The following is a 41918-nucleotide window of genomic DNA, read 5'->3' on the forward strand; positions in this document are numbered from 1 at the left end:
GGGTGGGCCGGGGGTGCGCGTGGGGGTGGATCCGGGTCATCGTTCGGGCCTCCGGGGACGAGTGGGGGTGAACGGGGGCTGCGTGAAAGGGAGTTGGGCGGACTTCGTGACTCGGGTGATCGGCCTGTGCACTCGGGGCTCGGGGGAAAACTTCTTCATCTCCGCCCCAAGACTCTCTTTGCGTAACGGCCCCTCACCTTCCGGAGTTCCCGGCCGTCCCCCTCGTGCCGCCCCGGCCACGCCCCGGCCGCTGAGGTCCGGTCTCTGGCCGCGCGGGTCAGTTCCCGCAGCTCAGCGCCTGCATACGGTTCCTCCACCACCCGTGGAACGGGACGACCGAGGAGGCAGGCTCGTGCAGGAAGACAGCCAGTTGGACACGTGTGTGATCGGGGCGGGGCCCGCCGGGCTCGCCGTCGCCAGGGCGCTGGCCGAGCGGCGGCTGCCGTACACGCATCTGGAGCGGCACACCGGGCTCGGCGGTATCTGGGACATCGAGAACCCGGGCGGCCCGATGTACGAGTCGGCCCATTTCATCTCCAGCCGGACCCTGTCGGGCTTCGGCGGTTTCCCGATGCCGGAGCACTTCGCGGACTATCCGCCGCACCGGCAGATCCTGTCGTATCTGCGGTCCTTCGCCGAGGCCTACAGGCTGAGCGAACGGATCGAGTTCGGTACCGCGGTGGAGCGCGTGGAGAAGAACGCGGACGGCACCTGGACGGTCGTCCGGGCCGACGGACGGGAGAGCCTGCACGGGCAGGTCGTGGTGTGCACGGGCTCGCAGTGGAGTCCCAACATCCCTGAGATTCCAGGTGAGTTCGCCGGGGAGGTCCGGCACACCGCCGGCTATCGCAGCGCGGAGGAGCTGCGGGGCAAGCGGGTGCTGGTCGTGGGTGCGGGGAACTCCGGCTGCGACATCGCGTGCGACGCGGCCCGGACGGCGGACCGTGCGGTGATCAGCATGCGGCGCGGGTACTGGTTCATCCCGAAGCATCTGTTCGGGCGGCCGGTGGACACGATCGCCAACAGCGGGCCTCATCTGCCGATGTGGCTGGCGCAGCGGGTCTTCGGTGGACTGCTGCGGATCGTCAACGGCGATCCGACCCGCCTGGGCCTGCAGAAGCCGGACCACAAGCTCTTCGAGACGCACCCGGCCATCAACTCGATGCTGATCCACCACCTCCAGCACGGCGACATCACCGCCCGGCCCGGCATCGCGCGCGCCGAGGGCAGCACCGTGCACTTCACGGACGGCACGAGCGACGACGTCGACCTGATCCTGTTGGCGACCGGCTATGTGCACAAAGTGCCGGTCGCGCAAAGGTACTTCGGCGACGAGCAGCATCCCGACCTGTATCTGTCGTCCTTCTCGCGGGAGCACCGGGGCCTGTTCGGCATCGGGTTCGTCGAGACCAACTCCGGCGCGTACCAACTCTTCGACACCCAGGCACAGTTGATAGCCGGGTATCTGAGCGACGCACGTCACGGTCTGCCCGGCGCCGAGCGGTTCACGCAGATGATCCGTGCCGACCGGCCCGATCTGTCCGGCGGGCTGAAGTTCGTCGACTCACCCCGCCACACCGGCTACGTCGACAGCGGGGCGTTCGTGAAGTATCTCGGCAAGGTCGCCCGACAGATGGGTTGGCGCACCGAGGGCCAGGCACCGCCGGTGCGGTCGGCGCACCGCGTGGAGGCGACGGCATGAGCCGGTTCGACCTCACCGACAAGGTCGTGCTGGTGACCGGCGGCGCGGGCGGCATCGGCAGCGCGCTGTGCCACCGCTTCGCCGCGGGCGGCGCGCGCTGTGTCGTCGTCGACATCGACGGGGTCCGGGCCGAGAAGGTGGCCGCGGAGCTGCCCGGCGCCGGGCACACGGGCATCGGCTGCGATCTGCTCCGACGCGCCGAGCTTGAGCGGCTGTTCGAGCAGGTCGCCGAGGTCCATGGGCGTCTCGACGTGCTGGTGAACAACGTGGGCATGACCAGCTCGGAGCGCTTCGACGTCCGCAGCGTCGAGAGCATCGAGCGGGAGATCGCCCTCAATCTGACCTCCCCGCTGGTCGCCACCCGGATCGCGATCCCCCTGCTGAAGGCCTCCCGGGACGCCCGCGTGGTCACCACCGTCTCGCTCGGCGGGATCTTCCCGCTGGGCGAGACCCCGATCTACACGGCGTCCAAGTTCGGGCTGCGCGGCGCGATGCTCGCCATCGGCCTCGATCTGCGGGGCAAGGGCATCCTGGCCGGGTCGGTGCTGCCCTCGGCGACCGACACCCGGATGCTGCGTCAGGAGGCCGTGGACGGCGGCAACTCGATGCAGTTCCAGGATCAGCCGCAACAGCCCGCCGACGTCGTGGCGGCTGTGGTGAGCCTGCTGGACAGGCCCCGCCTGGAGGCCTACCCCCGGTCCGGTGAGTCCCGGCTGGTGCGCTGCGCGATGCTCGTCCCGAATCTGCTGCCCAGGCTCTTCCCTCTGTTCCGCAGGCGCGGCGACCGCGGCATGGCCCGCTATCTGGAGGAACTCCGCGGCCGCGGACTGGCCCGACAGACCGACGGACGCTGGGAGTTGGTGGAGAAGGCATGACCTCGAAGGACACACTGCACATCGTCAACCCCGCCACCGGGGAACAGCTCGCCACCCTCCCCGCCGCGAGCGCCGACGACGTCACCAAGGCCGCCGAACAGGCCCGTCACGTCCACGATTCCGGGGTGTGGTCGCGGCTTCCGGTCCGCGAACGCGGCGCCGTACTCCTCCGCCTCGCCGACCTGATGCACCGCGACGCCGAACTCCTCGCCCGGCTGGACAGCGAGGACGCGGGCAAGCCCATCACCGAGTGCCGTACGGGGGACGTGCCGGGCGCGATCGAGTCGGTCCGCTGGTTCGCCGAGGCGGCGGACAAGGTCTTCGGCCGGGTCGCGCCGGGCGGACCCGACGCGCTTGGTCTCGTCACGCGCGAACCGGTCGGCGTCGGCGCGGCGGTCCTTCCCTGGAACTACCCGCTGGCGATGGCGAGTTGGAAGCTCGGTCCCGCGCTCGCGGCCGGCAACTGCCTGCTGCTCAAACCGGCCGAGGCGACCCCGCGCTCGGCCCTGCACCTGGCCGCACTCGCCACCGAGGCCGGCCTCCCCGACGGCGTACTGACCGTCCTGCCCGGCCACGGCGCGGAAGCCGGAGCGGCCCTCGCCCGCGACCCGCTCGTCCAGGCCCTGTCCTTCACCGGCTCCACCGCGACCGGCCGCCACATCCTCAGGGCAGCCGCCGACAGCAACTTCAAGCGCGTCTCCCTGGAGATGGGCGGCAAGAGCCCCCAGATCCTGCTGCCCGACGCGCTCTCCTACGGCGACGAGCTCATCGGCGCCATGATCGAGGCCGCGTTCCTGACGATGGGGCAGAACTGCACCGCCGGTTCACGGGTGTTGGTGCATCACAGCATCGCCGAGGAGGTCGTGGAACGGTTCGTCGCCGCGGCACGGCAGCTCGTCATCGGCGACCCGGCCGACCCCCGCACCCAGCAGGGGCCGCTCATCGATCGCGCCGCCCTGGACCGGGTCACGGGCGCCGTGGAGGCCGCGCGGGCGGCCGGGGCCCGGATCCACACCGCGGGACTCCCCCACGGGCTGCCCGCGTACGGCGCCTACTGTCCGCCCACCGTGATCACCGATGCCCCCGCCGAAAGCGCCGTACTCACCAGGGAGTTGTTCGGTCCCGTGGTCACCGTCGAGACCTTCGGCTCGGAGGACGAGGCGGTACGGAAGGCCAACGCCACCGAGTACGGGCTCGCCGCCTCCGTGTGGACCCGTGATCTCGACACGGCGCTGCGGCTGGCGCGGGGCATCGAGGCGGGGGTGGTGTCCGTGAACGCGTACAGCGAGGGGGACATCACCACGCCCTTCGGCGGCTGGAAGCAGTCGGGGTTCGGTGGCGCGGAGAAGTCGACGAACGCCTTCGAGCAGTGGACGCGGGAGAAGACGGTCTGGATCCGCACGCGTTGAGCAGGACAGCATGTGAACACGGCCTGGTTACCGACCTGTTGATCGGCCCGCGTGAGAACACGCCGTGGTCATGGACCTGTTGACCAGGTCACTCGCGGTGCCCCGCCGCCTGGAGGAGCCGCTCCCGCACCTGGACCGGTGAGGCTCCGTGCCAGCGGCGTACCGCGCGGCGCAGGGCCCGTTCGTCGGAGAATCCCGCGCGGTGCGCGATCTCACGGAGCGTCAACTCCGGGCGCAGCAGCAGTTGTTCGACGCGTTCCCGGCGGACGCCCTCGACCAGCGCCTCGTACGTCGTGCCGCAGTCGCCGAGTCTGCGGCGCAGGGTCCGTTCGCTCGTCGCGTGCCGTCGGGCCTGCTCGGCGAAGGACGGGATCACCGGGAGGCTCTGCGCGACGGACACCTCCAGCACTTCGAGGAGGTCCTGCCGGCCGGTGCGGGAGGCCAGTTGGGCGTCGAGGGTCTCCAGGGTCGAGGCGTAGGTCACCGGGTCCCGGCCGGGCATCCGGGCGCGTGCCCACGCGGGGTCGATGACGATGCGGTCGGCCGGGGCGCGGAAGCGGACCGGGCAGCCCAACAGGGCGCCGTACAGCTCGCGTCGGCGGGGTGGTGGCGCGGAGAACTCCACCACGCGCGGGGCGAAGTCCGGGCCGACGGCCAGTCGGGACAGGGTGATCACGGAGGCGAAGCCCTCCTCGATCAGGAAGGACGCCACGCTCGGGTCGACGGCGGGGTCGGGGAGATCGGCGCGCAGGACGAAGGCGCCGTCCTCGCCGAGTCCGGTCGACCACACGGTCATCGCGCCGGAGAGGTTCTGGTAGTTCACGCCCGTCTCGATGGCGTGCCGGAGCGTGTCGTCGGCGAGCAGCGCGAAGCCGAGCAGTCCCCACGCGGTCAGGTGCTGGGCAGCGCCGACCCGCAGGCCGAGCTGTTCGTCCCCGGTGAGTTCCACCGCGCGCCGGATCACCGCGCTGCCCTGCCGGTACGACACCCGTAGCGCGGCGGAGCGCATCAGCGTCTCGTCGAGGCCGACCTCGCTGAGCAGGGGCCGTAGGTCGATGCCGCGTGCGTCGGCGACGAGGACGAGATAGCGCAGGATGTTCGGCTGGATCGTCGCGGACGTGCTGCGGCTGGTCCCGGGCGGGTCGGCCGGGGCAGGGAACATCGCGGTCACCTCCTCATGGGCGACCACCGTAAGCGTCCGGGCACCACCGGTCGCGGGTGGTGGCCGCCGAAGTCCCCTCAACGGCCCCCGGCGTCCTGCGTCCGCCCCGCCACGGCTGACTACGGTCCGTGCATGTCAGTCAGCACTCCGGGCCGAGCCCGGGTCGGACGCCCCGCCGACCGGGCCGGTGCCCGCAGGGCGACGACCCTCGCGTTCGCCGCGCAGGGCATGTCCGTCGCCGCCGTGTACACGACCGTCCCGGCCGTCACCGAACACCTGGGACTGTCCCCGCTCGTGACCACCGGCACGCTGGTCGGGGTGGCCCTGACGGCGGGGGTCGGCAGCTTCCTGGCGCTGGCCGCGGTCCGCGTCGCCGGCCCGGTCGCGACGGTGCGCGGGGCCCTCCTCACGGCGGCCGTCGCCCTGACGCTGATCGGCTGGGCCCCCGGCCCGCAGACCGTGATCTGCGCGTACGTCCTCTTCGGCCTCGCCGTCGGCGGCCTCGACGTCGGGATCAACACCCGGGCCGCCGCGATCGAACGCGCCTACGGCCGTAGCGTCTTCGGGTCGTTCTACACGGCGTGGAGCGTGGGTGGTGTGCTCGCGGCCCTGCTCACCGCCGGGGCGGCGCGACTGGACCGGCCGGTGGGCGAGGCTGGCCGTGCAGGCAGGCGTCCTGTTGATCGTCGCGGCCTGCCTGCGCACGCACACGCTTCCCGTATCCGTCCAAGAGCCCACCGCGCAGGCGCCGTTGGGGCGTCGGCTGTGGCTGCGGCTGCTCCCCTTCGGGCTGGTCCTCCTCGTCGTCTACGTCGTGGACTCGACCGTGTCGGCCTGGTCGGCGGTGTATCTGCGGGGGACCCTCGACGCCTCGCTCTCGGTGGCGCCGATGGCGTACGCGGCGTACCAGGCGGGCACGGTCGTCGGCCGGGCGACCGTGGACCGGCTGGTGCAGCGGGTCGGCAGCGTCGCCGTCGTCCGTACGGCGGCCCTGGTGGTGGCGGGCACCCTGCTGGGCATGGCCGCGGCTCCGAGCTGGCCGGTCGCCGTGCTCGCGGCGGGCGGGGTGGGGCTGGGGGCCTCGGTGCTGGCCCCGCTGTGTCTGGCCTCCGCCGCGCGGCTGCGGCCCACCGCCTCGGAGACGGTGCTGGCCCGGCTGAACCTCTTCAACTACGCGGGCGTCGTCACCGGCGGCGCGGTGAGCGGGCTGCTCGGTTCCACCGGCGAGTTCCGGCTCGCGTACGCGGCGCCGGCCGCCCTGGCGGTACTCGTCCTGACCGGTGCCCGCCACTTCACCCGGCCGCCGGGGACATCCGAGACGTAGGAGACAAGCCAGGCGATGGGCGGGATATGGCCAGTCCATGGGTAGACGGCAATCGGTCGTTCAACCGCCGCTGCCAGCGTCGCGCCCATGAACACTCCTCGCATGGGCCTTCCCGACCGGCTCGCCGACACCCTGAGCATGCCCGAGCAACACGAGTACCTCCGCCGCGCCTTCTCCCGGCGCGGTCTGCTGCGCGGTGGCGCGGTCGCCGCCACCGGTGTCGCCCTCGCGGGCGGCGGAGGTGTCGCGGCGGCCGCGACGCCCACGCTGGTGACGGGTTCCGCCACCGCCGCCGTACACGGCTCGCTGGTCGCGCCGTTCGGCAGACACCTCGCCTACGGCGCCGATCCGCGGACCCAGATGCGGGTGTCGTGGCAGGTCCCGCTGCCCGTCAACAAACCGTTCCTCCGTATCGGCCGAAGCCCCCTCGACCTGAGCCACCGCATACCGGCGGAGGTGCGCGACCTGTTCACGCCCACCGGGATCGGCAAGAGCGCCGACATCGACCAGTACTACGTGCACGCGGCGCTGGACAATCTGAGCCCCGACACGACGTACTACTACGGCGTCGGCCACGACGGCTTCGACCCGGCCGACGCGGGCGCCGCGCACACGATCTACTCCTTCAGGACCGCTCCCCGCACGCACAGCACCCGGCCGTTCACGTTCACCGCCTTCGGTGACCAGAACCCGAGCTACACCTCGATCGGCCTCAACGCCCTTGTCCAGGCGCAGAGTCCGGCGTTCCATCTGCACGCGGGCGACATCTGCTACGCGGAGGAGACCGGGCACGGGCTGCCCGGGGACGCGAGCAACTACGACGCCCGCCAGTGGGATTCGTTCCTGGCGCAGATCGAGCCGCTCTCCAGCCGGGTGCCGTGGATGGTGGCGTTCGGCAACCACGACATGGAGTCCTGGTACTCCCCCAACGGCTACGGCGGCAACGAGGCCCGTTTCACCCTGCCCGGCAACGGTTTTGACGCCACGTCAGCTCCCGGCGTCTACTCCTTCGTGCACGGCAACGTGGGTGTGGTGTCGGTCGACGCGAACGACGTGTCGTACGAGATCCCCGCCAACATCGGCTACACCGGCGGCAAGCAGACCGCCTGGCTCGACAAGCGGCTCGCCGAGCTGCGGGCCCGTGCGGACGTCGACTTCATCGTCGTCTTCCACCACCACTGCGCCTTCTCGACCACCACCTCGCACGCCTCCGAGGGCGGGGTGCGCGAGCAGTGGGTGCCGCTGTACGAGAAGCACCAGGTGGACCTGGTGGTCAACGGCCACAACCACGTCTACGAGCGCACCGACCCGGTCGTCCAGGACAAGGCCGTACGGACCCTGCCCATCGGCGGCACCCACGAGCCGACCCGTGGCGGTGTCGTGTACGTGACGGCGGGCGCGGGCGGCGAGAGCGTGTACAGCTTCCCGGTGGCCGACAGCTACGAGGGCCACGAGGACGCGGTCGACTCGGTGCCGACGTACTGGACGGGCAAGGACGGCAAGGTCACCGAGAACGTCGACTGGTCCCGGGTCCGCTACACCGGCTACTCGTTCATCCGTGTCGACGTCGCCCCCGCGACGCCCGGCCGTACGACGACCCTCACGGTGCGGGCGCTGGCCGCGACCGGAGCCGAGGTCGACCGGTTCACGGTCGCCCGCAAGGTCAAGAAGGCCGGCCACACCTACTGACAGGACGCACCGCGGCGGCCACCGGGATGATGCCGGTGGCCGCCGCGGTGCGTCCGGCCCTGAACACGCGGGCCTTCCCCGTATCTCCCGGCGCTGTTCTTCGACGCCTTGCCGTGTTCGCCTTCGCCAAGGACGAGTTCCCGGACCGGAAGTCGTTGTTCGGCATACCGGCGGCGACATATATGATTCCGGGCCAACTGTCGCACGTGCCGCGGTTCGTCACGATGGCCGAGTTCGGCCGGTGCGGTTTCTTCCGCCGGTAGGTGACGGCCGGTGCCCTGGTGAGCGCGATCGGAAATGCCGTGAATGCCTCCGCCCCCGCGCCTTATTTGCGACAAAGCGGCTTTCTTTTCGCCTTCTGTCGGCCGGGCCGGGGGAGGTGTCGCGTACACCGTGCGGAGAAGTCCGCACCGGATATGCCGGAACTCATTTGACTGCGCTATATTTCACGCCTCAACTCCCTTTGCTCGCAGGCGATTTACTCACTCCCCGCCTTCCGCGAATTCTTTGCGTCCCAGGCCGGTTCCGCCCGTTTCCCCCTCCGTGACACGTCTCACCGAAAGCCTCCACTCCGTGGCCATCACCCTGCACGAGGACCGGCCTCCGGCCGGTCGCCATGCAGCCGTTCCGTCCGGCAGTCTGTTCCGACGGATCTACGCACCCCGCACCAGCGACGCCCTGGCGTTCTCCATGGCGACGTACGCCATGCCTCTGCTGGTGCTGGCGATCACCCGTTCCTCGTCGCTGACGGGTCTGGCGTTCGCCCTGGAGTGGACACCGAGGATCGCCGCGTTCGTCCTGGCCGGCAAAGTGGTGGACCGGCGCGGCGCGGCGATCGTGTGCTTCCTCGCCTCGCTGCTGCGGGCCTTGGTGCTGGCCGGGGCGGCCGTAGCGCTGGCGATGCTGCCGCGGGGAACCGCGGAGACGGTGACCGTGCTGGTGCTGGCCGCGGTGACCGGCACCCTGACCCAGTTCAGCTTCGTCGCCAACGAGGCGGTGGGCGCGATCGTCACCCGGCGGGCGGAGAACCGGCCGCACGGAGTGCAGTCGGTCCTCATCGGCATCGACCAGACCGCCATGCTCGTCGGTCCCCTGCTCGCGGGCTTCCTGCTGCTGGTGGGCCCGGGCTGGATGCTCGGCTGCCTGACCGCGCTGTCCCTGCTGGCGGCGGTGCTCGGCCTGCAGACCCCGCCGACCCCGCTGCGCTCCGCCCGCCCGGACGGCGAGCGGACACCGGGCAGTCTGCGGACCGGGCTGCGCATGCTGCACAAGGTTCCCGCGCTGCGCTGGCTGGTGGCGGGCCTGGCCTGTTCCAATCTCGCCCTCGGTCTGCTCCAGTCGGCCAGTCCCGTGATCGTGGTGCAGAACTTCGGCCGTTCCTCCGCCGACGTCGGCACGCTGTGGTCCGCCGCCGCTGCCGCGACCCTGCTGGCGATCACGTTCTGCCGGCTCGCCCTGAGCCGGGTCGACCTGTGGGGTGTGGGGGTGGTGTGCGCGACGTTCGCCTCCGCGGCCTGTCTGGCGCTCCCGCAGGCCCCGTCCTACGCCGCCTATGTGGTCCTCATAGCGCTGTTCATGGCGGGCGACGGCGGTCTCACCGTGGTCCTGCGCACCCTGCGCTCGCTGGTGATCCCGGCGACGGCCTTCGGCACCACGCTCTCCCTGACCATGCTGCTCCTGCTGCTGCCCTTCCCGGTGGCCGGCATCCTCGTCGCCGTGACCCCACCGGCCCATCTGAACACGGTCGTCCTGTGCTGCGCCCTCGTCCAGGCGCTCGCCCTGGCCATCACCTTCGTACGGCTGCGCAACGAGCCGACGCTACGCGCGTCCGCCGACCGGGCACCCCACGCCATGCTCTCCAACGAACCCTCCACCAGGCCTCGTTGACCCGTCACCACTTCGGTAGCCGCGGGTCGTGGTCGGGCCGGACGCGTCGCATGTAGGCGGTGTCGTCCCGGCCGCGCAGGCCCGAGTCCAGGTACAGCCGGTGCGACCGGTCGAGGGCGTCGAGGTCGAGCTCCACGCCCAGGCCGGGGCCGGTGGGCACCTCGACCGCGCCGTCGCGCAGTTCCAGCACGCCGGGGACGACGATGTCGTCGGCCGCGTTCCACGGGTAGTGCGTGTCACAGGAGTGGTCGAGGTTGGGGACGGTCGCCGCGACATGGGTCATGGCGGCAAGGCTGATGCCCAGGTGCGAGTTCGAGTGCATGGACACACCGAGCCCGAACACCTCGCAGACGACGGCCAGTTCGCGGGTCCTGCGCAGTCCGCCCCAGTAGTGGTGGTCGGTGAGGAGGACCTGGATCGCGCGCTGTTCGATCGCGGGCCGCAGATGCTCCCAGGCGATCACGCACATGTTGGTGGCCAGCGGGAGCGGTGACTCCTTCGCGACCCGCGCCATCCCGGGGATGGTGGCGGTCGGGTCCTCCAAGTACTCCAGGACGCCGTCCAGTTGCTCGGCGACGTACACCGATGTCTCCACCGTCCAGGCCGTGTTGGGGTCCAGACGCAGCGGCTGCCCCGGGAAGGCCTCGGCCAGTGCCCTGATCGCGGCGATCTCCTCGTCGGGCGGGAAGACACCGCCCTTGAGCTTGAACGACCGGAAGCCGTAGCGCTGTTGCATCAGCCGGGCCTGCTCGACGATCCCGGCCGGGTCCAGCGCCTCGCCCCAGGCGTCGCCGACCGCCGGCCTGCCGTCGAGGGCGGGGTGCTCGGCCCATTTGTAGAAGAGGTACGCGGCGAAGGGCACGGCATCACGGACCTTGCCGCCGAGCAGGTCGCTGACCGGGCGGCCGAGCAGCCTGCCCTGGGCGTCGAGGCAGGCCACCTCGACCGCCGAGGTGGTCCAGGCGCGTTCGTGGGAGCCGGGGACGGTGGGCCGCAGGGCGGCTTCGATGGCGGCGAGGACGGCCGTCGTGTCGAAGACGTCCAGGCCCACCACGACCTTCGCCGCCGTCTCGAGTCGCTCCAGCCGGACCGCGCCGCCCGTGGTCTCGCCGAGGCCCACGGTGCCGTCCTCCAGCAGGAGTTGGAGAACACAGCGCAGGGCGAGCGGTTCATGGACGCCGTCGGAGTTGAGAAGGGGCGGGTCACGGAAGGCGATCGGGGTGACGATCAGCTCACGGATCCGGCTTCCTGCCGTACTGCTCATGCGCCCAGCGCCTCCAGGCCATGGCCGATCGATGTCACGAGCATCCTGCCCCGCCCCACGGGTCCTCAGTCGCCCCTCAGGCCCAGGCCGTCACGGGCACGAACGAGCTGTCCGTCCGGAAGAGGTCCGTGCCGTCGGTCGGGTCCACCCGGAGTTGGTAGTTGTAGTGGCGCAGGTAGTGGCCGGGGTAGTTGTACGACTCGAAGCGCAGCGCCCCGGTGGTGGTGCCGGTCCGGGCATAGAACGTGGCGTCCTTCGCGAACGTCGTCGTGCCGTCATTGGCGTCGAAACGGCCCCGGAAGTCGTAGTGGCGCAGGTAGTTGCCCGCGGAGTCCCGGAAGGAGAAGCCGGTCGCGTCGGCGAGGCCGGCGACGACGGTGAACGTGGACGCCTGCTTCAGCGCTGTGGTGCTGGCGCTGGTCACCACCGGCAGGTTGAGGAGGGAGGACACCTCCTGCCAGTAGCGGGTGGTGTAGTTGGCGGACCGGAAGGAGCGGGTGACTCCGGTCGCGAGGCTCGGGCCGCCGGACACCGTCTCCTTGATGACCGTGAAGTGGCGTGCCGTGCCGGAGAGGGTGGTCAGCGCGGTCGGCGCGGACCAGGTGGCGAAGGTGTCGTAGCTGTCGCTGTAGTAGTAGGTGCCGTCGCCGTAGCCGTCGAAGAAGATCCGCCAGCCGCCGTTGTCGAGCTGGACGACCGAGGGTCCCTCGCGGTAGCTGCCCCAGCCGGCCCAGTCGCCGGTCTTCGAGATCGTGTAGGGGCCGGTGAGGCTGGAGGCGGTGGCGTACTCGATGTACTTCGCCGTCTCGTTCTTGGTGAAGGCGTGGTAGGTCGAGCCGATCCGCACGATGTACGTGTCGATGTGGTTGGAGCCGATGCCGGACAGCGCGACCGGCGAACTCCACGCCGTCAGCGCGGAGTTGGTCGCCTTCAGCCGGTACGGCGTGAAGATCCACTCGTCGTCGGTGGTGGAGCAGGACACGATGACGTTGACACTGCCGTCGGCGTCGACGAACCATTCGGGCGCCCACGCACGGGACAGGTCGGTGATCGGGACCGTGTAGTCGTACAGGAAGGTCCAGTTGACCCGGTCGGTGCTGCGCGCGAAGCCGATGGTGGTGCTGACGTCCTCCCAGGTGTGGGTGGTGTACGTCAGGTAGTAGTAACCGTCGGTGTGCTTGAACACGCTCGCGTCGCGGATGCGGTTGCTCGGCGGGGTGTAGGCCGAGGACTGGACGAGCCGGAAGTCGGTGGCGTCGTCGGACTGGTAGACGTTGACGGTGCCGTCGTCGCTGTTGAGGAACGGGACGATGGTGTAGAGGGTGGCGTAGCCGGCGGTGGGGGCGGCGGCCAGGGCCGTGCCGAGCAGTCCGGGGGCCTCGCCCAGGACGAGTGCCGAGGCGGGCAGGACGGCCATCGCGCGCAGCAGGGCGCGACGGGACGGTGTGGGGGGACGTGTGGTCACGGGCGGCTCTCCCGGAGACTCGGTGGATTCGCTGGTTCGCCATGTCGAACATGGTTCGCCAAGTCGGTCAGAAGGTAGGGGTGGGGCAGGAGTACGTCAATGCTTTGCACAGTGCTGGGTGATCTCTGTGGGAAGCCTGTCGCGCAGCCCGAACCGCCCACTTCCCAGGGCAGGTTGCCGCATCCGCACCATGCCGGGCGCCCGGACGTTACCGTTCGGTAGACCACGCCCCTCCGGAGGTGCCCGCCATGACGCCCGACCGTTCCGCAGGCCTGGCCGAGTCCGCCCGAGCACTGGCCGCCGGGGAGGTGACCGCACGGACCCTGACCGAGCGGGCCCTGTCCCGGATCGAGTCGACTCAGGCCTCTCTCAACGCCTTTCGGATCGTACGGAGGGAGGCGGCACTCGCCGAGGCCGACGCGGCGGACCGCGAACTGGCCGCCGGAGTCCGCCGGTTGCTGCTCGGCGTACCGGTCGCCGTCAAGGACGACACGGACGTGGCGGGCGAACCGACCGCGTTCGGCTGCCGGGGAGACTTCCCTCCGGCGGCCGAGGACGGCGAGGCGGTACGGCGGCTGCGGGCGGCCGGTGCCGTGATCGTCGGGAAGACGAACACCTGCGAGCTCGGGCAGTGGCCGTTCACCGAGGGACCCGCGTTCGGCGCGACCCGCAATCCATGGAACTCCCGTCATACGCCCGGGGGTTCGTCCGGTGGCTCGGCGGCGGCGGTCGCCGCGGGACTGGTCCCGGCCGCGCTCGGCTCGGACGGCGCGGGTTCGGTGCGCATCCCGGCCGCCTGGACCCATCTCATCGGCGTCAAACCGCAGCGCGGCCGTATCTCGACCTGGCCGCGCGGCGAGTCCTTCCAGGGCATCACGGTCAACGGCACCCTCGCGCGCACGGTCGCGGACGCGGCGCTGCTCCTGGACGCGGCGAGCGGCAACCACGCCCAGGACCCGCACCGGCCGCCCGCGATCAGCGGGACGGAAGCGGTGGGCCGCGACCCCGGGCGACTGCGTATCGCGCTCTCCCTGAAGCCGCCGTTCACCGCGCTGCCGGCCCGGCTGCGCCCGGAGGTGCGGGCTCGGGTCCTCGAACTCGCCGAGAAGCTGGCCCAGTTGGGCCACACGGTCGTGGAGGACGATCCGCCGTACGGACAGATCGGGTTGACCTTCCTCCCCCGCGCCACCGTCGGTCTCGCCGAGCGGGTCCGCGAGGCGCCGTACCCCGAACTCCTCGACCGGCGCACCCTGGAGGCCGCGCGCCTCGGCCGACGGCTCGACGGGACCCCGCTGCGGGCGGCCCGGCGCACGGAGGCGGTCCTGCACGACCGGTTCGGCGCGTTCTTCGGGAGGTACGACGTGGTCCTCGCGCCGACAACAGCCGCGCCTCCGCCCGCAGTCGGCGCGATGCTCGATCTGAACGGTCTGGCCACCGACCGCGCGATGATCGCCGCCTGTCCGTATGCCTGGCCGTGGAACATCCTCGGCTGGCCCGGCGTCAACGTCCCCGCGGGTTTCGTGGCGGGCGGACTCCCCGTCGGCGCCCAGTTGTTGGGCCCGTCGCACAGCGAGCCCCTGCTGCTGTCGCTCGCCGCCCAGGTGGAGGCGGACCTGCGCTGGCACGAGCGGTGGCCGGAGCCGATCGCCGCGGATTCACCGGCGGTATAAGCCTGTTCGGCCCGTACCCTGTGACCATGCAGGATGCGTCGATGGTCGGGCTGATGGGACGGGTCACCGGGACGGTCGGACCCGGGCTCGTCGGCGAGGTGATCGTCCGGGTGCGCGGGGGCGCCGAGCACTTCCTCGCGTACGCCGCCACCGGCACGGGCCGGATCGAGCGGGGGACGGTGGTGATGGTCGTGGAATACCTACCGCCACGTACCGTCTACGTCACAGAGGCGTACGACAGTTGAGCGTGCTCCCTCGCAGGTGAGAGCCGTTCCAAGGGCGTTCGCGTCAAGATTGCAACAAGGATCCGTCAACGTCTGTACCCCGGTGTCGCACAGGCGCACACTCCCTTCGTTCGGTGCCGAAAGGGCACCATCACAAGGGGGCGTATGCCGATGGTCATCGGCGTCGTAGCGGGGGTGGCGCTTGTCGCCGTCCTCGCACTGATCGGTCTGTTCAAGTCGATGTGGCGGGTCGCGGAGCCCAACGAGGCACTCATCATCTCGGGCTCCAAGCACCGTACCGAAGGCCTTGAAGAGGGCATGGGGTTCCGTATCGTCACGGGGCGCGGCACGCTGGTGCTGCCGGGTGTGCAGGCGGTGCGCAAGATCTCGCTGGACCTCAACGAGACCGAGCTGCACGTGGATTGCGTCACGACCCAGGGCATTCCGCTCAAGGTGCGGGGCGTGGTCATCTTCAAGGTGGGCGACGACTTCGTGTCGATCGCGAACGCGGGCCGTCGTTTCCTCGACCAGCAGAAGATGATGTCGGAGCGGGTGCACAACGTGTTCGCCGGTCATCTCCGGTCCATCGTGGGCGGGTTGACGGTCGAGGACATGATCCGCGACCGGGAGAAGCTGACGGGCCAGACCCGTGCCGCGTGCGGTACGGAGATGGAGAAGCTGGGTCTGATCGTGGACTCGCTGCAGATCCACGAGATCGAGGACCCGACCGGGTACATCAAGAACCTGGCGATGCCGCACGCCGCGGCCGTGCACCGGGACGCGCGCATCGCACAGGCCGAGGCGAACCGTTTGGCCACCGAGGCCGAGCAGAAGGCCGCGGCCCGGATGTCGGAGGCCACCCGGGACAGCGAGATCCTCCAGGCCGGCTACCAGGCCGAGCGCGACAAGGCGGCGGCGAAGGCCCGACAGGCCGGACCGCTCGCGGACGCCGCCGCCCGGCAGGACGTCGTCGTCCAGGAGACCCGGATCGCCGAACTCGACGCCCTGCGCCGGGAACAGCAGCTCCAGGCGGACGTCCGCAAGCCGGCGGACGCCCAGGCGTACGAGACCCGGGCCCGCGCCGAGGCCGAGCGCGACGCACGGATCTCCGCGGCGCAGGCCAAGGCGAAGGAGACCGAGTTGGCGGCCCTGGCCGAGGCGAGCCGGATCAAGACGGCCGCGAACGCCGAGGCCGAGGCGACCCAGGCACGCGGCGCCGCCGCCGCGACGGCCACCCGGGCCACCGGTGAGGCCGAGGCAGCCGCCGCGCAGGCGAAGGGACTGGCCGCCGCCGAGGCGACCCGGGCCCAGGGTCTCGCCGAGGCGGAGGCCATCAAGGCGAGGGCCGCGGCCCTCGCCGAGAACCAGGAGGCGGTGGTCGCGCAGCAACTGGCCGAGAACTGGCCGGAGATCGTGAAGGCGGGCGCGTCCGCGTTCGGCAGCGTCGACAACATGGTGGTCCTCAACGGGGCCGACGGCATGGCGGAGATGCTCGCCAAGGCGCTCACCATGGGCGGCACGGGCCTCGGTCTGGCCCGCCAACTGCTCTCCTCGATGAACCAGAACGGCCAGACCCCGAACGGGACTTCGGCCCTGAACGGGAGCACGGCACCGCCGTCGCAGAAGGTGCCGGTGGAGAAGGACGAGAAGTGATCGTCTGACGGGCGCCCGGCGTCCGCGGTCACGGAGGCACGTTCTAAGGTGCCTCCGTGACCGCGTATACCGATGAGAACGTCCCGGGCCGCTTCGGCCCCTCCGCCACCACCGAGGCCGACCCCCGCGAGGTCGGCAAGGTCCGTGCCGAGTACTCCCCCGCGCACGACGGCGACCCGGACCCCGGCGAGATCGTCTGGACCTGGGTGCCGTTCGAGGAGAACGACGGCCGGGGCAAGGACCGCCCGGTCCTCGTCGTGGCCCGTGAGCCCGGCGGGACCCTGCTCGCCGTCCAGCTCTCCAGCAAGCGGCACGACGGCGACCGCGAGTGGGTGGCGATCGGCAGCGGCCCGTGGGACAAGTCCGGCCGCGACTCGTGGGTCGACGTGGACCGCGTCCTGCGCCTGCACGAGGACGGCATGCGCCGCGAGGCCTGCGCGATCGACCAGATGCGCTTCAACCTCGTCCGCCACCGCCTGCACGAGCGCTACGGCTGGACCTGAGGGGCTGGTTCTGGAGCTGAGCGGCTAGCTCTGGAGCTGACGCTCCGGAAAGGCCCGGACGAAGGCGTCCCGGACCGTGGCACCCGGTGTGCGGTCCAGGACGCCGAACACCACGTGCTCGAAGGCCCCGGCGAACCGTCCGCCCGGCCCGAGCAGCGCGCGGAAGGCGCCCGCGACCTGCGCCGGGTCGTTCTGGAACACTCCGCAGCCCCAGGCGCCCAGGACCAGCCGCGGGTAGCCGTGCGCGAGCGCCGTCTCCAGCACCCGCTCCGCCCGTACGGCGACGGCCCGCGGCAGCTCGGCGGCGCGCTCCGGTGCCGTGCGCAGCACGACCCCCGCGTTCGGCGCGGCGGCGGTCAGGAAGCCCGCGGTGTACGGCTCGTCCAGGAGGCGTCCCTTGTCGTCGCGGAAGACCGGAACGGCCGGTGAGTGGATGACCCGGTCCGTGTAGAACGGATCGCGGTGGGCGCGGTGATGGTCGTAGAAACCGCGGGCCTGAAGCAGGCAGGTGTACAGCGCGGAGGCGCGGCACAGGGCCTCTTCCTGGGCCTGTGCGCCGTTGAGGAAACCGCCGCCGGGGTTGCGGGCCGAGGCGAAGTTCAGGACGGCCACCGGGCCGGTCAGGCGGCGGGCGGCCTCCAGGCTGCTCTCGCCGGTGACCTCGAAGACCGTCTCCACGGTCGTGAACGGTGGTATCCACAGCGGTTCCGGCCCGTACAGGTGCGTGCCCGCGCGGGCCGCCCCGGTCTTCACGGCGATGGACACCTCGTGCCCGTCCGCCGCGCGGTAGGCGCCGGCGGCCACGATCTGCTCGGTCTGCTGCGCGATGCCGCGCAGGCGCGCGCTCATGGCATAACCCCCGTGTACGCCATGAGCGCGCGCCCCGCGATCTCCCCCGTGCTCTCCCCCGTCGTGCTCATACCTGCATCCTGAGCGATGCTGGTCGTGCGGTGCAACGGAGTTTCCGGGCCCCGCGAACGGCCGGAGAACCGGAGATTACCGTTCCCGAACGTGGCAATACGCACCCTTGTGCGACCAGCCGCGAGGGTCTTGGGTGGTACGAGTGTGCCGACCCGGGCCCAACCGAAACCGGGCCGGTGGCATGGTGGAATCTCAGGAGGATCCCGACATGTCCGATACGGCAAGTGACTGTAGCGACTGTACCGAGCCCGCCGTCGCGGTCACCGAACCCGAGGTGGAGGCCCTGGTCAGGGGCATCTGCTTCAAGACCGGTCCACCTCGCACCCTCGGGGTCGAGGTGGAATGGCTCGTCCACGAGCTGCGGCTGCCGCAGCTCCCCGTGACACCCGAACGACTGGCGGCGGCCTACGCCGCTCTGAAGACCGTGCCTCTGAGGTCGGCGCTCACCGTCGAGCCCGGCGGCCAGCTGGAACTCAGCTCGTCGCCCGCCACCTCCCTGATGGAGTGCATCGGTTCCGTCTCCGAAGATCTCGACGCCGTCCGCGCGGTGCTGCGCCGTGACGGCCTGGGACTGGTCGGCGTCGGCCACGATCCCTGGCACCCCCCGCGCCGCTTCCTGCACGAGCCGCGCTACGACGCGATGGAAGCCTGCCTCGACCGCACCGGCCCCGCGGGCCGCCGCATGATGTGCACCTCGGCGTCCGTACAGGTGTGCCTGGACGCCGGTCACGAGGAGCCGGGTCCGCTCGGCCTCGGGCGGCGCTGGTGGCTGGCCCACCAACTGGGCGCGGTCCTGGTGGCCGCGTTCGCCAACTCCCCGCTGGTGGGCCGCAGCCCGACCGGCTGGCGCTCCACGCGGCAGCTGATCTGGATGGAGATCGGCACCGGCCGGGCGGGCGGCCCTCCGCTCGACGCGGAGCCGCGCGACGCCTGGACCGACCACGTCCTGGACTCGCCGGTGATGTGCATACGGCAGGACGAGGGCCCGTGGGAGGTCCCGGAGGAGCTGACCTTCCGGGAGTGGATCAGATCGGGGTCGCCGAGGCCGCCGACCCGCGCGGACCTCGACTACCACGTCACGACCCTGTTCCCGCCGGTCAGACCGCGCGGACATCTCGAACTGCGCATGATCGACGCGCAGCCCGGGGACGACGGCTGGATCGTGCCGCTGGCCGTGACGACGGCCCTGTTCGACGACCCCGAGGCCGCCGAGACGGCGTACCGGGCCGTGAAGCCGCTGGCCGAACGGACCCAGGGGCTGCCCGCGCCGCACAATCCGCTGTGGATCGACGCGGCCCGCTACGGCCTGTCCGACCCGGAGCTGCACGAGGCAGCCCTCGTCTGCTTCGCGACGGCGCTGGAGGCCCTGCCCCGGCTGGGTGCCACCGCCGAGGTCACGGACGCGGTCCGGGCGTACTTCGACCGCTATGTCATCCGGGGCCGCTGCCCCGCCGACGATCTGCTCGACCGCGTGCGCGGCACGGACAGCCGCCCGCACGGGAAGGACATGCTCACATGACCGACGCCGACACCACCGTTGATGACATCGATATCGAGGCGCTCAGGCAACGGGCGTTGACCACCCTCACCACGGCCCGGGACCGCACCACGCTCCTGACGAGCTGCGTGGACGAGCCCGAACTCACCGCGCAGGTCTCGCCGTTGATGTCCCCGCTGGTCTGGGACCTCGCGCACATCGGCAACCAGGAAGAGCTGTGGCTGCTGCGCGCCGTCGGCGGCCGGGAGGCGATGCGGCCCGACATCGACGGCCTCTACGACGCGTTCGAGCACCCGCGCTCCGAACGTCCCTCGCTGCCGCTGCTGCCGCCCGCGGAGGCCCGGCAGTACGCGGCCGAGGTGCGCGGCCGGGTGACGGACGTGCTGGAGAGCCATGCCTTCCGCGGGACGCGGCTCACCGAGATGGGCTTCGCCTTCGGGATGGTCGCCCAGCACGAACAGCAGCACGACGAAACGATGCTGATCACCCATCAGCTCCGCACGGGACCGCAGGCGTTGACGGCGCCGGACCCGGAACCGGTCCCGCTGTTCACCGGCCCGACCGAAGTCCTCGTCCCCGGCGGCCCGTTCACGATGGGCACCTCCACCGAACCGTGGGCCCTGGACAACGAGAAGCCCGCGCACCGCCGCGAGGTGGCGCCGTTCTACATCGACACGACCCCGGTGACGAACGGCGCGTATCTGGCGTTCATCGAGGACGGCGGCTATGACGACCCGCGCTGGTGGACGAAGGAGGGCTGGGCGCACGTCCGCCGCAACTCCCTTACGGCGCCGGAGTTCTGGCGCCGGGAGGCGGGCCAGTGGCTGCGGCGCCGGTTCGGCGTCACGGAGGCCGTACCGCCGAACGAGCCGGTCGTGCACGTGTGCTGGTACGAGGCCGACGCCTACGCCCGCTGGGCCGGACGCCGGCTGCCCACCGAGGCCGAGTGGGAGAAGGCGGCCCGCCACGACCCGGTGAACGACCGCTCGATGCGCTACCCGTGGGGCGACGCCGACCCGGCCCCGGAGCACGCCAACCTCGGGCAGCGCCACCTGCGCCCGGCACCCGCGGGCAGCTATCCGGCGGGCGAATCACCGCTGGGCGTACGCCAGTTGATCGGTGACGTGTGGGAGTGGACGTCGAGCGACTTCCTGCCCTACCCCGGGTTCAGGGCGTTCCCGTACAAGGAGTACTCGGAGGTGTTCTTCGGCCCCGAGTACAAGGTGCTGCGGGGCGGTTCGTTCGCCGTGGACGAGGTGGCCTGCCGGGGCACGTTCCGCAACTGGGACTATCCGATCCGGCGGCAGATCTTCTCCGGATTCCGTACGGCCCGCTCGGGGGCCGTCTGATGTGCCGTCATCTGGCGTACCTGGGACCCGAGGAGCCGCTGGGCCGGCTCCTCGTGGACCCGGAGCACAGCCTGTACCGCCAGTCCTGGGAGCCGCGTCGGCAGAAGCACGGGACGGTCAACGCCGATGGTTTCGGGGTGGGTTGGTATGCCGGGGGCGACCCGGTGCCGGGCCGCTACCGGCGGGCCGTGCCCATCTGGGGCGACCAGTCCTTCGCCGACCTGGCCCGGGTGGTCCGCTCCGGGGCGCTGCTGGCCGCCGTACGGGACGCGACGTTCGCGGGTGCGGACGGGGAGGCCGCGGCGGCGCCGTTCGCCGCGAGCCCCTGGCTGTTCAGCCACAACGGCGCCGTCACCGGCTGGCCGCAGACGTTGGCCGCACTGGCCCAACGCCTGCCGCCGGTGGACCTGTTGTCGCTGGAGGCCCGCTGCGACTCGGCGTTCGTCTGGGCGCTGGTCCTGAGCCGACTGCGGGCGGGCGACGAGGAGGGCCAGGCGCTGGCCGACACGGTGGTCGAGGTCGCCTCGGCCGCCCCCGGCTCCCGTCTCAACCTTCTTCTCACCAACGGCGATTCGATCACCGCGACCGCCTGGGGCGACACCCTCTGGTACCTCGCGGAGCCCGGCCGCCGCACGGTCGTGGCCTCCGAGCCCTACGACGACGACCCGCACTGGACGGAGGTCCCCGACCGCACTCTGCTCACCGCGACCCGCGCCGAGGTCCTCCTCACCCCCCTGAAAGACCTCGCACCACCGAAGGAGCCCCGCACGTGAGTCCGTTCCTTCTCACCCGCACCCTGCCCGAGGACGCCACCGACGCGGCCCTGCGCGCCGACGTCCTGGAGGGCCTCACCCGCACCCCGAAGACCCTCCCGCCGAAGTGGTTCTACGACGCCCACGGCAGCGAACTCTTCGAGCGGATCACCGAGTTGACCGAGTACTACCCCACCCGTGCCGAGCGGGAGATCCTTCTCGACCGGGCCGGCGAGATCGCCGCCGCGACCGGCGCCCGCACGCTCGTCGAGCTGGGCTCCGGGTCCTCGGACAAGACGCGCCACCTCCTCGACGCGTTCACCGACCTCGCCCTGTACGTCCCGGTCGACGTCAGCGAGAGCGCGCTCACCCAGGCCGGGCACGCCCTCATCGAGGAGCGGCCGGGGCTCGACGTACACGCCCTGATCGCCGACTTCACCGGCTCGCTCGCCCTGCCGGAGACACCGGGCCCCCGGCTGCTGGCGTTCCTCGGCGGCACGATCGGCAACCTGCTCCCGGCGGAACGCGCCACGTTCTTCGCCGGTCTGCGCTCGCTGCTCTCCCCGGGCGACGCGCTGCTGCTCGGCACGGACCTGGTCAAGGACGAGCAGGTCCTGGTCAGGGCCTACGACGACGCGGCCGGGGTGACGGCCGCGTTCAACAAGAACGTCCTGACCGTGGTGGACCGCGAGCTGGGCGCCGACTTCGACACCGGCGCCTTCGACCACGTGGCCCTCTGGGACGCCGACAACGAGTGGATCGAGATGCGGCTGCGGTCCCGCACCGACCAGACCGTGAAGATCCCGGCGCTGGACCTCGCCGTCGACTTCGCGGCCGGCGAGGAACTCCGCACCGAGATCTCGGCGAAGTTCCGCAAGGACGGCGTACGGACCGAACTGGCGTCGGCCGGGCTGGAGTTGGCCCACTGGTGGACCGACCGGGAGGGCCGCTTCGCGCTGTCACTGAGCGTGGTGCGCTGATATCGGGTGACGGGCCGTCTCGCGTACCGCCGCACCTTGGGGCACGGTGGAGTGACGCGTGACGCGCCCGTCACGGCCGAGAGGAGTACCCGCATGTCCGATCACACGTACCGGGTCACCGAGATCGTCGGCACCTCTCACGAGGGCATCGACCAGGCCATCCGCAACGGCGTCGCCCGCGCCGCACAGACCCTGCGCAGCCTCGACTGGTTCGAGGTGACGCAGGTCAGGGGCCAGATCGAGAACGGGCGGATCGAGCACTACCAGGTCGGCCTGAAGGTCGGCTTCCGCATCGAGGACGACTGACCTCCGTAAGGACGAGAGCCCTCAGGTCCGGCCCTCCCCCTCCTGTGCCGCCTCCAGCGCGGCGGAGGGGGCGGTCCAGCGGGCCCGTACGACCCTGAACCCGGCCCGCTCGGCGTCGTCGCAGACCAGCTCGTCGTCGTCCACGAGAACCCGGATCTCGCGGTCGCGGGCGAGCTGCTTGAGTTTCTCCAGCTTGGTGCGCCGGGCGGGCCTGCGGTCGTCGTTGCGCCGCATGAAGACCCGCCCGTCGGGCAGCCCCTGCGCGGTGAGCCAGGCGAGCGTGTCGCGCCGGCAGCGCTCGGGCCGCCCGGTCAGATAGACGACCTCGCACTCCTCGGCGCACTCCAGCGCCAGCGCGACGCCCTCCGCGAGCGGCGGGTCCTGCGACGCGGCGCCGAAGAAGCCGTCCCAGTCGCGCGGCTTGTGCTCCAGGAACCGCTGCCGGTGCGCCGTGTCGGCGAGGGTGTTGTCGAGGTCGAACACGGCGAGTGGCCGCCTGCTGTCAGCTGTCACCGGGCCACCTTAGGCGGACAGCGGGACCCCCTTCGCCCGCTCCGGAGGCCTGGCCTCATGCTTTTGGCATGTCTGCCGCCACTCCCGCCCCCCGTACCTTCCTGATCGGCGCCGCCCGCGAGCGCCCCTGCACCCTGGTGGTCTGCCGGGGCTGCTGCTGCGGCGACCCGCGCAAACACCCCGGCACCGACCATGCCTGGCAGTTGGAACGGCTGCGGTCCGGCGCCGCCGAGCACGGTTTCGGCGTCCGTACGACGGACTGTCTGGGCCCCTGCGACCAGGCCAACGTGATCGTCGTCCAGCCGTCGGCCGCGGGGCGCCGGGCCGGCGGGCGGCCGACCTGGATCGGATTCGCGATGGACGACGACTGCACGGAGGAAGTGCTGGAGTGGGCGGCGGCGGGCGGACCGGGGCTCGCACAGCCGCCGATCACGCTGGAGCTGCAGTTCATCGACCCGCCACGGGACGCCCGCGTCCGATCGCGCCGGTGAGGGCCCGGCCCGGCCGGGGAATGCCGGAGGCTCCCTGGCGTTGAACCCGGTGTGAGTTCCGTGATCGCCTCGACCCCCTTCTCCGTCCTCGACCGCTCCCGCACCCGCGAGGGGCATCCGCCCGCCGAGGCGCTGCGCGACACCGTGCGGCTGGCGCGGGAGGTCGAGGAGCTGGGCTATCACCGGTTCTGGGTGTCGGAGCACCACGGTGTGCCCGGGGTCGCCGGTTCCGCGCCGACCGTGCTGGCGGCCGCCGTCGCCTCGGCCACCAGAACGATCCGGGTCGGCACGGGCGGGGTGATGCTGCCCAACCACCAACCCCTGGTCGTGGCCGAGCAGTTCGGGGTCCTGGAGTCACTGTTCCCCGGCCGGATCGACATGGGCCTGGGCCGCTCGGTCGGCTTCACCGACGGCGTGCGCAAGGCGCTGGGCCGCGACAAGGACGACGCCGACGACTTCGCCGGCCAACTCGACGAACTCCTCGGCTGGTTCCGGGGCACCTCGCCCACCGGCGCGCACGCACGCCCCTCCGAGGGCCTGAGCGTCCCGCCGTTCGTGCTCGCGATGGGCGAGGGCGCCGGCATCGCCGCCCGGGCCGGCCTGCCGATGGTGATCGGCGACCTCCGCAACCGGGACAGGATGCGGCGCGGCATCGACCACTACCGCGCCCGCTTCCGCCCCTCCCCCTGGACCGCCGAGCCGTATGTCGTCATCTCGGGCACGATCGCCGTGGCCGCCACCCCCGAGGCGGCCCGCCGCCTCCTCGTCCCGGAGGCCTGGTCGATGGCGTACTCCCGCACCCACGGCACCTTCCCACCCCTGCCGCCCGCCGAGCGTGTCGAGCAACTGACCATGACCGACAAGGAGTTCGGCTTCTACGAGACCGGGCTCACCGGACAGCTCGCGGGCACCGAGGAACAGGTGGCCCACGAGCTGGAGACGGTGCTGAAGGAGACGGCGGCCGACGAGGTCCTCGTCACCACCAGCACCTACGACCGCGCGGCCCTGCTGGACTCCTACCGGCGGCTCGCCTCGCTCATGGGGTGAGCACCATCCGGAAGCGCGCGGCTCCGGACAGCATCCGCTGATACGCCTCGCCCGCCTGGTCCAGGGGCACGGTCTCCACCATCGGGCGGATGCCGTGCAGGGCACTGAAGTCCAGGGTGTCCTGCACGTCCTGCGCGGTGCCGGACGGGTGACCGCGAACCACCTTGGCGCTCATGAGGAGTTGGAGCGGACTGATCCCCAACGGCGCGGTGTCCGCTCCGACGACCACCAGCTCACCGCGGGGCCGCAGCCCCTCCACGGTCGCCGTGGCGGCATCGGCGTTGCCCGCCGTGGCGAGGACCACCTTGGCACCGCCCAACGCCCGCAGCGCCTCGGCGACTTCGGTGTCCGCCGTGCTGTCGACGTAGTGGTGGGCGCCCAACTGCTTGGCGAAGTCGGCCTTCTCGGCTCCGCGCGCGATCGCCACGGTCTCGAAACCCATGGCGACCGCGTACTGCACGCCCAGGTGCCCGAGACCGCCCAGTCCGAGTACGGCCACCAGGTCGCCCGGCCCGGCCGGACTGCGCCGCAGCCCGTTGAACGTGGTCACGCCCGCACACCCCATCGGCGCGGCGGCGCTCGCCGGCAGCCCCTCGGGAATCCGGGCGAGCGCGTCGACCGGCGCCACGGTCAGCTCCGCGAAGCCTCCGTCGTAGGCCCAGCCGGGCACCTTGAGGTTCTCGCAGACGATGAAGTCGCCCTGCCTGCACGGGGTGCAGTAGCCGCAGCTGCCGCCGAACCAGCCGACGGCCACCCGGTCGCCGACCCGCCAGCCGCGGTCCGAGGCGCCCTCGCCGAGCGCGTCGATGTGTCCGGCGATCTCGTGCCCGGTGACCAGCGGGAACGGCACGCCCGGCACTCCGGCGTTCACGAAGAAGGTGTCGCTGTGGCAGATCCCGCAGGCCTCCACGGCGATCCGCACATGGCCAGGTCCCGGCTCCGGCACATCCCGCTCGACGATCGCGAACTCGCCGCCGGCGGCGGCCACTTGCGCGACTCGATAGCTGCTCATACCTGTCTCCCAGAGAGGTAGGACACGGCCCAGTCAGTGCTCGGCCGCATGGCCGTCCTTGACCTCGGCCGCTCGGCCGACCCTGATCCCGATCGTGCGGTCGTCCGCGCCGACCCGGGCCCGGTGGCGGCCGTCGGCATCCGTGTCCTCCAACGTGGCACAGCACGGCCAGCCCCGCACCCCCGCGGCTCACCGGGCGTCCCGGAGCGGGCTCGCATAGACTCTCCGGGTCATGCACAGCCCCCGCGAGCCCCACGTCCCCGACGCCTACGTCCGTGTCCGCGGCGCCCGCGAGCACAATCTCCAGGGCGTCGACGTCGACATCCCGCGGGACGTGTTGACCGTGTTCACAGGCGTCTCCGGCTCCGGGAAGTCGTCCCTCGCCTTCGGCACGATCTACGCGGAGGCCCAGCGCCGCTACTTCGAGTCGGTGGCGCCGTACGCCCGCAGACTGATCCATCAGGTGGGCGCGCCGAAGGTCGCCGAGATCAGCGGCCTGCCGCCCGCGGTCTCGCTCCAGCAGCGCCGCTCGACGCCCACCTCCCGTTCCTCGGTGGGCACGGTCACCAACCTCTCCAATTCGCTCCGGATGCTGTTCTCCCGCGCCGGCGACTATCCGCCCGGCGCCGAACGCCTCGACTCGGACGCCTTCTCCCCCAACACGGCGGCGGGCGCGTGCCCGGAGTGCCACGGTCTCGGCCGGGTGCACCGCACGACCGAGGAGTCCCTGGTCCCCGACCCCTCCCTGTCGATCCGCGAGGGCGCGATCGCCGCGTGGCCGGGCGCATGGCAGGGCAAGAACCTGCGCGACATCCTGGACACCCTCGGCCACGACGTGGACGTGCCGTGGCGCGAACTCCCCTCCGAGCAGCGGGAGTGGATCCTCTTCACGGACGAGCAGCCGGTGGTCACGGTCCATCCGGTGCGGGACGCCGACCGCATCCAACGCCCCTACCAGGGCACGTACATGAGCGCCCGCCGCTACGTCATGAAGACCTTCTCCGACACGAAGAGCCCGACCCTGCGGGCGAAGGCGGAACGCTTCCTGACGAGCACCCCCTGCCCGGTGTGCAAAGGCCGCAGACTGCGGGCCGAGGCCCTGGCCGTCACGGTCGCGGGCCGCACGATCGCCGACCTGGCCGCGCTCCCGCTGGCGGAGTTGGCGGGCACGCCGGTCGGCACCTCGGAGGCGGCCCGCGTCCTGACCGAGGACCTCACCTCCCGTATCGCACCGATCCTCGAACTCGGCCTCGGCTACCTCAGCCTGGACCGCGCGACCCCCACCCTCTCGGCGGGCGAGCTCCAACGACTGCGCCTGGCGACCCAGTTGAGGTCCGGCCTCTTCGGAGTCGTCTACGTCCTCGACGAACCGTCCGCCGGCCTGCACCCCGCGGACACCGAGGCCCTGCTGACGGTGCTGGACCGGCTCAGGTCGGCGGGCAACTCGGTGTTCGTGGTGGAGCACCACCTGGACGTCATGCGCGCCGCCGACTGGCTGGTGGACGTGGGCCCGCTGGCCGGCGAGCACGGCGGGCGGATCCTGCACAGCGGACCGGTGGCCGAGCTGGCGACGGTGGCGGAGTCGGCGACGGCCCGCTTCCTCTTCGACCGCTCCCCCGCCCCGGCCCGCGAAGTCCGGTCACCGCGCGGCGAGTTGAAGGTCGGCCCGATCACCCGGCACAACCTGCGGGACGTGACGGCCGAGTTCCCCCTAGGCGTGTTCACCGCGGTCACCGGCGTCTCCGGCTCCGGCAAGTCCACGCTCATCGGCGAGATCACCGAGGAACTGCCCGGCGTGGGACGCCTGGTGTCCGTCGACCAGAAACCCATCGGCCGCACCCCACGCTCGAACCTCGCCACCTACACCGGCCTCTTCGACGTCGTCCGCAAGGTCTTCGCGACCACCGACGAGGCACGCCAACGGGGTTACGGCGTCGGCCGGTTCTCCTTCAACGTGCCCGGCGGCCGCTGCGAGACCTGCCAGGGCGAGGGATTCGTGAGCGTCGAGCTGCTCTTCCTCCCGAGCACCTACGCCCCCTGCCCGGACTGCGGCGGGGCACGCTACAACCCCGAGACACTCCAGGTGACGTACCGGGGACGGAACATCGCGCAGATCCTCGACCTGACGGTGGAGAGCGCGGCGGACTTCTTCGCGGACACGGACACTCCGGCCGTGTCCCGCAGCCTCACCACCCTCCTGGACGTGGGCCTCGGCTATCTGCACCTGGGCCAGCCCGCCACCGAGTTGTCCGGCGGCGAGGCCCAACGCATCAAACTGGCCACCGAGTTGCAGCGCACCCACCGCACCCACACCCTCTACCTCCTCGACGAACCGACCACCGGCCTCCACCCGGCCGACGTCGAGGTCCTCCTCCGCCAGCTCCACGGCCTGGTGGACGCCGGCCACACCGTGGTGGTCGTCGAGCACGACATGGCGGTGGTGGCGGGCGCGGACTGGGTGATCGACTTGGGGCCGGGTGGCGGAGAGAAGGGCGGCCGCATCGTGGCAGCGGGCCCGCCGAGGAAGATGGCGGTGGCGGAGGGAAGTGCTACGGCGCCCTATCTGGCAAGCGCGCTCGCCTAGTTGCCCCTGCTTTCAGGGGCGCCTGGCGTCCGCGGTGCTAGCTCAACAGACCGGCCACCAACTCACGGGGCAACCCATGAGTGTCGTGCAGATAGTGATAGTCCTCCTCACTCAGCGGCCCTCGGAACTCCGGCCGGGACAACACCCGCCGCCCCCGCTCGAGAAGCCGCCCGAACCGCCGCTCCTCGTCGAGAAGAACCTCCCGCACGATGCCGGTTCCCAGCGACTGCCGAAAATGGTCCACCGTGTGCTCGACGAGCTCGACCGGCAGATCGGACACCGTACGCGAGGGATCGTCCCGCCGCAGAACCGTCAGCAACCGCCGCACAAGCCGTCGTAGAACATACCCACGCCCGGTGTTGGAGGGCCGCACCCCGTCCCCGACGACCACGACGCTCGACCGCAGATGGTCGCAGACCACCCGCAGCGACTGTTCGTCCAGGTCCCACAGCAGTGGAATCGTCCGCATCCACGGCTCGAACAGGTCCGTCTCATAGACCGATCGCCGGCCCTGGAGGACGGACACAAGTCGCTCCAGGCCCATGCCCGTGTCGACGTCGACCTGCCGCAGCGGCCCGAGCCCGCCGTCCTCGCCCCGTTCGTAGCGCATGTGGACGTGGTTCCAGATCTCCACCCAGCGCGGGTCGGTGGTCGGGCGGCCCTCCGGTGGGCCGTCGCCGGTCCAGAAGAAGATCTCGGAGTCGGGGCCGCAGGGGCCGACCGTGCCGTTGGACCACCAGTTCTCGTCCCGGGTCGACTCCACCGGCAGGCCCAACTCCCGCCAGGTGCGCAGCGATTCGAGGTCGGGGCCGACCTGTTCGTCGCCGCCGAAGACGGTGACGTAGAGCTTCTCCTGTGGGATGCCGAAGCCGTCCCGCAGGAGTTCGTGGCCCCAGCGCAGGCTCTGCGGGTGGTCGTAGTCGCCGAGCGACCAGGAGCCGAGCATCTCGAACACGGTCAGGTGGGTGACGTCGCCGATCTCGTCGAGGTCGGTGGTGCGCAGACAGCGTTGGACGTTGACCAGGCGGCGCCCCTGTGGATGGGGGCGGCCCTGGAGGTACGGCGTGAGGGGGTGCATTCCGGAGGTGGTGAAGAGGACCGGGTCCGAGGGCGGTGGCAGGAGAGTGCTGCCGGTGATCGGCTCGTGTCCGCGTTCGCGGTAGAAGTCGAGGAAGGTGCGGACGATGTCGTCGGTGTTCATGGCGGTGGGTCCTTCGGGTCGGGTGGAGACCGGAAAGGAACCGCGGGGAGACCTGCGAAGAGGCTGGAAACGACACGTCCCGGCGGTCCGTTTCCGGCCGCCGGGAGAGGTCTGTGAGGTCAGGCGTCGGCGGCCGGCGAGCTGGTCGCTCGCGCGGTCGCGGTGCCGGTGTGCCTGATGATCCTCATGGACGCCACGCTAACAGGACGCCTCCGCGCCGTCCTGCGGATTTTCAGCGGGGCCTGCGCCACCGAGGTGCAGTGGTCCTGGTGCTGAGGTTGAGCGGTCACCCCGGCCTGGGCCGCGTGGGCGAGGGAGCGGCGGTCGGGGTGGCTGCCGGGCGCGATGGTCTCGCCCACCTCGACCTCGGCGATCAGTCCGCGTGCCGACACCACCCGCCACACCGAGGTGAGCAGGGAGTCGCTGCCGACGAAGGCGGGTGCGGTGCTGGCGGTACCCCCGTCGGTGAGGTAGTGCAGGCCGACGGGCTGGACGGGTACTCCGGCGTCGAGCGCGGCCTGGAAGACGGCCCGCCGGAAGTGTCCCTGCGCCCGGCCGCACCAGGTGCTGCCCTCGGGGAAGACGGCGACCGCTCCGCCGGCGCGCAGGGCGCCCGCGATGGAGGCGACCGTCTCGGGCAGGGCCCGCAGCCGGTCGCGGTCGATGAAGAGGGCGCCGCTGCCGGCGGTGAGCGTGCCGGCGACGGGCCAGTGCCGGATCTCGGCCTTGGCCAGCATCCGGGCGGGGCGGACGGCGGCCAGCAGCGGGATGTCCAGCCACGAGATGTGGTTGGCGACCAGCAGCAGCCCGCCGGTGGACGTGGTGGTGCCGGTGATGCGCAGCCGGATGCCGGCGGACCGGACGATCGTCCGGCACCACCAGCGCACCGCGCGGGCCGGGATCCGGCTGCCGACGGGGGTGAGCGCGGCCCCGACGGCCACCACGACCAGGACGGTCACGAAGCGCAGCACGGCGCGCGGTACGGCCGTGACGGACCCCTTCGACTCGATGCACGCCCTGGGGGTGCAGGGCGCGCTGGGCAGCCAGACGCTCATCACGCCGGGACGAGCGAGAGGAAGTGCCGCAGATAGCGCGGGTTGACCCGGCGCATCGACAGCAGCACGTACAGGTCGGCGACCCCGAAGTCCGGGTCGTGGGCGGGCTCGCCGCAGACCCAGGCGCCGAGGCGGACGTATCCGCGCAGCAGCGGCGGGAGTTCGACGCGCTCAGTGGGGCGGGTCACGCCGTCGGCGCTCCAGGGCAGCAGCGGTCGTACCCGGAACTCCTCGGGGGCGAGGTGCTTGGCACTGACCCGGTCCCAGGTGCCGGCGGCTAGGGCGCCGCCGTCGGCCAGCGGGATGGAGCAGCAGCCGGCGAGCCAGTCGTGGCCGCGGTCGACCATGTAGCGGGCGATGCCGGCCCAGATGAGGCCGATGACCGCGCCGTCGCGGTGGTCGGGGTGGACGCAGGAGCGGCCGACCTCGACGAGGCCCGGGCGGATCGAGTCGAGGGGGGCGAGGTCGAACTCGCTCTCCGAGTAGAGCCGTCCGGCGACCGCGGCGCGCTCGGGCGGCAGCAGCCGGTAGGTGCCGACCACCTGCCCGGTGACCGTGTCGCGGACGAGGAGGTGGTCGCAGTACGCGTCGAAGGCGTCCACGTCCAGGCCGGGCTCCGGGCTGGACAGGTGGGCGCCCATCTCCCCGGCGAAGACGTCGTGCCGCAGCCGCTGCGCGGCGCGTACGTCGTCCTCGTCTCGGGCGAGCGTGACGGTGTAGCGGGTGGGCGCGGCAGGCTGCGGGGGACGGTCGAGCGTGGATACGCCTGTCATGGCTCTCTCCTGGTCACGGGCCGGGGCCGGCTCGGCGGCGAGCGGTGCCGCCTTACCTGTTGTGCCGACGCCGGCTGTCCGTGGTGTGACCCGCGAAGAGAGAGGCGATGTGGGGTTGTTGAATGCCAGGGGTGCTTGGCGGAGCCGGGGTCGAGCACCACTCCGGCTCCGCCCGTTCGCACCCTGCCGGCGAACGTTCCGTGAGCTGGGACGTCTAGCGCTTGGCCACCTTGCGCGTCGCCCGCAGCCATTCCTTGTTCATCCCTGTGATGGACACCAGCGGGATGCCCTTCGGGCAGGCGGTGGCGCACTCGCCGGCCAGCGTGCAGCCGCCGAAGCCCTCCTCGTCCATCTGCGCGACCATGTCCAGCACCCGCGTCTCGCGCTCGGGGGCGCCCTGCGGGAGGACGTTGAGGTGGTTGATCTTGGCGGAGGTGAACAGCATCGCCGCACCGTTCGGACACGCGGCCACGCATGCCCCGCAGCCGATGCACTCGGCGTGCTCGAAGGCGAAGTCGGCGTCCGGTTTGGGCACGGCGGTGGCGTGTGCCTCGGGGGCCGCGCCGGTCGGGGCGGTGATGTAGCCGCCCGCCTGGATGATCCGGTCGAAGGCCGAGCGGTCCACGACGAGGTCCTTGACGACCGGGAACGCGGAGGCGCGCCACGGCTCGATGTCGATCGTGTCGCCGTCCTCGAAGGACCGCATGTGGAGTTGGCAGGTGGTGGTGCGCTCGGGGCCGTGCGCGTCGCCGTTGATGACCAGACTGCACGCGCCGCAGATGCCCTCGCGGCAGTCGTGGTCGAAGGCGACCGGGTCCTCGCCCTTGAGGATGAGTTCCTCGTTGAGGGTGTCGAGCATCTCCAGGAACGACATGTCCGTGGAGATTCCGTCCACTTGGTAGGTGGACATGGCGCCTTCGGCGTCTGCGTTGCGTTGCCGCCAGACGCGCAGGGTGAGCTTCATGCGTAGCTCCGCTGAGTGGGGTGGACGTACTCGAAGACCAGGTCTTCCTTGTGCAGTACGGGAGATGAGCCGGTGCCGGTGAACTCCCAGGCGGCCGCGTAGCCGAACTCCTCGTCCCTGCGCGCCGCTTCGCCGTCCGGGGTCTGCGACTCCTCGCGGAAGTGGCCGCCGCAGGACTCGGCGCGGTTGAGCGCGTCGAGGCACATCAGCTCGGCGAGTTCGAGGTAGTCGACGACGCGGTTCGCCTTCTCCAGCGACTGGTTGAACTCCTCGCCGGTGCCCGGGACCTTGATCCGCCGCCAGAACTCCTCGCGGATCTGCGGGATGCGTTCCAGCGCCTTGCGCAGTCCGCTGTCGGTGCGGGCCATGCCGCAGAACTCCCACATGAGTTCGCCGAGTTCACGGTGGAAGGAGTCCGGGGTGCGGTCGCCGTCCACCGCGAGCAGCAGGTTGATGCGGTCCTCGGTCTCGGCCAACACCTCTTGTACGGCGGGGTGTTGGACGCCGATCTCCTCGTGTCCGGGGTGGCGGGCGAGGTAGTCGTTGATGGTCGCCGGGAGCACGAAGTAGCCGTCGGCGAGGCCCTGCATCAGCGCGGAGGCGCCGAGGCGGTTGGCGCCATGGTCGGAGAAGTTGGCCTCGCCGATCGCGAACAGGCCCGGGATCGTGGTCTGGAGGTCGTAGTCGACCCACAGTCCGCCCATCGTGTAGTGCACGGCGGGATAGATCCGCATGGGGACCGTGTACGGGTCCTCGGCGGTGATCCGGGCGTACATGTCGAAGAGGTTGCCGTACTTCTCCTCGACGGCCTTGCGGCCCAACCGCCGTATGGCGTCGGCGAAGTCGAGGTAGACGCCCTGCCCCCCGGGGCCGACTCCCCTGCCCTCGTCGCACACGTTCTTCGCGGCGCGGGAGGCGATGTCTCGCGGCACCAGGTTGCCGAAGGACGGGTAGATGCGCTCCAGGTAGTAGTCGCGCTCGTCCTCGGGGATCTGGTTCGCGGGGCGCTGGTCGCCCTTGGCCTTCGGCACCCAGATCCGGCCGTCGTTGCGCAACGACTCGCTCATCAGGGTGAGTTTGGACTGGTGCTCGCCGGTTCGCGGGATGCAGGTCGGATGGATCTGCGTGAAGCACGGGTTGGCGAAGAGCGCGCCGCGCCGGTGCGCCCGCCACACGGCGGTGGCGTTGGAGTTCATGGCGTTCGTCGACAGGTAGAAGACGTTGCCGTATCCACCGCTGGCGAGGACGACGGCGTCCGCGAAGTAGGTGTCGATACGGCCGCTGATGAGATCGCGCGCCACGATCCCGCGCGCCTTCCCGTCGATGACGATCAGGTCGAGCATCTCGGTGCGCGGGTGCATCTCGATGTTGCCCGCGGCGATCTGCCGGGACAGCGCCTGGTAGGCGCCGAGCAGGAGTTGCTGGCCTGTCTGGCCTCGGGCGTAGAACGTCCGTGACACCTGCACACCGCCGAAGGAGCGGGTGTCGAGGAGGCCGCCGTACTCCCGCGCGAAGGGCACGCCCTGCGCCACGCACTGGTCGATGATCTCGACCGAGATCTGCGCCAGGCGGTGGACGTTGGACTCCCGCGCCCTGAAGTCGCCGCCCTTGACGGTGTCGTAGAAGAGGCGGTGGACGGAGTCGCCGTCGTTGCGGTAGTTCTTCGCCGCGTTGATGCCGCCCTGGGCGGCGATCGAGTGGGCGCGGCGCGGGGAGTCCTGGTAGCAGAACTGGACGACGTGGTAGCCCTGTTCGGCGAGGGTGGCCCCTGCGGAGCCACCCGCGAGGCCGGTGCCGACGACGATCACCGTGTGTTTGCGTCGGTTGGCCGGGTTGACGAGTTTGGCCTCGAAACGGCGGGTGTCCCAGCGCTCGTTGATCGGGCCGGTCGGGGACTTGGTGTCCGTGACGGGCTCGCCGGTCGTGAAGTCCGCGTATTCAAGGGCCATTTCAGCTCACCACTCCGGTCATGACGCCCACGGGCACGGCGATGAAGCCGGCGGTGAGCAGCAGTGCGAGGACATTGGCGATGGTCTTCAGGGCGCGGTCGCGGCTGCGGCTGCCCGCGCCGAGGGTCTGGGCCGCGCTCCAGAAGCCGTGCCGGACGTGCAGGCCGAGGGCGAGCATCGCGACGATGTAGATGGTGTCGCCGTACCAGGTGGAGAAGGTGTCCACGACGTTCTGGTACGGGTGGCCCTCCTGGAAGCCGCCGGAGTGCACGGTGCCGGTCGTCAGGTCAAGGATGTGCCAGACGATGAACAGGGCGAGGATGATCCCGCCCCAGCGCATGGTGCGCGTCGCGTAGGTCGCCCGGGGTTTCCTGTGCACGTACTTGCTGGGGCGCGCCTTGATGTCGCGGCGGCTGAGCTGGTACGCGGAGACGGCGTGCGCGACGACGGCGACGACGAGGACGATCCGGATCAGCCAGAGCGTCCACTCGTAGTGCATGAAGGGTTCGCCGACGGTGCGCAGCCAGTGGGCGTAGTGGTTGAACTCCCCCGCGCCGAAGAAGATCTTCAGGTTCCCGATCATGTGGACGACCAGGTACAGCAGCATGATCAGGCCGCTGACGGCCATCACTGTCTTCTTGCCGACGGAGCTGTCCCACACCGTGCGCGCCATCGACGGCCGTCGGTCCGTCCGCGTTGCCAGAGCCATGACTACGGACGTTAGGCGCCGGAGGGTCGATCGGTCCAAGACATGATCTGCCTGGATTCCATAGGCTACGGCTATCGTGGGGGCATGCAGTTCCAGCAGCTCCAGTACTTCGTGGCCGTCGCCGAGACCCGGCACTTCACCCGGGCCGCCGATCTGGTCCATGTCGCGCAGCCCTCGTTGTCCCAGCAGATCAAGGCGCTGGAGCGGGAGTTGGGGGCCGATCTGTTCCTGCGGGCGCGGGGCAACATCACGCTCACGGACGCGGGCGAGGCGCTGCTGCCGCTCGCCCGGCGGATCCTGGCGGACGCGGACACGGCCCGGCACGAGGTCCTCGAACTGGTCCAACTGCGCAGCGGCCGGGTCAGGTTGGGGGCGACCCCGAGCCTGTGCACGGGTCTGCTGCCGGATGTGCTGCGCGCCTTCCACGACCGCTATCCGGGCATCCGGCTGCTGATCGAGGAGGGCGGTTCGCACGATCTCGTCCGCGAACTAGCGCGCGGCGCCCTGGACTTGGCCCTGGTGGTGCTGCCGCTGCCCACTCCGTCACCGGCGCTGACGACGGTGGAGCTGCTGCGCGAGGACCTGGTGGTCGTGTCGTCGCCGGAGGCGCCGGTGCCGGGCCGTGGGCGGACCGTGCGGATCTCCGATCTGGAGGGCGAGCGTCTGGTGATGTTCCGGCACGGCTACGACCTGCGCGAACTGACCGTCGCCGCGTGCCGCGCCGAGGGTTTCGAGCCCGACTTCGCGGTGGAGGGCGGCGAGATGGACGCCGTGCTCGGCTTCGTGCGGGCGGGGCTCGGCGTGGCCGTCGTACCGCGCATGGTGGCGACGAAGTCGGGGCGGGGGCTGCGGGTGACGCCGTTGGCGCGGCCCGGGCTGCACCGGACGATCGCACTCGCGCATCGCAGCGATGTGGCTCCGCCGCGGGCGGCCCGGGAGTTGCAGCGGATGCTGCTGGAGCGTTGATCGCCGCCTAGCATGGGGGCTTCTCTCAGAGGGGTGACCGGATTGCACCGGATACGGTTGGTGGGCGCGACGCTGCTCGGGCTGGTGCTCGTGGGCTGCGCGGGCTCAGGGAGCACGCCTTCCGGCGAGTCGAGCCGTACGACGGTTTCGGCATCCGCGTCGCCCAGCGCCTCGCCGACTCCCGTCGCCGACTCGGGGTGGCAGGCGTGGACCGCTTCCTACCCGGCGGAGGACGGCCGGTGCGAGGCGACGGCTCATCAGGTCGTGTGCCGCACCGGTTCCGGCGGTTTCGTCGGGCGCTCCCGCAGCACCGGACGGGTCACCTGGTCCGTCCCGCCGGCCGGCCGCGGCAAGGACGCGGACCTTGTCGTCGACTCGGCCAGCGAACGGGCCGTGACCAGCTCCGGCGCGACACTGAGCGCGGCGGATCTGCGCACGGGCAAGACCGCCTGGACGCGCCGGCTGACCGGCGGCTCCACCTACCCGGTGGTTCTCAGGGTGGCGGAGGGAACCGTCTACGTTCTCGAAACCCCGGCGGAGGGCATGAAGATCATCCCCCTCGCCGCCTTCCGGATGTCCGACGGCAGGACGCTGTGGCACCGCGGCGTCGCGGCGGATTCGTACGGGGACATGGCCGTCTTCGGGGGCCGTGTCTACACCACCGACGGCACGGAGGTCACCGCCCGCGACGCCCGTACCGGCGACACCGTGGCGACCAGCGCCGAGGGCGTCGAATGCCCCCACCTCGTCTCCGGCGGCCACTACCTCGTGTGCACCGGCAGCCCGATCTCCGCGGAGGACACCTTCCCGCCGCTCCGGCGCCTGGACCCGGACACGCTCCGGCCGCTGAGGACGGCCGAGGACACGGGGCAGAAGCCCGAGCGCGGGGTGATCTCGTCCGACGGTGTGCTCGTGCTGTACGAGGACAGCGCCGAGGACCCGGGCGGCGGGTCCTGGAACGCGTACGACCTCGTCCACCCCAAGAGGCTGTGGAGCTACGCCACCACCACGGAGGAGGCGGAGTTGGCCGGTGACCGGTTCGTCACCTTCACCCCGGTCAACGACGCCCCCGTCCGAGGACGCGTGATCACGATCGACCTGCACGCCGGCCCGAAGGCGAAAGGGGCCGCCGCGGCACGCATGTCCGCGCCGTACGCGCAGGCCCGGTACGGGGAGTACCCCCGGCTCGTCCTGCCGGGCGGCGACCCGGACCATGTCGTCGTGCAGGCGGCCACCCATCGCGGCCTGCGGTCGATGCCGCTGCCCTGAGGCAGCGGTCGCTCAGCCCGTCGCGTCGACCAGCGCCAGGTCGTGCAGTCGGTCCGGCGGGCCGGGGCGGGCGTAGTACCAGCCCTGGGCCGTGTCGCAGCCGAGTATGCGGAGCTGTTCGGCCTGTGCGCCCGTCTCGACGCCCTCGACCGTCACCGTGAGGTTCAGGCTGTGGGCGAGGGAGACGATGCCCTCGACGATCTTGAGGTCGACGGGGTCGGCCGGGAACTGCTGCATGCTCTGGGTGAAGGAGCGGTCCAGCTTGAGGATGCTCACCGGGAGGCGGCGGAGGTTGGCGAGGTTCGAGTAGCCGGTGCCGAAGTCGTCCAGGGCGATGTCGACGCCCATCTCGGCGAGTTGCCGCAGCGGCTTCAGCAGATCGTCGTCGGCTCCGATCAGCGCCGACTCGGTGACCTCCAGGCAGAGCGCGTCGGGGGCGACGCCGGTGCGCTCCAGGATGTCCACGGTGTCCTGGACCAGGCCGGGGTGGGTGAGCTGGCAGGGCGAGAGGTTGACGTTGATGCGCAGGGGCACGCCGTCGCCGTACGACTCGCGCCAGGCACGGGCCTGTCGTACGGACTGTTCCAGGACCCAGCGGCCCAACGGGACGATCAGGCCGGTGTGTTCGGCGAGCGGGATGAAGCGGTCGGGGCCCAGGACGCCGTGCTGCGGGTGCAGCCAGCGGACCAGGGCCTCGGCGCCGCGCACGCTGCCGTCGCCGAGGTGGACCAGCGGCTGGTACTCGATGAAGAACTCGTTGCGGTCCAGGGCGGCCGGCAGCGCGTTGGTCAGGCCGTGGCGGGTGATCGCGCGGGCGTCGGCCTCCGGGTCGGCGAGTTCGAAGCGGTTGCCGCCCGCCGACTTGGCCCGGTACATCGTGATGTCGGCGCTGCGCAGCACCTCCGCCGGGCCGCGCTCGCCGGCCGGGCCCTCGACGATGCCGATGGAGCCGCGCACGGTGAGGTCACGGCCGTCGATGCTGACCGGGGTGATCAGCGCGTTCATGATGCGGCCGGCGAGTTCGTCGACCTCGCGCTCGGTGTCGGGCCCGGTGGTCAGCGCCACGAACTCGTCGCCGCCGAGCCGGGCGACCATCTCGCCGGGCGCGGTCGCACACGACTGGAGCCGGTCGGCGACCTCGACGAGCAGCCGGTCACCGGCCGCGTGGCCGAGGCTGTCGTTGATGGTCTTGAAGCCGTCGAGGTCGAGGTAGCACAGGCCGAACCGCTGGTTGTCGCCCGCGCCGAGCGCCTTCTCCAAGCGCTCGAAGAACAGGGTGCGGTTCGGGAGGCCGGTGAGCGCGTCGTGGGTCGCCTCGTAGCGCAGCCGCAGATTGAGCAGCCGGCGCTCGGTGGTGTCCTCCATGAGGGCGAGCTGGTACTGCGGGTTGCCGTCGGCGTCGCGCAGCAGGGAGACCGTGAGGTTGGTCCACAGGACCGTTCCGTCGGGCCGGTAGAACGCCTTCTCGACATGGTAGTGCTCGCGCTCGCCGCGGACGAGTTCGTCGTAGAGGGTCCAGGTCTGGGGCGCGTCGTCCGGGTGGGTCCACTCGCGGACGTTGCGGCCGCCCATGGTCTGCTCGGTGATGCCGAACATGCGCAGCAGCGCGCCGTTGACCTGGAGGATGTTGCCGTCGAGGTCGGCCATGCCGATTCCTATGGCCGCGCCCTCGAAGACCGCGCGGAAGCGGGCCTCGGTCGCGTGCAGGGCCTGGGCGACGACGCCCTGGGCCTGGAGGGCGGCCACCGAGATGGCCTCCTGCTCGGCCAGCGTGCGCTCGCGCAGTTCCTGGGCGAAGCCGGCGGCCATGGCGTGCTGGAGGCGGGCCGAGCGGATCCGCAGGTCCTCCTGGGGGCCGTCGCCGCCGCAGTAGAGGACCAGGTAGGCGTCGACGCACTCCAGGGTGTGGGTGAGGGCGTCGGGGTCGGTGCAGTGCGCGCTGACGAGGGCGGAGCCGACGGCCTTGCCCTCCTCGGCCTCGAAGGTCCGGGCGCGCAGCGCCTCGCTCAACCGCCGGGCCAGCGGCAGGAGCAGTTCCTCGAACTCGGGCCGGGTCAGCGAGGTGGAGGTCGCCGGGAACACCGCGCGGCTCCAGATCGTCGCGAACCTGCGCAGTCTGCCCTCCGGCCCGTCCGGCTCCGCGATCACGCCGTGCGTCCTACGCCGGCGAATCCGGAGAAGGAGTACGGATCCTCGTCCTCCAGCACCGTGTCCGGCCGCCACTCCGGCATCGGCACCAGTCCCGGTTCCACCATGTCGTACCCCTCGAAGAACCGCGCGATCTCCTCGCGCGAGCGCATGATCAGCGGATTGCGGATGTCCTTGTACACGTCGACCGCGCCCTCCGCTCGCTCCGGTGGCAACGGGATTCCCTCGTACGAGGCATGGGTGAGGATGAGCAGGCTGCCGGGCGCGAGCGCCTCGCGCAGCTGTGCCACCGCTCCGTACGGGTCGTCCGTGTCTTCCACGAAGTGCAGTATGGCAACGAGAAGTAAGGCCACTGGCCGATTCACGTCGATCAGCCGCTGGACCTCGGGGCTCGCCAGGATCTCCTGGGGCTTGCGGAGGTCGGCCGCGACGACGCCCGCCGTCTCGTTGCCGGCCAGCACGGCCTGGCTGTGCGCGACCGCCACCGGGTCGTGGTCGACGTACATGACATGGGCGCCGGGGCTGGCCGCCTGGGCCACCTCGTGGACGTTGCCGAAGGTGGGGATCCCGGAGCCGATGTCGAGGAACTGGGTGATGCCCTCGGCCGCCGCGAAGCGTACGGCGCGGCGCATGAACGCCCGGTTCGCCTGCATGATCTTGGGAAGTCCCGGGAGGAACTCCATGGCCTTGCGGGCCGCCTCCCGGTCGACCTCGAAGTTGTGCGAACCGCCCAGGTAGTAGTCGTAGATACGCGAAACGCTCGGCACCGAGATGTCGATGCTTCGTGGTGCCCAGGCGGGACGCTCCATGTATCTCTCCAAGGCGTAGGCGATCCGGTGTTCGAGCTGAGGCTACTGATCGCCCGCCAAAGGAGCGAGCGGAAACGGAAATTGACCATCCGTTCCCGGTGACTGCCCGCGGCACGTGCCGAATTGACGTGCGGGGACATGCGGAGAAGCGCGCGGAATGCCGGAATTGGCGAATGGCCCACTGAGGGCGCACGCCAAAGCGGCCCGCCCCCTCCGTGCGGTGCGGAGGGGGCGGACCTGGGGTCGCGCGCGCTGTGTTGTTCGGCATTTCTGTCGCTTGCCCGCGACCCTCCCTTCCGCGTTTCGGTGCCGAGTGGGCGGGGAGCTGTCAACCCTGGGGAGGTTCTCGCTACGCCGCGGGCGCGCCGACCGCTTTCCCTTCAGGGGAGACGGCGTACCAAGTGCCGCCCACGCCCTGACCGTTGGTCTGTCCGGCGGCCGTGTCACCGGAGAAGGTGTAGATCGGCCAGCAGTCGACGGTCATCTGCTTGGCGCCGTCGGACCGGGTGAAGCCCATGAGGCCCTTCTTCTCGACGCCCTTGGTGTCGTTCGCCGAGACGATCCCGACGGCCGGCCACTTCTCCGCGCAGGCACCGACGCAGTTCGAGACGGACTTGGGCCATGCCTTGTCCTTGAGGAAGCGGTAGACCGTGTGGCCGTTCTTGTCGACGACGATGTCACCGAGCTTGGCGTCCTTGCGGACGGAGAGGCCGGGCAGCGAGGCGAGGGTCGCCTTCTTGCCGTCGGGGGCCAGCGCGTACCACTTGCCGCCCACACCCTGGCCGTTGACGTCACCGGCGTTGACGTCCTTGGCGTAACGGTAGGCGGGCCAGCCGCCGATGGTCAGCTGCTTGGTGCCGTCGGTACGGGTCACCTCGCCGAGGAGGGCCTTGTCGATACCGGCACCGGCCGTGGCGTCGTCCGCGGGAACCGGCGGCCACGCGGTGGCGCAGTCGCCGTCGCAGTTGGACTTGGGCGGATTGGCCGTGTCGGCGTCGAAACGGTAGAGGGTCAGACCCGCTCCGTCGCTCAACACCTTGCCGAGGTCGGGGTTGTTGGCAACGGTCAGCTCGCCCGCGGGCTCGGCGGCAGCGGCCTGCTGGCCGTCCGCGCCGTAGCCGTTGCCGGCACCGGTGCTGGGGCTCGACGTGGCCGCACCGACGCTTCCGTAACCTCCGGCCGCCGCCGTGGCACCGACGTTCTGTGCCGCAGAGGAAGGCGTGGTCACATTGTCCGAACCGCACGCCGCCGTCAACGCCATGACGGACACGGCCGTCGCCGCGAGTGAGGCGCTCCGCCAGGAGGTCTTCATCGTCAACTCCCCATAATTCCCTGGATGTTGCAGCGCCCGTCTGTGCCGCCGCACGGTCCTAGGTACGGGTGGGGACCACGGAAGTGTTCAACGGCCGCACAAATTTCTTTCCGACACCTGTGACACAGCCCCGCTCTCGTATGCGCGTACGCATCCGGCCACCTTCGGGAAACGGTTCGTCAAACCGTCGCACCCCGCCTTCCACTCCTTCGGGGCAATCCTTCCGCGCCCCGGCGCGTCCCCGCGCGCGAGGCCTCATGATCTCCGTCGTGCATGGACCCGAACCGACCCGAACCGCCCTCGTCGCAAGGGTGTTGACCCTGGTGACGCTGACCTGGCTGCTGACGGGCGCACCGGCGGGCCCGGCGGCGGCCGACGCGTGTGCGTACGCCTCGACGGGGCCGGACGGCACGGAGGCGGTGGCGGTCGCCGGTGGCGACTCCTGGCCGATCCCCCCGGCCTGCCGGTAACCGACCCCGAAGC

Annotated in this window: 37 protein-coding genes; 22 read left to right on the forward strand and 15 right to left on the reverse strand. The window is 71.1% G+C overall.

The genetic code is table 11. The features are described from left to right. The first annotated feature begins 352 nt into the window (after positions 1-352). From JHN63_RS14685 to JHN63_RS14695, 3 genes are read left to right on the forward strand one after another with little or no spacing between them, the layout of a single operon-like run. Positions 353-1702, forward strand: a complete 1350-nt coding sequence (locus JHN63_RS14685; protein WP_307781893.1) for an NAD(P)-binding domain-containing protein — start codon at positions 353-355, stop codon at positions 1700-1702. Continuing rightward, positions 1699-2577, forward strand: coding sequence for an SDR family NAD(P)-dependent oxidoreductase (locus JHN63_RS14690; RefSeq protein WP_200680534.1), 879 nt, complete (start codon positions 1699-1701; stop codon positions 2575-2577). The genes JHN63_RS14685 and JHN63_RS14690 overlap by 4 nt, the downstream gene beginning before the upstream one ends. Beyond that, positions 2574-3986, forward strand: coding sequence for an aldehyde dehydrogenase family protein (locus JHN63_RS14695; protein WP_200680536.1), 1413 nt, complete (start codon positions 2574-2576; stop codon positions 3984-3986). The genes JHN63_RS14690 and JHN63_RS14695 overlap by 4 nt, the downstream gene beginning before the upstream one ends. 88 nt (positions 3987-4074) lie before the next feature. Here JHN63_RS14695 and JHN63_RS14700 read toward each other — a convergent pair whose 3' ends face one another. Further along, positions 4075-5148, reverse strand: a complete 1074-nt coding sequence (locus tag JHN63_RS14700) for an AraC family transcriptional regulator (protein WP_200680538.1) — start codon at positions 5146-5148, stop codon at positions 4075-4077. A gap of 595 nt (positions 5149-5743) precedes the next feature. Between JHN63_RS14700 and JHN63_RS52655 the strand changes: the two genes are divergently transcribed. The 4 genes from JHN63_RS52655 (at position 5744) to JHN63_RS14720 (ending at position 10048) form a co-directional block, all read left to right on the forward strand. Next, the gene (locus tag JHN63_RS52655; RefSeq protein WP_307781894.1) at positions 5744-6472 is read left to right on the forward strand and encodes an MFS transporter; all 729 of its coding nucleotides are present in this window, start codon (positions 5744-5746) and stop codon (positions 6470-6472) included. Between the two features lie 87 nt (positions 6473-6559). Further along, complete coding sequence (locus JHN63_RS14710) at positions 6560-8161, forward strand: metallophosphoesterase family protein (RefSeq protein ID WP_234476765.1); 1602 nt, start codon at positions 6560-6562, stop codon at positions 8159-8161. Between the two features lie 35 nt (positions 8162-8196). Further along, a complete protein-coding gene (locus JHN63_RS52660; RefSeq protein ID WP_234476767.1) occupies positions 8197-8424 on the forward strand; it encodes a hypothetical protein in 228 nt (75 codons plus the stop codon). Positions 8425-8734: 310 nt separating this feature from the next. Continuing rightward, positions 8735-10048 carry an MFS transporter gene (locus tag JHN63_RS14720; RefSeq protein ID WP_200680540.1) on the forward strand — a complete coding sequence of 438 codons (1314 nt, stop codon included), beginning with the start codon at positions 8735-8737 and terminating at the stop codon, positions 10046-10048. A 4-nt stretch (positions 10049-10052) separates the two neighbouring features. Here JHN63_RS14720 and JHN63_RS14725 read toward each other — a convergent pair whose 3' ends face one another. Next, positions 10053-11312 (reverse strand): glucarate dehydratase family protein, encoded by a 1260-nt coding sequence (locus JHN63_RS14725; protein WP_200680542.1) that lies wholly within the window; start codon positions 11310-11312, stop codon positions 10053-10055. Between the two features lie 76 nt (positions 11313-11388). Continuing rightward, complete coding sequence (locus JHN63_RS14730; RefSeq protein WP_200680551.1) at positions 11389-12777, reverse strand: glycoside hydrolase family 43 protein; 1389 nt, start codon at positions 12775-12777, stop codon at positions 11389-11391. Positions 12778-13025: 248 nt separating this feature from the next. Between JHN63_RS14730 and JHN63_RS14735 the strand changes: the two genes are divergently transcribed. From JHN63_RS14735 to JHN63_RS14750, 4 genes are all read left to right on the forward strand, one after another. Beyond that, positions 13026-14447, forward strand: a complete 1422-nt coding sequence (locus JHN63_RS14735) for an amidase (protein ID WP_200680553.1) — start codon at positions 13026-13028, stop codon at positions 14445-14447. Positions 14448-14473: 26 nt separating this feature from the next. Continuing rightward, complete coding sequence (locus JHN63_RS14740) at positions 14474-14692, forward strand: hypothetical protein (protein WP_234476770.1); 219 nt, start codon at positions 14474-14476, stop codon at positions 14690-14692. A 144-nt stretch (positions 14693-14836) separates the two neighbouring features. Further along, complete coding sequence (locus JHN63_RS14745; RefSeq protein WP_200680555.1) at positions 14837-16324, forward strand: flotillin family protein; 1488 nt, start codon at positions 14837-14839, stop codon at positions 16322-16324. Between the two features lie 56 nt (positions 16325-16380). Next, positions 16381-16827: a type II toxin-antitoxin system PemK/MazF family toxin gene (locus JHN63_RS14750; RefSeq protein ID WP_200680556.1), complete on the forward strand. Its 447-nt coding sequence runs from the start codon at positions 16381-16383 to the stop codon at positions 16825-16827. A 24-nt stretch (positions 16828-16851) separates the two neighbouring features. Here the strand turns inward: JHN63_RS14750 and JHN63_RS14755 are convergent, their stop codons facing one another. Then, on the reverse strand, positions 16852-17676 hold the full coding sequence (locus JHN63_RS14755) for a TIGR02452 family protein (protein WP_200680557.1): 825 nt from the start codon (positions 17674-17676) through the stop codon (positions 16852-16854). A gap of 280 nt (positions 17677-17956) precedes the next feature. Here JHN63_RS14755 and egtA point away from each other — a divergent pair, with 280 nt between their 5' ends. The 5 genes from egtA (at position 17957) to JHN63_RS14780 (ending at position 22633) form a co-directional block, all read left to right on the forward strand. Then, on the forward strand, positions 17957-19267 hold the full coding sequence (gene egtA / locus JHN63_RS14760) for an ergothioneine biosynthesis glutamate--cysteine ligase EgtA (RefSeq protein WP_200680558.1): 1311 nt from the start codon (positions 17957-17959) through the stop codon (positions 19265-19267). Then, entirely contained in the window at positions 19264-20595 is a 1332-nt protein-coding gene (gene egtB, locus JHN63_RS14765) for an ergothioneine biosynthesis protein EgtB (RefSeq protein ID WP_200680559.1), read from the forward strand. The genes egtA and egtB overlap by 4 nt, the downstream gene beginning before the upstream one ends. Continuing rightward, positions 20595-21368, forward strand: coding sequence for an ergothioneine biosynthesis protein EgtC (gene egtC / locus JHN63_RS14770; RefSeq protein WP_200680560.1), 774 nt, complete (start codon positions 20595-20597; stop codon positions 21366-21368). The genes egtB and egtC overlap by 1 nt, the downstream gene beginning before the upstream one ends. Further along, positions 21365-22327, forward strand: coding sequence for an L-histidine N(alpha)-methyltransferase (gene egtD, locus JHN63_RS14775; protein ID WP_200680561.1), 963 nt, complete (start codon positions 21365-21367; stop codon positions 22325-22327). The genes egtC and egtD overlap by 4 nt, the downstream gene beginning before the upstream one ends. A gap of 93 nt (positions 22328-22420) precedes the next feature. Beyond that, the gene (locus JHN63_RS14780) at positions 22421-22633 is read left to right on the forward strand and encodes a dodecin (RefSeq protein ID WP_200680564.1); all 213 of its coding nucleotides are present in this window, start codon (positions 22421-22423) and stop codon (positions 22631-22633) included. A 21-nt stretch (positions 22634-22654) separates the two neighbouring features. Here the strand turns inward: JHN63_RS14780 and JHN63_RS14785 are convergent, their stop codons facing one another. Then, positions 22655-23146 carry an HAD family acid phosphatase gene (locus JHN63_RS14785; protein ID WP_200680566.1) on the reverse strand — a complete coding sequence of 164 codons (492 nt, stop codon included), beginning with the start codon at positions 23144-23146 and terminating at the stop codon, positions 22655-22657. A 68-nt stretch (positions 23147-23214) separates the two neighbouring features. Between JHN63_RS14785 and JHN63_RS14790 the strand changes: the two genes are divergently transcribed. Continuing rightward, positions 23215-23637: a (2Fe-2S) ferredoxin domain-containing protein gene (locus JHN63_RS14790; RefSeq protein ID WP_200680568.1), complete on the forward strand. Its 423-nt coding sequence runs from the start codon at positions 23215-23217 to the stop codon at positions 23635-23637. 51 nt (positions 23638-23688) lie between these two features. Further along, positions 23689-24684: an LLM class flavin-dependent oxidoreductase gene (locus JHN63_RS14795; RefSeq protein WP_200680570.1), complete on the forward strand. Its 996-nt coding sequence runs from the start codon at positions 23689-23691 to the stop codon at positions 24682-24684. Here JHN63_RS14795 and JHN63_RS14800 read toward each other — a convergent pair. Then, positions 24674-25696 carry an alcohol dehydrogenase gene (locus JHN63_RS14800; RefSeq protein ID WP_200680572.1) on the reverse strand — a complete coding sequence of 341 codons (1023 nt, stop codon included), beginning with the start codon at positions 25694-25696 and terminating at the stop codon, positions 24674-24676. The two genes, JHN63_RS14795 and JHN63_RS14800, sit on opposite strands and share 11 nt — an antisense overlap. A 232-nt stretch (positions 25697-25928) precedes the next feature. On the opposite strand from JHN63_RS14800, the gene JHN63_RS14805 reads away from it, so the two are divergent. Further along, entirely contained in the window at positions 25929-28280 is a 2352-nt protein-coding gene (locus JHN63_RS14805; RefSeq protein ID WP_200680580.1) for an excinuclease ABC subunit UvrA, read from the forward strand. A 37-nt stretch (positions 28281-28317) separates the two neighbouring features. Here the strand turns inward: JHN63_RS14805 and JHN63_RS14810 are convergent, their stop codons facing one another. From JHN63_RS14810 to JHN63_RS14835, 6 genes are all read right to left on the reverse strand, one after another. Beyond that, complete coding sequence (locus tag JHN63_RS14810) at positions 28318-29481, reverse strand: alanine--tRNA ligase-related protein (RefSeq protein WP_200680582.1); 1164 nt, start codon at positions 29479-29481, stop codon at positions 28318-28320. A 119-nt stretch (positions 29482-29600) separates the two neighbouring features. Further along, a complete protein-coding gene (locus JHN63_RS14815) occupies positions 29601-30536 on the reverse strand; it encodes a 1-acyl-sn-glycerol-3-phosphate acyltransferase (RefSeq protein ID WP_200680584.1) in 936 nt (311 codons plus the stop codon). Then, positions 30536-31309 carry a GNAT family N-acetyltransferase gene (locus JHN63_RS14820; RefSeq protein WP_200680591.1) on the reverse strand — a complete coding sequence of 258 codons (774 nt, stop codon included), beginning with the start codon at positions 31307-31309 and terminating at the stop codon, positions 30536-30538. Before JHN63_RS14820 ends, JHN63_RS14815 begins: the two co-directional genes overlap by 1 nt. Before the next feature lie 214 nt (positions 31310-31523). Beyond that, positions 31524-32273, reverse strand: coding sequence for a succinate dehydrogenase/fumarate reductase iron-sulfur subunit (locus tag JHN63_RS14825; RefSeq protein WP_200680593.1), 750 nt, complete (start codon positions 32271-32273; stop codon positions 31524-31526). Continuing rightward, positions 32270-34222, reverse strand: a complete 1953-nt coding sequence (locus JHN63_RS14830) for a fumarate reductase/succinate dehydrogenase flavoprotein subunit (protein WP_200680595.1) — start codon at positions 34220-34222, stop codon at positions 32270-32272. Before JHN63_RS14830 ends, JHN63_RS14825 begins: the two co-directional genes overlap by 4 nt. Position 34223: 1 nt before the next feature. Further along, positions 34224-34895, reverse strand: a complete 672-nt coding sequence (locus JHN63_RS14835) for a succinate dehydrogenase (protein ID WP_200680614.1) — start codon at positions 34893-34895, stop codon at positions 34224-34226. A 120-nt stretch (positions 34896-35015) separates the two neighbouring features. Here JHN63_RS14835 and JHN63_RS14840 point away from each other — a divergent pair, with 120 nt between their 5' ends. Continuing rightward, positions 35016-35897, forward strand: coding sequence for a LysR family transcriptional regulator (locus JHN63_RS14840; protein WP_200680597.1), 882 nt, complete (start codon positions 35016-35018; stop codon positions 35895-35897). A gap of 33 nt (positions 35898-35930) precedes the next feature. Continuing rightward, entirely contained in the window at positions 35931-37166 is a 1236-nt protein-coding gene (locus JHN63_RS14845; protein WP_307781895.1) for a PQQ-binding-like beta-propeller repeat protein, read from the forward strand. 12 nt (positions 37167-37178) lie between these two features. Here JHN63_RS14845 and JHN63_RS14850 read toward each other — a convergent pair whose 3' ends face one another. From JHN63_RS14850 to JHN63_RS14860, 3 genes are all read right to left on the reverse strand, one after another. Beyond that, positions 37179-39314, reverse strand: a complete 2136-nt coding sequence (locus JHN63_RS14850) for a bifunctional diguanylate cyclase/phosphodiesterase (RefSeq protein WP_200680601.1) — start codon at positions 39312-39314, stop codon at positions 37179-37181. Then, positions 39311-40123, reverse strand: a complete 813-nt coding sequence (locus JHN63_RS14855; protein ID WP_200680603.1) for an SAM-dependent methyltransferase — start codon at positions 40121-40123, stop codon at positions 39311-39313. The genes JHN63_RS14850 and JHN63_RS14855 overlap by 4 nt, the downstream gene beginning before the upstream one ends. Positions 40124-40472: 349 nt before the next feature. Beyond that, positions 40473-41435, reverse strand: a complete 963-nt coding sequence (locus JHN63_RS14860) for an SCO0930 family lipoprotein (protein WP_200680605.1) — start codon at positions 41433-41435, stop codon at positions 40473-40475. A 269-nt stretch (positions 41436-41704) separates the two neighbouring features. On the opposite strand from JHN63_RS14860, the gene JHN63_RS14865 reads away from it, so the two are divergent. Beyond that, the gene (locus tag JHN63_RS14865; RefSeq protein ID WP_200680607.1) at positions 41705-41905 is read left to right on the forward strand and encodes a hypothetical protein; all 201 of its coding nucleotides are present in this window, start codon (positions 41705-41707) and stop codon (positions 41903-41905) included. Positions 41906-41918: the final 13 nt, after the last annotated feature.

The organism is Streptomyces sp. MBT65, assembly GCF_016612545.1.
Lineage (GTDB): Bacteria > Actinomycetota > Actinomycetes > Streptomycetales > Streptomycetaceae > Streptomyces.

What these genes read in the sequence shown, in the direction of transcription:
- JHN63_RS14745 (WP_200680555.1), top strand. Translation starts at nt 14,837, where the DNA reads ATGCCGATGGTCATCGGCGTCGTAGCGGGGGTGGCGCTTGTCGCCGTC.
- JHN63_RS14695 (WP_200680536.1), top strand. Translation starts at nt 2,574, where the DNA reads ATGACCTCGAAGGACACACTGCACATCGTCAACCCCGCCACCGGGGAA.
- JHN63_RS14820 (WP_200680591.1), bottom strand. Translation starts at nt 31,309, where the DNA reads ATGACAGGCGTATCCACGCTCGACCGTCCCCCGCAGCCTGCCGCGCCC.
- JHN63_RS14755 (WP_200680557.1), bottom strand. Translation starts at nt 17,676, where the DNA reads ATGAGCGCGCGCCTGCGCGGCATCGCGCAGCAGACCGAGCAGATCGTG.
- JHN63_RS14700 (WP_200680538.1), bottom strand. Translation starts at nt 5,148, where the DNA reads ATGTTCCCTGCCCCGGCCGACCCGCCCGGGACCAGCCGCAGCACGTCC.
- JHN63_RS14735 (WP_200680553.1), top strand. Translation starts at nt 13,026, where the DNA reads ATGACGCCCGACCGTTCCGCAGGCCTGGCCGAGTCCGCCCGAGCACTG.
- JHN63_RS14740 (WP_234476770.1), top strand. Translation starts at nt 14,474, where the DNA reads ATGCAGGATGCGTCGATGGTCGGGCTGATGGGACGGGTCACCGGGACG.
- JHN63_RS14830 (WP_200680595.1), bottom strand. Translation starts at nt 34,222, where the DNA reads ATGGCCCTTGAATACGCGGACTTCACGACCGGCGAGCCCGTCACGGAC.
- egtB (WP_200680559.1), top strand. Translation starts at nt 19,264, where the DNA reads ATGACCGACGCCGACACCACCGTTGATGACATCGATATCGAGGCGCTC.
- JHN63_RS14710 (WP_234476765.1), top strand. Translation starts at nt 6,560, where the DNA reads ATGAACACTCCTCGCATGGGCCTTCCCGACCGGCTCGCCGACACCCTG.
- JHN63_RS14860 (WP_200680605.1), bottom strand. Translation starts at nt 41,435, where the DNA reads ATGAAGACCTCCTGGCGGAGCGCCTCACTCGCGGCGACGGCCGTGTCC.
- JHN63_RS14790 (WP_200680568.1), top strand. Translation starts at nt 23,215, where the DNA reads ATGTCTGCCGCCACTCCCGCCCCCCGTACCTTCCTGATCGGCGCCGCC.
- egtC (WP_200680560.1), top strand. Translation starts at nt 20,595, where the DNA reads ATGTGCCGTCATCTGGCGTACCTGGGACCCGAGGAGCCGCTGGGCCGG.
- JHN63_RS14825 (WP_200680593.1), bottom strand. Translation starts at nt 32,273, where the DNA reads ATGAAGCTCACCCTGCGCGTCTGGCGGCAACGCAACGCAGACGCCGAA.
- JHN63_RS14800 (WP_200680572.1), bottom strand. Translation starts at nt 25,696, where the DNA reads ATGAGCAGCTATCGAGTCGCGCAAGTGGCCGCCGCCGGCGGCGAGTTC.
- JHN63_RS14805 (WP_200680580.1), top strand. Translation starts at nt 25,929, where the DNA reads ATGCACAGCCCCCGCGAGCCCCACGTCCCCGACGCCTACGTCCGTGTC.
- JHN63_RS14855 (WP_200680603.1), bottom strand. Translation starts at nt 40,123, where the DNA reads ATGGAGCGTCCCGCCTGGGCACCACGAAGCATCGACATCTCGGTGCCG.
- JHN63_RS14780 (WP_200680564.1), top strand. Translation starts at nt 22,421, where the DNA reads ATGTCCGATCACACGTACCGGGTCACCGAGATCGTCGGCACCTCTCAC.
- JHN63_RS14725 (WP_200680542.1), bottom strand. Translation starts at nt 11,312, where the DNA reads ATGAGCAGTACGGCAGGAAGCCGGATCCGTGAGCTGATCGTCACCCCG.
- JHN63_RS14840 (WP_200680597.1), top strand. Translation starts at nt 35,016, where the DNA reads ATGCAGTTCCAGCAGCTCCAGTACTTCGTGGCCGTCGCCGAGACCCGG.
- JHN63_RS14835 (WP_200680614.1), bottom strand. Translation starts at nt 34,895, where the DNA reads ATGGCGCGCACGGTGTGGGACAGCTCCGTCGGCAAGAAGACAGTGATG.
- egtA (WP_200680558.1), top strand. Translation starts at nt 17,957, where the DNA reads ATGTCCGATACGGCAAGTGACTGTAGCGACTGTACCGAGCCCGCCGTC.
- JHN63_RS14810 (WP_200680582.1), bottom strand. Translation starts at nt 29,481, where the DNA reads ATGAACACCGACGACATCGTCCGCACCTTCCTCGACTTCTACCGCGAA.
- JHN63_RS14690 (WP_200680534.1), top strand. Translation starts at nt 1,699, where the DNA reads ATGAGCCGGTTCGACCTCACCGACAAGGTCGTGCTGGTGACCGGCGGC.
- JHN63_RS14815 (WP_200680584.1), bottom strand. Translation starts at nt 30,536, where the DNA reads ATGAGCGTCTGGCTGCCCAGCGCGCCCTGCACCCCCAGGGCGTGCATC.